This is a genomic window from Proteiniclasticum ruminis DSM 24773, assembly GCF_000701905.1.
Taxonomy (GTDB): domain Bacteria; phylum Bacillota; class Clostridia; order Clostridiales; family Clostridiaceae; genus Proteiniclasticum; species Proteiniclasticum ruminis.
Map to the genome: position 1 here is coordinate 1 of NZ_JNKC01000007.1, position 57,671 is coordinate 57,671.

At 44.2% G+C, this 57,671-nt stretch carries 40 protein-coding genes, 2 tRNA genes and 1 other RNA gene (1 of these 43 running past the window's edge); 10 read left to right on the forward strand and 33 right to left on the reverse strand.

Annotation, left to right across the window (positions count from 1 at the left end; all coding sequences use genetic code 11):
• Window positions 1-504: 504 nt before the first annotated feature.
• The 3 genes from recR to dnaX form a co-directional block, all read right to left on the reverse strand.
• Window positions 505-1,104: a recombination mediator RecR gene (gene recR, locus T487_RS0109325; protein ID WP_031576695.1), complete on the reverse strand. Its 600-nt coding sequence runs from the start codon at window positions 1,102-1,104 to the stop codon at window positions 505-507.
• A gap of 54 nt (window positions 1,105-1,158) precedes the next feature.
• Window positions 1,159-1,488, reverse strand: coding sequence for a YbaB/EbfC family nucleoid-associated protein (locus T487_RS0109330; RefSeq protein WP_031576697.1), 330 nt, complete (start codon window positions 1,486-1,488; stop codon window positions 1,159-1,161).
• Between the two features lie 67 nt (window positions 1,489-1,555).
• A complete protein-coding gene (gene dnaX, locus T487_RS0109335) occupies window positions 1,556-3,223 on the reverse strand; it encodes a DNA polymerase III subunit gamma/tau (protein WP_031576698.1) in 1,668 nt (555 codons plus the stop codon).
• A 212-nt stretch (window positions 3,224-3,435) separates the two neighbouring features.
• Between dnaX and T487_RS15945 the strand changes: the two genes are divergently transcribed.
• Complete coding sequence (locus T487_RS15945; RefSeq protein ID WP_051651636.1) at window positions 3,436-5,091, forward strand: Na/Pi cotransporter family protein; 1,656 nt, start codon at window positions 3,436-3,438, stop codon at window positions 5,089-5,091.
• A 55-nt stretch (window positions 5,092-5,146) separates the two neighbouring features.
• Here the strand turns inward: T487_RS15945 and ffs are convergent.
• The 12 genes from ffs to ord form a co-directional block, all read right to left on the reverse strand.
• Window positions 5,147-5,411, reverse strand: an RNA gene (ffs, locus tag T487_RS16250) — signal recognition particle sRNA large type.
• A 3-nt stretch (window positions 5,412-5,414) separates the two neighbouring features.
• A tRNA-Ser gene (locus tag T487_RS0109345) sits at window positions 5,415-5,504 on the reverse strand.
• A 191-nt stretch (window positions 5,505-5,695) separates the two neighbouring features.
• The gene (locus T487_RS0109350; RefSeq protein ID WP_031576700.1) at window positions 5,696-6,943 is read right to left on the reverse strand and encodes a DUF1015 domain-containing protein; all 1,248 of its coding nucleotides are present in this window, start codon (window positions 6,941-6,943) and stop codon (window positions 5,696-5,698) included.
• A gap of 15 nt (window positions 6,944-6,958) precedes the next feature.
• Complete coding sequence (locus T487_RS0109355; protein WP_031576701.1) at window positions 6,959-7,870, reverse strand: D-2-hydroxyacid dehydrogenase; 912 nt, start codon at window positions 7,868-7,870, stop codon at window positions 6,959-6,961.
• 29 nt (window positions 7,871-7,899) lie between these two features.
• The gene (serC, locus tag T487_RS0109360; RefSeq protein ID WP_143004634.1) at window positions 7,900-8,988 is read right to left on the reverse strand and encodes a 3-phosphoserine/phosphohydroxythreonine transaminase; all 1,089 of its coding nucleotides are present in this window, start codon (window positions 8,986-8,988) and stop codon (window positions 7,900-7,902) included.
• Between the two features lie 242 nt (window positions 8,989-9,230).
• A complete protein-coding gene (locus T487_RS0109365; protein WP_242848047.1) occupies window positions 9,231-10,331 on the reverse strand; it encodes an alanine/ornithine racemase family PLP-dependent enzyme in 1,101 nt (366 codons plus the stop codon).
• Window positions 10,332-10,344: 13 nt separating this feature from the next.
• Window positions 10,345-11,724 carry a GlmL-related ornithine degradation protein gene (locus tag T487_RS0109370; RefSeq protein WP_031576706.1) on the reverse strand — a complete coding sequence of 460 codons (1,380 nt, stop codon included), beginning with the start codon at window positions 11,722-11,724 and terminating at the stop codon, window positions 10,345-10,347.
• Window positions 11,725-11,745: 21 nt separating this feature from the next.
• Complete coding sequence (gene oraE, locus T487_RS0109375) at window positions 11,746-13,944, reverse strand: D-ornithine 4,5-aminomutase subunit OraE (RefSeq protein WP_031576707.1); 2,199 nt, start codon at window positions 13,942-13,944, stop codon at window positions 11,746-11,748.
• On the reverse strand, window positions 13,941-14,312 hold the full coding sequence (locus T487_RS0109380; protein ID WP_341349282.1) for an ornithine aminomutase subunit alpha: 372 nt from the start codon (window positions 14,310-14,312) through the stop codon (window positions 13,941-13,943). The genes oraE and T487_RS0109380 overlap by 4 nt, the downstream gene beginning before the upstream one ends.
• 22 nt (window positions 14,313-14,334) lie before the next feature.
• The gene (ortB, locus tag T487_RS0109385) at window positions 14,335-15,759 is read right to left on the reverse strand and encodes a 2-amino-4-oxopentanoate thiolase subunit OrtB (protein ID WP_031576710.1); all 1,425 of its coding nucleotides are present in this window, start codon (window positions 15,757-15,759) and stop codon (window positions 14,335-14,337) included.
• Window positions 15,752-16,051: a 2-amino-4-oxopentanoate thiolase subunit OrtA gene (gene ortA / locus T487_RS0109390; protein ID WP_312460854.1), complete on the reverse strand. Its 300-nt coding sequence runs from the start codon at window positions 16,049-16,051 to the stop codon at window positions 15,752-15,754. Before ortA ends, ortB begins: the two co-directional genes overlap by 8 nt.
• A gap of 16 nt (window positions 16,052-16,067) precedes the next feature.
• Window positions 16,068-17,099, reverse strand: a complete 1,032-nt coding sequence (gene ord, locus T487_RS0109395; RefSeq protein WP_031576713.1) for a 2,4-diaminopentanoate dehydrogenase — start codon at window positions 17,097-17,099, stop codon at window positions 16,068-16,070.
• A gap of 383 nt (window positions 17,100-17,482) precedes the next feature.
• Here ord and T487_RS0109400 point away from each other — a divergent pair, with 383 nt between their 5' ends.
• Window positions 17,483-18,145 (forward strand): VTT domain-containing protein, encoded by a 663-nt coding sequence (locus T487_RS0109400; protein WP_031576715.1) that lies wholly within the window; start codon window positions 17,483-17,485, stop codon window positions 18,143-18,145.
• An 82-nt stretch (window positions 18,146-18,227) separates the two neighbouring features.
• Here T487_RS0109400 and T487_RS0109405 read toward each other — a convergent pair whose 3' ends face one another.
• From T487_RS0109405 to T487_RS0109435, 7 genes are all read right to left on the reverse strand, one after another.
• Window positions 18,228-18,848, reverse strand: a complete 621-nt coding sequence (locus T487_RS0109405) for a DUF624 domain-containing protein (RefSeq protein WP_031576717.1) — start codon at window positions 18,846-18,848, stop codon at window positions 18,228-18,230.
• Window positions 18,849-18,864: 16 nt separating this feature from the next.
• Entirely contained in the window at window positions 18,865-21,963 is a 3,099-nt protein-coding gene (locus T487_RS0109410; RefSeq protein ID WP_031576719.1) for a hypothetical protein, read from the reverse strand.
• A gap of 13 nt (window positions 21,964-21,976) precedes the next feature.
• The gene (locus T487_RS0109415; protein ID WP_031576720.1) at window positions 21,977-22,807 is read right to left on the reverse strand and encodes a carbohydrate ABC transporter permease; all 831 of its coding nucleotides are present in this window, start codon (window positions 22,805-22,807) and stop codon (window positions 21,977-21,979) included.
• Window positions 22,808-22,822: 15 nt separating this feature from the next.
• Window positions 22,823-23,716, reverse strand: a complete 894-nt coding sequence (locus T487_RS0109420) for a carbohydrate ABC transporter permease (protein WP_031576722.1) — start codon at window positions 23,714-23,716, stop codon at window positions 22,823-22,825.
• A gap of 90 nt (window positions 23,717-23,806) precedes the next feature.
• Entirely contained in the window at window positions 23,807-25,123 is a 1,317-nt protein-coding gene (locus tag T487_RS0109425) for an ABC transporter substrate-binding protein (RefSeq protein ID WP_031576725.1), read from the reverse strand.
• A gap of 168 nt (window positions 25,124-25,291) precedes the next feature.
• Window positions 25,292-26,866 (reverse strand): response regulator, encoded by a 1,575-nt coding sequence (locus T487_RS0109430; RefSeq protein ID WP_031576727.1) that lies wholly within the window; start codon window positions 26,864-26,866, stop codon window positions 25,292-25,294.
• A complete protein-coding gene (locus T487_RS0109435) occupies window positions 26,863-28,623 on the reverse strand; it encodes a sensor histidine kinase (protein ID WP_031576729.1) in 1,761 nt (586 codons plus the stop codon). The genes T487_RS0109430 and T487_RS0109435 overlap by 4 nt, the downstream gene beginning before the upstream one ends.
• A 226-nt stretch (window positions 28,624-28,849) precedes the next feature.
• On the opposite strand from T487_RS0109435, the gene T487_RS0109440 reads away from it, so the two are divergent.
• The gene (locus T487_RS0109440; RefSeq protein ID WP_031576731.1) at window positions 28,850-31,531 is read left to right on the forward strand and encodes a GH36-type glycosyl hydrolase domain-containing protein; all 2,682 of its coding nucleotides are present in this window, start codon (window positions 28,850-28,852) and stop codon (window positions 31,529-31,531) included.
• 23 nt (window positions 31,532-31,554) lie between these two features.
• A complete protein-coding gene (locus T487_RS0109445; protein WP_031576733.1) occupies window positions 31,555-31,959 on the forward strand; it encodes a hypothetical protein in 405 nt (134 codons plus the stop codon).
• Window positions 31,960-32,021: 62 nt separating this feature from the next.
• Here the strand turns inward: T487_RS0109445 and T487_RS15950 are convergent, their stop codons facing one another.
• Complete coding sequence (locus T487_RS15950; protein ID WP_031576735.1) at window positions 32,022-32,675, reverse strand: FtsB family cell division protein; 654 nt, start codon at window positions 32,673-32,675, stop codon at window positions 32,022-32,024.
• A gap of 224 nt (window positions 32,676-32,899) precedes the next feature.
• Between T487_RS15950 and lgt the strand changes: the two genes are divergently transcribed.
• From lgt to T487_RS0109470, 4 genes are all read left to right on the forward strand, one after another.
• Complete coding sequence (gene lgt / locus T487_RS0109455) at window positions 32,900-33,682, forward strand: prolipoprotein diacylglyceryl transferase (protein ID WP_031576737.1); 783 nt, start codon at window positions 32,900-32,902, stop codon at window positions 33,680-33,682.
• A gap of 158 nt (window positions 33,683-33,840) precedes the next feature.
• Entirely contained in the window at window positions 33,841-35,577 is a 1,737-nt protein-coding gene (locus tag T487_RS0109460; protein WP_031576739.1) for a DUF5050 domain-containing protein, read from the forward strand.
• A 17-nt stretch (window positions 35,578-35,594) separates the two neighbouring features.
• A complete protein-coding gene (locus T487_RS0109465; protein WP_031576741.1) occupies window positions 35,595-36,011 on the forward strand; it encodes a hypothetical protein in 417 nt (138 codons plus the stop codon).
• A 155-nt stretch (window positions 36,012-36,166) separates the two neighbouring features.
• Window positions 36,167-36,241: transfer RNA gene (locus T487_RS0109470), tRNA-Arg, on the forward strand.
• A 113-nt stretch (window positions 36,242-36,354) separates the two neighbouring features.
• Here the strand turns inward: T487_RS0109470 and T487_RS0109475 are convergent.
• The 3 genes from T487_RS0109475 to T487_RS0109485 all read right to left on the reverse strand — a co-directional run bounded on the left by T487_RS0109475 (window position 36,355) and on the right by T487_RS0109485 (window position 47,269).
• On the reverse strand, window positions 36,355-45,186 hold the full coding sequence (locus tag T487_RS0109475) for a glycoside hydrolase family 94 protein (RefSeq protein WP_242848048.1): 8,832 nt from the start codon (window positions 45,184-45,186) through the stop codon (window positions 36,355-36,357).
• Window positions 45,187-45,489: 303 nt separating this feature from the next.
• Window positions 45,490-46,572 carry an NAD(P)H-dependent flavin oxidoreductase gene (locus T487_RS0109480; protein WP_031576743.1) on the reverse strand — a complete coding sequence of 361 codons (1,083 nt, stop codon included), beginning with the start codon at window positions 46,570-46,572 and terminating at the stop codon, window positions 45,490-45,492.
• Window positions 46,573-46,723: 151 nt separating this feature from the next.
• Window positions 46,724-47,269, reverse strand: coding sequence for a DUF6512 family protein (locus tag T487_RS0109485; protein ID WP_242848050.1), 546 nt, complete (start codon window positions 47,267-47,269; stop codon window positions 46,724-46,726).
• 210 nt (window positions 47,270-47,479) lie between these two features.
• Between T487_RS0109485 and T487_RS0109490 the strand changes: the two genes are divergently transcribed.
• Window positions 47,480-48,733, forward strand: coding sequence for a serpin family protein (locus T487_RS0109490; RefSeq protein WP_031576745.1), 1,254 nt, complete (start codon window positions 47,480-47,482; stop codon window positions 48,731-48,733).
• Window positions 48,734-48,857: 124 nt separating this feature from the next.
• Window positions 48,858-50,093 (forward strand): AI-2E family transporter, encoded by a 1,236-nt coding sequence (locus tag T487_RS0109495; protein ID WP_051651638.1) that lies wholly within the window; start codon window positions 48,858-48,860, stop codon window positions 50,091-50,093.
• A gap of 49 nt (window positions 50,094-50,142) precedes the next feature.
• On the opposite strand, the gene T487_RS15955 is transcribed toward T487_RS0109495, so the two are convergent.
• From T487_RS15955 to T487_RS0109535, 7 genes are all read right to left on the reverse strand, one after another.
• The gene (locus tag T487_RS15955; protein ID WP_051651639.1) at window positions 50,143-50,715 is read right to left on the reverse strand and encodes a general stress protein; all 573 of its coding nucleotides are present in this window, start codon (window positions 50,713-50,715) and stop codon (window positions 50,143-50,145) included.
• Window positions 50,716-50,936: 221 nt separating this feature from the next.
• Entirely contained in the window at window positions 50,937-52,925 is a 1,989-nt protein-coding gene (locus tag T487_RS0109505) for a PTS sugar transporter subunit IIABC (protein WP_031576751.1), read from the reverse strand.
• A 143-nt stretch (window positions 52,926-53,068) separates the two neighbouring features.
• Window positions 53,069-53,905, reverse strand: coding sequence for a PRD domain-containing protein (locus T487_RS0109510; protein WP_031576753.1), 837 nt, complete (start codon window positions 53,903-53,905; stop codon window positions 53,069-53,071).
• 82 nt (window positions 53,906-53,987) lie between these two features.
• Entirely contained in the window at window positions 53,988-55,202 is a 1,215-nt protein-coding gene (locus T487_RS0109515; protein WP_051651641.1) for an AI-2E family transporter, read from the reverse strand.
• Window positions 55,203-55,344: 142 nt separating this feature from the next.
• Window positions 55,345-55,485, reverse strand: coding sequence for a hypothetical protein (locus T487_RS16450; protein WP_155953258.1), 141 nt, complete (start codon window positions 55,483-55,485; stop codon window positions 55,345-55,347).
• 476 nt (window positions 55,486-55,961) lie between these two features.
• Window positions 55,962-56,903: a 1-phosphofructokinase gene (pfkB, locus tag T487_RS0109525; RefSeq protein ID WP_031576756.1), complete on the reverse strand. Its 942-nt coding sequence runs from the start codon at window positions 56,901-56,903 to the stop codon at window positions 55,962-55,964.
• Between the two features lie 260 nt (window positions 56,904-57,163).
• On the reverse strand, window positions 57,164-57,671 hold the 3' portion of the coding sequence (locus T487_RS0109535; protein ID WP_176758094.1) for a DUF697 domain-containing protein. It continues 428 nt past the right edge of the window; the window shows 508 of its 936 coding nt (coding positions 429-936); its start codon lies beyond the right edge, outside the window; it ends in the stop codon at window positions 57,164-57,166.

Consider the following 57,671-nt stretch of genomic DNA (forward strand, 5'->3'; position numbering starts at 1 on the left):
ATATTTCAATCCACGCTCCTCGTATGAAGAGCGACGAATCTTCTTGAGTTCCTTCTTGGCGACTGGTATTTCAATCCACGCTCCTCGTATGAAGAGCGACAGTAGTGCTTCAAAATCTAACACTACCAAGCAAATCAACTGACATGCCCGCGAACCTCTAAAACTGTACTTTAATTACCTACCATTGGCGCATAAAGCACTATGTTCACTTATGGTTCGCGCTGACAAAATTATAGGTAATGAGATGTCACCTCCCTCTCCGTATACTCTGCCAAAGTTATTTCCACTTTTGCTATCATTGTTCTTGAACTTCATTTTAGTATAGTATATGCGTATAGATTGTTTTTTTCAAGATACAAACTATTAATAAACCTACAACTTATTTCATCTTTACTGATTAATATTTTCCAGGTGGATGCAATTTAAAAGAGTGAGGCAGTTTGCTGCTTCACTCTTTTACATCATTCCAATAAGACACTGTTTTGCTCTATTCAATTTCTTCGATTACTTAATTTCTTTTCTACCCTCAAAGGATTTTGCTAAAGTAACCTCATCCGCATACTCCAGATCGCTTCCCACTGGCATACCCGAAGCAATTCTAGTCACCTTCACATCCAGAGGCTTCAGCACTCTGGAGATATACATGGCCGTAGCTTCCCCTTCTATGGTTGCATTAGTGGCCACAATAACCTCCTGGATTTCTCCGGACATTCTTCGTACCAGTTCTTTGATTTTGATGTCCTCAGGTCCTCTTCCTGCCATGGGAGAGATGCTTCCATGAAGCACATGGTACACCCCATTGAAATCACGGACTCTTTCAATGGCCATGATGTCTTTCGGCTGTTCCACCACACAGATGACGTTATGGTCTCTGTTTGGATTCCCACAGATGGCACAAGGATCTTTCTCTGTATAATTTCCGCAGATCCCGCAGTACTTCACCGTTCCTCGAGCTTTCACCAAAGCATCTGCAAACTCACGGACTTCATCCTCTGGGAGATTCAAAATATGCAGCGTCAGTCTCTGCGCTGTCTTGCTGCCAATACTGGGAAGCTTCGCAAACTCTTCAATGAGCTTCTCAATGGCCACTGGATAAAAATCCATGAATATTCCTCCTAAAAAGAAGGATGCATCTTACATGCACCCTCATCCTATTTGTTAAAACAATCCTGGCATGCCACCTGTGAGCTTGCCCATCACTTTTTCAGCATCCTCATCCGCCATCTGCATTGCAGCATTCACAGCAGAAAGTACAAGATCCTGCAGCATTTCCACATCATCAGGATCCACAACATCCTTGTCAATGGTCACAGACTCCAGTCTCTTCTTGCCTGTAAGTTTTACGGATACTGCTCCGCCGCCAGCTGATGCCTCATATACCTTAGTCTCCAGTTCTTTCTGGTTCTTTTCCATATCTTTCTGCATCTTCTGTGCCTGCTTCAGCAGGTTGTTCATATTGCCTCCCATACCTGGGAATCCCTTTGCCATAATAATACCTCCTACAATCTCTTTTCTTTTCTTACTTTACAATAACTCTGCTTCAGTTTCAAGACCGCTATTCGTCTACAATATTGATGCCAAGTTTTTTGAGATTCTCTTCAAAATCCCCATCTTCCTGTGCTGCGATTCTCTCTTCCCGTTCCCCTTCCACTGTAAATCGGAACTTCACCGGTTCACCTAAGATCGTCGCTGCTGCATCTTCCAAAATCTCTTTGTTCTCTTTCTTCTCCAGACGCTTTTTACTGAATCCGTATTCCTTGCCGAATCTTACTTCAATGACACCTCGGTCACATTTCACCGGCTGTCCGACGATGATGGATGCCTGGACAATCATTTGCCTTCTGGCTTTCAGCGCTTCCATGATCTCTTTCCAGTTCCTCTTCACCATATCCAGCGTCACTTTACAGTCATCATTGAAAATCTCTTCTTCAATTCTCACTGCTGTCTTCATCACTTTAAGCTCTTCTTTTTTCTCCAGAGCTGATGGAGATGCTGCTTTTACAGATGCAGAGCTTTGTCCCCGAGGACCTGCTGCCTGCTCTGTAGAATCCGCCTTCACTTTAGTGAAATCGCCTCTTCTTAAGAAATCCTCAATGACTGAGAGTCTTCCCAACATGGATTCTGAAGAAATATCCAGCTCATTCTTTGTGAGGCTGATGATGGCAAGTTCCAGATAGATTCTGGACTGCTTGCTGAACTTCGCCTGCTCTTCTGCTTTTTGGAGAAGTCTGATGATTCTAGTGATCACTTCATTGGAAGCGATGTCTCCTTGCCTTTTGATGATCTCAATGTCTTCTTTCGACAGATCAATGACTTCTTCAGGATTCGGCATAATCTTCGCCAGCAGAATATTTCTGAAATGAAGAATAAGGTCTTTGGTGAAGCTATAGGGGTCTTTTCCCCCATCCACCACATCATCCAGAATCCTGATGGATTCTTTCACATCTTTACTGAGCATCGCTTCTGACAGCTTAAAAAGATTCTCCTGTCCTGAAAGACCGAGCATATCCAGCACATCTGTATACTCTAGCTTTCCATCCCCCATGCTGATGGCCTGGTCCATGATGGAAAGAGCATCTCTCATGGCGCCATCGGAGATTCTGGCAATAAGATCCAGGGATCTGTCTTCTGCATAGATACCCTTGTCTTTTGCAATCTCTCTCAGCCTTTTTGCGATTTCAGTGTACTTAATCCTCTTGAAATCAAAGCGCTGACAACGGGAAAGTATGGTCACTGGCAGTTTCTGCGGATCTGTGGTTGCCAGAATGAAGACCACATGTTCCGGGGGCTCTTCCAGCGTCTTCAGGAAGGCATTCACCGCTCCGGTAGAGAGCATATGCACTTCATCAAGGATATAGACTTTATACTTCCCTTCATGAGGAGGATACTGCACTTCATCCACAAGGTCTCTGATGTCATCCACTTTATTGTTGGTGGCAGCATCCTGCTCCACCACGTCAAGAGAAAGCCCTTGATCAATTTTCACGCACATATCACATTTATTGCACGGTTCTCCCTCATGGAGATCCAGGCAGTTCAGTGCTTTGGCCATGATTTTCGCACAGGTGGTTTTACCTGTTCCTCTGGTTCCGCTGAAAAGATAGGCATGACCTACTCGGCTGGTTCTGATCTCGTTTTTCAGTGTCGTTGTGATGTGTTCCTGACCAATGACGTCTCGAAAAACCCTTGGTCTCCATTCACGATAGAGCGCTGTATATGCCATGACTTTTCTCACCTGCTTTCCAAATACTTCCTTTACTATTATACATGAGTTCCAAATAAATTTCACAGAATCAGGAAAAGTAACTGATGAATCTTATGTCTCTATTTCCTCTGTCTGTTACTTTTTAACAAGATTGAATATTCAGTCACTTAGTGGTATGTTTGATTTGAATGAACAAGCTGCTTTTACTGTGTAAAAAAGGATGGGATTCTATGCTGGAGTTTATTTTTGGCATCATCGGAGGAACAGCTCTTTTAATGTATGGAGTAGATCTCATGGGAGAAGGACTGGAAAACATGTCCAGTTCTATGATGAAGAGAATCCTGGAGAAGTTCACCGGAAAACTGTGGAAAGCTTTTTTAGCTGGTATTTTTCTGACTGCTGCTGTTCAAAGCAGTACAGCCATTTCTGTCCTTAGTGTCGGATTTGTAAACTCCGGCATCATGAAGCTTTCTCAAGCCATTGGCATCATCTATGGCGCGAACATCGGAACCACCATCACAGCACAGTTCATGGCTTTAAGCTTCAGTTTCAACATCATCACTCTTTCACTCCCCATCCTTGCCGTTGGCTATGTGCTGTATGTCTCCACACGTAAAGTGAAGCTGAGAAGTCTGGGTCAGGCGTTTATGGGAATCGGATTTCTTCTTCTGGGTCTTAAAATCCTCAATGAAGGGATTCCCTATATGGAGAACAGTACCGTCATCCAGAACTTCTTCAAAAACTACGCATCAAATATCATTTTCGGTCTACTTCTGGGTATCATCAGTACAGCTCTTGTGCACAGCAGTGCTGCTACAGTAGGTATCGTTATTCTTCTTGGCAATTCTGGTCTTATTGACCTAAGAACTGCCATCATTCTTATGCTGGGGGACAATATCGGTACCTCCATCACGGCCCTTATCGCCTCTTTAAAAGGAAATATCAATGCAAAAAGAACTGCTTGGGGACACGCTCTTCACAATCTCATTGGTGTTCTCATCGCTTTGCCTTTCCTCAATCCTTTCGTCTCTTTCATCGAGTATTTCACTGTGAACATTCAAGGGTCTGATAGCATTCAGGTGATGATCGCAAACTCCCATACGATATTCAATATCATCGTGGCGCTGATTTTTCTTCCACTGAACAAGTACTTTGTCCAGCTTCTGATGTTTCTTGTAAAAGAACGTACTTCAGACAAAGGGAAAGTTCAGACCATCCTCGATCCTCTGCTCCTGGATACTCCTGTGGCATCTCTTGGTGCCAGTATTAAAGAACTTGCTCTGACTCTTCAAAAAGTCGAGGAAAAAAACGTAAAGGCACTAAGTCACATCACCAGTGACAAGAGCATTTCTGATAATTCTCCCATTGGGATCGAAATCACCCGTACGCAAAAAGAGCTGACTCTCTACATGATGGAACTCTATAAACGTTCTTTGACAGAAACTCAATCCATCATGATTCCAGGCATCATCAAAGGAGCAAAATATCTCGAGCGTATGGGAACGCTCACAGATCATCTGGAAGCTCTAGCTCTAGAAAGGCAAGAGAAGGAATGCTACTTCACCCCTGATGCCATGAATGAAGTGGAAAGCCTAGCCCATGCTCTTCAAGAACTTTATGATGAAACCATCCTTCACCTGAGCAAAGATATTCCTTGCGATGTGCCACTGGCAAGTAAGTTATGGATTCATTTTGATGAACTCTTGACCAAAGCAAATAACGATCATATTAAGAGGCTGGAGAAAGATCAGTGCACCATTGAGGCATCTCTAGTATATCTGGAGATTCTCTCCACCCTGGAGAGGATCAAATATTATCTCTTCCAGATCAAGAAACTGGCCTGTTATGAGTTTCAAGGATTCTATTCTCCGCTGGAGATAATATAAAAACAAAAAGCCCTTTACTTATCACTAAGTAAAGGGTTCAATTTTTCATTTAAAACCGTGCACCCAACTCTGACAATAACCGTTCAAGCGTTACCCGAACAGTAAACTCAAAGCAGATTTGCCACGGCACACGAATAATTCTATTTATCGCTGCTACCTTCCGGTCCTGACGAGGTTCATAGACATCCATTGCGTGGGATCCACTTATCAACGTCACTTTTAAGGGTCAGACCCTGAAAGATCAAGCCTCGGTTAGGGATTACACCCTGCTGTAGCGGATTGCAGGTTACAGGGCACCGCTAACTCCCCGTCTAGCACGGTAATGGCGGAGAGGATGGGATTTGAACCCATGATCGAGTTTCCCCGATACACACTTTCCAGGCGTGCGCCTTCGACCACTCGGCCACCTCTCCACATATCAATTGCTCACGTATTCCATAAGCAACAAAGTTAATTCTAAAGGAAAAGACTACTGAAGTCAATAGTTAAAATGGATTTTTTCATAGGAACTTCATCCCACACCGAAGAACTGTTCTGAAACAAGATATGGCCAAAAGTCTCAGGGCTATGAGAACACAGCCCTGAACTTCAGCTTTTATTTTACCTACTCCAGATCATGAAGGAACAGACCACTTCTCAGTTTAGGCTCAAACCAGGTGGATTTTGGTGGCATAACCATCCCCGCATCGGAGATGGATATGAGGTCCATGATGGTGGTTGGATACATGGAGAAGGCTACTTTCATATCTTTCTCCACTCTTCTTTCCAGTTCTTTCAGTCCTCGGATCCCACCCACAAAATCAATTCTCTTGTCTACTCTTGGATCTTCGATACCTAAAACTGGATGAAGCAGGTGATCCTGCAGGATTTTACAGTCCAGTCTTTTTAAAGGATCCTCATCAAACACAATATGCTTCTTGGCTTCCAGCTTGTACCATCTGCCGTCCAGATACATACCGAAGGTGTGCTTCATCTCTGGTCTGTAAGGTCCTTCTCCTTCATATGCTGTGATGGTGAAGTCTTTACGGATAGCGTCCATGAACTGCTCACTGTCGCAGCCATTGAGATCCTTCACCACACGGTTGTAGTCCATGATCCGAAGCTCGTTGCTTGGAAAAATCACAGACAGGAAGTAGTTGAACTCCTCATCTCCTGTAAAATCTTTATTCTTCTCTCTTCGCATCATGCCCACCCGGACAGCAGAAGCTGCACGGTGATGGCCATCTGCGATATAAAGTGATTCTACTTTTTCAAATTTCTGTTTCAGTTCCTCAATGATCTTTTCATCAAGAATCGCCCAGGCAGTATGCTGTACACCATCTTCTGCGATGAAATCGTACAGTGGATCATGGTTTTTCTTATAGTCTTCGATGATTCTTGTAATTTCTTCCTGGTACACATAGGTCAGAAAAATCGGACCCGTATGGAAGTTGGTCACATCCACGTGACGGATTCTGTCCGCTTCTTTTTCCGCTCTTGTGAACTCATGCTTTTTAATGACATTGTTCTGGTAGTCATCAATGGATGCAAGGGAAACAAGTCCAGTCTGGGGATGTCCATCCATGACCAGGGTGTAGATATACAGGGCTTTATCTGCCTCTTGTACAAGAGTGCCATCTTCGATGAACTTCACAATGTTCTCTCTAGCCTTGTCGTAGACTCTCTGGTCATAAAGATCAATGGATGCAGGTAGATCCACTTCTGACTTGTCCACATGAAGAAAACTGTATGGATTATCTTTCACCATCTCTCTTGCTTCTTCAGAGTTCATTACATCATAGGGAAGTGCAGCCACTTTATCTGCTAATGTCTCATGGGGTCTTACTGCACGAAAAGGTCTTACAATCGCCATTTTTTCTCTCCTTCTCTATGCAAAGAATGACTTGATGATGGAGATGATCTCCTCACCAATACGCAGCTGTGCTTCTACGGTGGATGCTCCTGTATGCGGCGTCAGAGAAATCTTTTCATGGGTATAGATTCTCTCGTTCTTTGTAGGTTCTTCCTTGAACACATCTACAGCTGCTGCTGTGACCTTCCCGCTGTCTAGGGCATCGCAAAGGGCTTCCTCATCAATGAGTCCGCCTCTGGCTGTATTTACAAGATATACGCCATCCTTCATCTGTTCGATTTCTTCTTTGCCGATGAGATAAGGTCTGTCAGCAAGCTTTGGCATATGCAGAGAAATAAAATCAGCTTCTTTATAAAGCTCTTCCATGGTGACATAGCGGAATGGGTCATTTTCAGGCTTATGTCCGCTTCTGTTGGTGTAGATGACCTTCATGCCAAGGGCATCTGCTCTTTTTGCCACTTCTTTGGCGATTCTGCCAAAGCCGATGAGCCCTAGTGTTTTACCGGACAGTTCAATGCCTTCATAGTGCTTCTTGTTCCATTTTCCTTCTCTCATGGTCACATTGGCGCTGTGGATATGTCTTGCAATGTTGAACATATGACCAATGGCAAGTTCTGCCACAGATGCACTGGAAGCGTTGGGTGTGTTTCTCACAGAAATACCCTTTTCCTCCGCGTATTTCACATCAATATTGTCCACGCCTACCCCACCACGGATGACAAGCTTCAGTCTTCCGCTCTTCAGCGCTTCATCGATGAGTGGTTCTCTGATCTTTGTTGCGGATCTGACCACAACCACATCAAATTCCTTGATTTTCTCCATGAGCTCAGGCAGTTCATAGTGTTCATTGACCACTTCAAAACCGGATTCTTCCAAATTTTTGATGGCACTGGCTTCCATACCGTCTGCTGCTAGTATTCTTATCATAATGATATCCCCCCTAATATATAATCTTTTTAAGCGTTCTTTTCTTCAAACTCCTTCATGAAAGCAACCAGAGCTTCTACACCTTCCATTGGCATCGCATTGTAAATAGAGGCTCTCATGCCGCCAACAGAGCGGTGACCTTTAAGATTTGAGAATCCTCTTTCTGCGCTTTCCTTCACGAACTTCGCATCCAGCTCCTCATTTCCTGTCATAAAGGTAACGTTCATCAGCGAACGGTTCTCCTTCACCACATTGGTCTTGAAGAGTTTGCTCTGATCCAGGTAGTCATAAAGAAGTGCTGCTTTCTTTGTATTGTGTGCTTCCATACCGGTAAGTCCACCCATGGATTCCACCCAATCCAAAACAAGTCCGAGAATATAGATGGCATAGGTAGGTGGTGTGTTGTACATGGAGTCATTGGCTACCATTTCGTCAAATCTCATCATTACTGGGGTCTTGTCCAGAGGTTCTCCCACAAGATCCTCACGGATGATGACCACTGTAAGACCAGCTGGTCCCATGTTTTTCTGAGCGCCCGCATAGATGACACCATACTTTTCCACATCTACAGGTTTTGACAGAATACAGGAAGACATATCGGAAACAATTGGTACTCCATTGGTCTCTGGGAGATAGTTGTAGGTGGTGCCAAAAATTGTATTGTTCTCACAGATGTGGAGATAATCCGCATCTGGAGACAGATTCAGTTCTTCCTGAACTGGAATATGGCTGAAGTTGTCTGCCTTACTTGTGGCTGCCAGATGGGCCTCGCCATATTTCTGTGCTTCCTTGTAGGCTTTTCCTGAGAAACTTCCAGATACGATGTAATCTGCTTTCCTGTTCTTGGTCATAAGATTCATAGGAATCATGGAGAACTGGAGCGTCGCGCCTCCTTGAAGGAAGAGCACCTTATAGTTGTCTGGAATGCCCATAACCTCTCTAAGCTTTCTTTCTGTGTCCTTGATGATTTTGTCATAGACTTTGCTTCTATGGCTCATTTCCATGACAGACATACCGGAGTTGTTGTAATCAAGCATCTCACTGGCTGCTTTTTCCAGTACCGAAACGGGCAGCATGGATGGACCTGCGGAGAAATTGAAAATTCTTGACAATGTGATCGCTCCTTTTATTTTCATACTTTGTTCATGGCTTTCTACTTTCATTATGTCATCTAAAAAAATATTGGTAAACCAAATTTTGTTGTCCAAAAACAGTACATTTTTAATTTCACAGAAAAGGGAATCCTATGAAAAAAAACTCTGAATATAACGTTGTAATCATTTTCACTCTACTGAATTGGTTCTTTTATTTTTTCGAGATTCACATTGGAACCCATGGGGATCTCATTCTTTCTCGAAGCTCAAATGTCTTCCACCAGAAGAAGTTCCTCGTCTTCACCCAATAAATCATCCTCTATATATACTTTGTCCACATAAGGGGAGGTCATGGCGTTCAGCATACCGCCATATTTCACATAAAACTTCACGATGTCTCCCACCTGATAGCCCGTAGGATCTTTGGAAAGATCCAGAATCAGATGATCTGAGCTTGCCCCGAGAATGCTGAGATTCTCATTCATGGGGATCAGGCCGGAAGGATCCACATCCTGTTTCCCAAGAGCCACGATGGCTCTTCTGATAATACCCCGGTCCTCATGCTTGGGCACATTGCCAAAAGCGTCTCTACCGATTTTTCCTTTGGGCACTGAAGGTTTATCCTTCAGCTCAATGATTTGGGTCTTCAGGATGAAGGCATCCTCGCAGAGACCATCAAACCTTCTGCCAAATGCCGTTTCTTTTCCCAAAAGAATCACTTCTCCCAGCCTTAGATTGTTGATGCCATCCGGGAATCCATTTTCCTCTTCCACCAGATACACGCTGGAAGAACTTCCTCCGGATATGATGTCCAGCGTCAGCTCATACTTCATGCGCATCTCTTCTGAAATGTCCACCAGTCTCTGCAGGGTGGTCTGTTCCGGAATAACGCCGCCAAAACAGGTGAGGTTCACACCAAATCCCCGAATCTCCACGCCCTCAATCTCTACGGCTTCCTTTACAAAAAGCCCTACTTTCTGGGAGCGGATGCCTTCTCTGTAATCTCCAAGATCCACCATGATGATGACTTTATGGATGGTGCCCAGTTTTTTCGCTGCATCTCCCAAGGCTTTCAATGTCTCTATTTCGGAGTTCAGACTGTAGTCACTGTAACGTACCACATCTTCCGCCTCACTCATCATAGGCAGCCGGAGAAGCACTTTCTGTCTGGGAAGATCCTTCAGCTTCTTCAGGTTCTTAATTCTGGCATCGGCGATGTACTCCAATCCCCCGCGAAGCATAGCCTCCGCTATTCTGGGCTCTGCGGTGAATCCTTTGGTCACAGCCATGATGCTGATCCCATGGGGCTTGAAAATCTCATGGACTTTTCTTGCATTGCTTTCTATCTTCTTTAAGTGTATTTCCATACATGGATACATGTTATGCATTCTCCCTTCCATAAAGACCAAGACTCTCCAGCATGAGTTTTTTCGCACTTTCTTTGTATTCTAGTGAAAGGACGCCCAGTGATGCCAGAAGATAGTCTCGATCCAGAAGCACTTCCGCTTCCTTCTTTGGAAAGAGTTTCTGCCCTCTTCCCTGTTCATGAATTCCAGCCAGAATTTTTTCTGTTCCCTGAAGTCTTGTCAGTGCACCGCCAGTTCCAATGATATACTTGATCTCCGTGAGATCTTTTCCTTCCGCCACAGATTTTCTTCCGGAGGATTCACCAAAAAGATTTCTCACAGCACCTGCATGCCGATCCACAGAAGTGTATACCGCCTCTTCAGTGAGGCGGAGAATGATGCGCTTCTCTTTCTCTGTCTTGGGGATGGGGGGAAGATTCAGAAGGTCCTCCTCTTCCACAGAAAGCTCCATCTTAAGCTTTTCCATACCGATTCTCTCCATAAGATTTTTCCGGTTCACATAGACACCCAAATCCCCTTCCACGGTTCTTTTGGCCTCAGGTTCCGGTGCCAGAAGGATTCTTGAAATCTCTTCCGAGCCCTGGGTCACTGAATGCACATCTGTGGTGGCTCCGCCCACATCAATGATCACCACATCGCCCAACACCTCTTTGAGGACCTTGGCGCTTTCCATCACCGCTCCTGGGGTTGGCAGGATTCTCCCAGAGACCAGCTCGTGAACTTTGTCCATGCCTTTTGCATGGATGATATGCTCCTCGAACACCTCCTGGATGACCTTTCTTGCAGGCTCCACAGACAGCACATCCACTTGAGGATATACATTATCGGTGATATAGACTTTCCCTGGATATCCTTGGAACAGCTCCATGATGTCCTCTTGGTTGTCCACATTGCCTGCATAAACAATGGGCATGGAGAGCGGCAGCTGCGCAATCTTTTCCGCGTTATAAAGTGCTGTGTCCCGCTCTCCATGGTCCAGACCTCCTGCAATCATGAGAATGCTGGGCTCAAGCTCCTCAATCCTGCGAAGATCTGATGGCTTCAGCCTTCCTGATGTGACGAGCCTCACAATGGCTCCTGCACCCAGGGCAGCTTCTTTGGAAGCCTTCACGGTCATATCGTGGACCAGTCCATGGACACTCATCTTCAGGCCTCCCGCCGCACTGGAGGTGGCGAGAAATTTTTCATAGGTCAGTTCATCCGTGCCCAGGCCCAGGTTCTTTTTCAGGTCCTCCATGGCAGAAAGGAGGCCTACAGTGACATCTCCTTCCTCTACTGTCGTGACGCCCTGACCCTGCCCAAGGAAAGAAGGTTCTTCTGTATGGATGCCTTGAAAGGCATTCACCACCGTAGTGGTGCTGCCGATTTCTGCCACCAGTACATCTACATGCATCTACTTCCTCCTCCTTTTCCCTTAGTCTTTTCCACGCATCTCTCTTCTCTTTTTGACCAGGAAGGTAGCCACATGGGCACCCTTGGTGCCTCGGCCAAAGCCCATATCAAGGCCAGACTCCACTGCCAGCTCCTGAATGATCTGGGTGCCTCCTCCCAGAATGATGAGCTTGTCCCGGACACCCTTTTCAATGGCCGTATCACAGAGTTTCTTCAGGTTTTTATAATGTATGTTGTCATGGCTGATGATGGTGCTTGCAAGGATCGCTTCCGCATTGGACTCTATGGCCGCATCCACAAGCTTTTCCACTGGTACGGAGGTGCCGAGATAGATGCTTTCAATGCCGTACTTCTCGATACCGCCATGCTTGATGTCAATGATTTCTCGCAGCCCTACAGAGTGCTCGTCGTTTCCTAAGGTTCCGGCTACAATCTTCATGGGATACGACTCAATGTCCTTTCGGATCTCCTCATCACTTAAAATCTCTGGTTTCTTCTGAATGGTCAGGTCTTTGGCATTTAAAGAGAAGGGAACTCTTCCTTTGATCTCCACTAAAGTGCCCTCTGCTTCCTGAAGCACTTCCTTATGGACCACTTCCACATCCAGAAGCCCCATTTTCTTGCCGATTTCAACGGCAGCGGCCTCTGCGGTCATTTCATCCACAGGAAGCATCATGGTCTGCAAGATTACGCCATCTCCAGCCCATTCCACTTCGGGTTTTATATGTTCTCTTGTGAAGTACTTTCTGTTTTCTTCTAGTCTCTTCTCTACATTATCCTCTGGGTCCAGCTCATCAATATAAACAATCTTCTCCCGGATCTCCAAGGTGTCTCCACCAATGGCATCGGAGGCTTTTTCAAGGCCTTCCGGTACGTTGTTGTATCCGAAGAAGGCGCTGACTGGTGCAAAATAGTCTTCCTCTTTCTCAAAGACAGTGTCTGCCGCTAGGCCTCCATCCATTTTTCTCACAATGCCGTCTCCATTTCTCTCCGGATAGTATCCGGAATCCACGAAGAATCCATCTTCTACGGCTTTGAAATATCCGCCGGCCTCCAGAATCTCTTCCATAAAGAGCACCGCTCTTTCTTTAATTTCCCGGACCTTTTCTGGAAGGAAGCCTTCTTTTTTCAGCTCCACCATGGCTAGAAGCCCATCCATTCCCTGGAACGCCTGCTTGGCTGTAGAGATGGCGGCGATGTTGTTGTAGTTCCAAGGCACATTTCTTCCCTCATCCGGTGTGATGGTGGACTGGATGTCTGCACCGGTCAGCTCTGAAATGAGAAGATTCAGCACATGGGTCACCGTGGCTTCTCTGGTGTCAGACTCCATATATTTTGTATTCTGCTGCGCTCTCATGCGGTACTCGGAAAAAAATTCCCGAAGCGCTACCGCATAGGGCAGATCCAGTGTCAGTGATGGAGCAGGCGGCGCCGTGGGCGGTACCGTACTGAGGCAGATGTTCTCTTTCTTCATTCCAGATTTCACTGAAAATACGGAATTCAGGCCATGCTGTACCATGAGCTCTGGAAGCACCTTATAGGCTTCTCTTGCCGTGGCGTTGGCATTATGGGCACCATCAATCTGAGCCATATCAGCAAAGGCCATGATGGATTTTGCATATCCCGCATCCACAAAGGACCGGATCATATTGATGTTTCTATAGAGCACATTGTACTGAGGATCCTGATGGGCACCGTTGACTCCTTCTTCTGCAAACATCACCGCAATTTCAGGACCTGCCACACCAGACACATAGGAATGGTAGTTGATTTCTCTTCCCACTTCCTCTTCAATAAGATCCAAAGCTTTTCTCTGGGCTCTTACCTGCTTTCTAGTGATGGGAATGCCGCCGATGCCCTGGGGGGTTCCTTCGATGAGGCCATCATAGTGGCTCTGGCCGGCAGTACGGATGACCATAATATGATCTGCGCCATGCCAGGCGGCCATTCTCATTCTTCGGATGTCATCCTCAAAACGCCCGGAGGCGATTTCTGTTGTGATTACAGGTCTTGGCTGTGGGTCGATGTTTCCGAAATACTTTGCAGAGGGCAGGCTCTCACTTTGCGCAAGAGGTTTACTCATCTCCTGATAGGTGAACTCACCCATCTTCAGGTTTTCCACAGGCTCTCTCCAGTGCCATCCCCGTCTTTTGGGCACATAGTGCTGAAGATCCTTCAGAATTTCTTCCACATGGAGTTTCTCATTCTTCACAAGCTTCATCTTCTGTCCCCCTTAAACACTTCTTTCGCAATATCCAGATGCTTTCCTTCTGCCATCTCTCTGCCTACAGAAAGATAGTCTCTCTTCAGTCTCTCCGACACCTTCAGCACCACATTTCCTGCACCTTTTCCCATGAGTCCGAGGTCCAGTACGTGGTTCACAAGATCCATGGCCTCCAGGCTGGAGAACCCCATTCTAAGAAGCACAGACCGCTCCACGGAAGGGGTGGTGCTTTTCTTGGAAAGCTCGATCATAGGGTCCACGATCTTCTCCGCCAGTGAGAAAAACCTTCTTTTCAGCTCCTCATCACTGAGTCCTTCCAGATGCTTTCTCCTCTCCATATAGTCATCGGTTCTTTTCATCGCCATATATTTTTCTCCTATCTTTACGCTAAATTACCAGGGTGCATCCAAGCAGCTGAAGCTCCAGCTTCACAAACTCATAGGAAGTCCTGGTCTCCTCCATGAGATAAAAAATGTCCAGTTCAGTGACCCGCTCAATTTTCTTAGCGGCCACATAGTTTTTAATGAGGGATTTTTTCAGTTTTTCCATACTCACTGGACGAAGATGAATGTCTTCTGGTCCTCTAGGCAAGATGATATTCTTTCCAGGCACCTCTTCTTCCGGATCTCCGAAAAAGAGGTCTATGCCCCGCTCCTTGGCAAAGGAAAGCTGAGAAAGAGGATGCTTTCCAGCTCCAGTGTACTCTGTCTCCTGCACCACCAGAATATCCGTCTCCTTCATTTCTCTTGCCATGGCAAAGGCTGCTGTTAAAGAGGTATTTCCTGCAGGTCCGCGTTCCATCCCTTCCAGCTGGGCCAGCGCTTCCGTCATATAAAACACTTCTCCCTGCTTTACCAGGTAGTATTCATCCATATATCGGAGGGGTCTTGCAGCGCTTCTTGGCACATCGGACCGGTCCGGGAAGGTGGTGAAAGGCATGCCAAATCCTGTATGCCCCGTGGTGAAGGACTTTTTATTGAAATCCACATCCGAAGCCATATGAAGACCGGTAAGGTCCACACTGACGCCAACAACCTGTGTATCCTTCGCACCTCTTGCTTTAAGACCTCTTGCAGTTCCCGTAAGGTTTCCTCCGCCGGCATGGGTGGCCAGAACCACTTCCGGATATTTTCCGTACTTTTCGTAGACCTCTTCTGCAATCTCATAGCCCAGGGTCTCCACCCCACGGATCCCGAAGGAGGAGTATAAAGAGGCATTGAAATACCCTGTCTCCTCCAGAATGGAGAGGAAGGTGTAGAAAAGTTCCGGTCCTACGGTGAGTGAGATGACCTCTGCACCCAAAGCTTCACATTTTCTTCTTTTCTCCAGAATTTCCGGCTGGCCGATGCCTTGGGAGTCATAACACTCTTGAACCACAATACACTTGAGGCCTAGCTTTGCGGCTTGAGAGGCTACTGCGGCACCATAATTTCCTGAGGTTGCCGTGACTACGCCTTTATAACCCAGCTTCTTTGCCATGTAGACGGACAAAGAGGCTCTTCGGTCTTTGTAGCTGCCTGAAGGGTTGGAGGCTTCATCTTTAACGAAAATTCTCGCACCATATCCTTCTTTGGAGAATTTTCTCGCCAAGGCTGTAAGATTCTTCAGCTCCACCAGTGGCGTATGCCCTACCGAAACCTCCTCCTGAATTTTCCTCACTTCGTCTATAGAAACATCCACATCCTCCATCATAGAATCATAGTCAAAAGCCAGCTGGGACAGTTCATATTTTTCGTAGTCCACGCCCAGGGCAGTTTTCATGATCTCATTTTTTCGGGCCATGACCGCTTCGTAGCTCATGTCTCTATTCATGATCCACCTCCAGCATTTTTCTTAAGTCTCTGCCGATGGCAAGAAGCTCCGGTATGAAGGTCTCTCCATAGGTATGGCTGTAGGTGGGGTTTTCAGAAAGAAGGGTTCCTTCTACAATTCTCCCTGTAAGAGTTTCTATCTTCACCCGGCTGCCTGCCTCTGCTTCTTCCAGAAGATACCCCTTCATCCGCATTTCCAGCGGCACTTTCTTCGTTTCCTCAGGAATCATTCCTGTACGCTCTTCCGGCTTTAGTATGATGTCATGGATTTCCACCCATGTTCCTTTTTTCATATCCATTTCCTTCTTTCTATCTCAAATGGTTTGTGAAATCATCCATGATGGCATGGGTCACAGGCAGATCCGCCATGGTGAGAAGTCCGCTTCTTGCGTTCAGCACATGGGGAATCACATTGACGGCTGCTGCAATGGTGCCGATGCCTCCAGGCACTTCTGGTTTGATCACCATGGATACGTCAGGATCTCCATGGATTTCTATGTAGTCTCCTGTTTCGATCTGCTCAAGATCTGGACGCACCTGCTGAGGATGCTCCAAGGTAATCACAGGTTTTCCGTCTTTCAGGGCCACGGCGGTGTGGTTGCATCCTGCTACCATACCGGCCTTGACAAAGACATCCTTGGTCTTGCGGTCCACAGTGGTCATAATAGGCTCTCTGGACTGCACGATTTCATCATAAGTCAGGCCTATGGACTTTGCGATCATGGGGATGGACTGCAAAAATCCCACATGGCCATAAACAGATCCGTCTTCGACCCCTTTCAGGAACGCTTCCTTGCTGAGCCCTACGCCCTGCTCTTCCATGACCGTCTTTCCAAAAGGAGACAGGTCATTCACACGTCTTGCATAGATGTGGTCCACTCTTCGAACCCCTAAGGAAAGCTGAAGGATTAAAGTATCCAGCACAAAGCCAGGATTGACGCCCGTACCCAGTACTGTGACGCCAGCTTCTTTGGCCATTTCATCAATTTCCTTGGAAAGCTCCGGTTCTGTCACAAAAGGAAAAGCCATTTCCTCCGCGATGGTCACCACCTGAATGTTTTTCTTTGTAAGGAGCCTGATTTCTTCAACCACACCTCTCACAAAGGAGTGGATGGCCAGGATGCAAAGGTCTGGCTTCACCAGATCAAGAAGCGCGTCCGGATCGTTCATCACCGGAATCCCAAGCTCTTCTTTTCCCAGGAAACTGCCCAGATCCACCGTATCTTCCACTCTTTTTTCAATGGCCCCCACCACTTCGATGCCTTCCTTGGCAAAAAGCATGTCCACCATACCTCTGCCCATATTCCCGAGACCCCACTGAACCACTCTGATTTTATTCATGATTATTCCTCCCTCATGCAGGATTTCATTGCACATCAGTTAAGAATGTGGAGTTCACAGGAACTCCACGATGATTTCAATTTATATTTATGTATTGTTATGAATTAATATCATTATTAACTATGTGATATACCGTTTATGCAATGTAAACCTTTTTATTCATCTAATTATAGAATAACAAATTAAAGCTCCTTTTGTAACCCCCCTGTGCACATATCTGGTCTATGTTCCACAGGAGAAGGAGATGTTCTGTTCCATCCCCACCATGCTCTAACACACTTTGAAACATTTAGAAAATGGACAGATATTTTTAAGCAAAAGGTCACCACTGTAAAGGTTTTTTCCAGTACAATGAGAATACTAAAGATAAAAAGGAGAATCCCATGGAGATTTCAGAACTCATCCGTTTTTTCACAAAACTGGATACGCATATTACGGATCTAATTGAATACTTTGGTATTGGAGCTTACCTGATCCTGTTTTTCATCATTTTTCTGGAAACAGGCGCAGTGATTCTGGCCATCCTGCCTGGGGACTCTTTGCTTGTGGGCGCTGGCGCCTTTGCCTCAACAGATGACCTCAATGTGGTTGCGCTGCTGGTGGGCTTTTATGTAGCCACGCTCCTTGGAGATATGCTGAACTTCAAGATTGGTAAGTACTTGGGGGAAAAGTACCATAGAAGCCGTTTTGAAGACCGGTCTCTTTTCAAATTCATCAACAAAGAGAATTTTGACAAGGTGCATCACTTCTTCACCCACAAGGGTAGAAGAGCATTCCTCATTTCAAGATTTATCCCCGTTGCCAGGACCCTTACTCCTTTCATCGCAGGATTTACCAATGTAAACTTCCTGGATATCTCCTTCTTCATGTTCATTGGAAATGCCATGTGGACTGTTCTCTATGTCATGATCGGATTCTTTGTGGGCAATATGGAATTTCTGGAAGGAAACTTCATGTATCTTATGATGGTTGTTTTTCTCATCTCCATGATTCCAGCTGGTATCTTCTTCTTCCGAAGCAGATTTCTGAAGAAAGAGAATCTATGAAAAAAATAAAAAGTTAAATATAAAAGCAAACGAGGAACCTCAATGCCAAGCATTGAAATTCCTCGTTTTTTTCGTTCTCTAATTAGTCCTCCTGAACACTACTGTATATTCCCAGGATTTTACCCGTATATAATACGGACAGGGATCCTCCAATTATTGTCCAGTATAAGAATATGGAAGGAAGCACTGTAAAAATCAGAACTGTTAGAACCAGCTGCACTCCATGTACTAGAAGCACAAGAATCACCCGGGGAAAATGCAGCATAAGAAATCCTGCCGTCTCCTTCATGAGACCTTTCAGTGGGCCGTCCCAGGAGGTAAGCACCGGATACACCGTCACCGAGATCGCAAGGAAAACCAGAAGAAGCATCCCTTGAAGAACCAGAAGCGCTTCTTTGCCTGGAAATGAGACCTCATTGAGAAGCACGATCTCCCCGATGAGGATTCCCAGAATGAACATCTGGAGCACAAACACCAAAGTGGCCTCTTTGAATTTTTTTCTAGAAGTGGAAAAGAACACAGCATACACTTTGCCCTCTTCTTCCTCCAGAGCCCGGACCGCATCAAACAGGCCCGTCAGTGCTGCCCCTGTGGTGACCACTGGGAGGCAGCAAAGAAGAAAGAGAAGATTGAGAAGAAGAAGATCTGCTGCCTTCCCCAATACGCCCATGATTTTACTATCCGGATGAAACCACTCTGCCATCTTCATGCTCCTTTTTCTACTCTACATCCACATAAACTTTGATATGGTCCACTTGACCCTTTCTGACTTTTTCCGCACCTTCTCCTGTAACACGGGAGTAATAGATGTCCGTTTCTCCCAGAGGTTGGCGCACCTCTATCTTTCGGATGGCGTATTTTCCTGGGATGATGTTCTTTTTCTTTGAAAAGTGATAACTCACCTTACTGCGGCCAAGAAGGGTGGCTTCCACCTTTCCGTCCTCAGGCACAAGATATTCTGGAAGACATGGCGCAAAGTTCAGTTGCAAAAGATTCCCCTTCAGGCAAAACAGCTCTTCCCCAAACATCATACGCTGATACATATCCAAAAACTCCGCGGTGGAACCGCTGAGCCTTGCCACGAATCCTTTCCCATGGATCTTCGGGTCAGGATTTGCACTGGAAGCGATGAAAGAAGAATTCTCCAAAAGGCTTCTGCCATAGGTCTCACTGTTTAAGAACGGAACGCACATGGTCTTGAAGTCTTCAAAGAATCTTTCATAAACACCATTTTTCAGGAGCTCCAGAAGATACTTATACTCCATATGGAGCCAGATGGACTCATTTTCAAGCCATCCTGGGGAGAAGGATTTCGCTCTTCCCAGTTCTCCAGAGAGATGTTCCAAAGAAGTGTTCACTTTATACATCTTCAGCTTTTCATCATAAAGCGCACTGGTTCTCACTCTTTTTGCAATCTCTTCTCTTTCTTCTATGCCATCCACCAGCTTCAGATGCTTCACAGGGCCTTCCAAAAACAGCGGAAGCGTTTTCCGCTCGAAGGATCTTGGCACCACTTTTCCATTCTTCTTTTCATAATCTTTAATCTCATAGCTGTAATAGGTTGGACACAGACCTTCATTTTCCGCCACGGCGTCCCTGATGCCCTGGGACAGATAGGTACGGAAGGATGCAATCACTTCCTTTATCCTTTGTCCAGACAGTACCGTTTCCGCTCCTGAAATACCATTTCTGATCTTTTCACGATAGATTTCTTTCTTTGTATTCATCTCATCCCAGACTTCAAACCGGCTCTTCTTTCCTGCTGCCTTCTCATAGCTTATGACGATTTCTTCCAAGCTTTCCAGAAGCCCCGTAAACTCCTCCGGGAAAATGCAAGTTGCATCCTGCAGATCCATCACCTCTTCCAGATATTTCAGAAGTCTCAGAAGCTCACAGGCATCCGCCACATTGGATCCAAAGAGTCCCGGAAGACCATTGAGCGCATCATACCATCCAGGTTTTCCGCCTTCCATCTCGATGCCTCTGCCTTCCATATCCAGAGTGGCAAACTTCAAAGAGGCTAAAAGCACCAGCTTTTCTAACAGCGTGGATGTATAGATTTCTCCTCTTCCATACTCTTTTCTGATCTTTTCTTCCCCGATGGATTCCATCTCCTCCAGGGCTTTGTACTGCCTAATACCTCTCTTGGTCTCCACATAGCGGTCTTCGCGTTTCAGCACATGGGCTTTCTGAACATAATACGTATAACTTCTGTCTTCAAAAAGAACACTCTTTTTCTTCTCGGGATAGACCGACAGATAGTTTTCCAGTAGATCCAGATTATACACAAAATGATCGGTCCAATAACCTTCCAAAAAATCTGCATGGTAGAGTTCTTCGGAGTGGGTCAGTACTTTTTCGAAAAGGACTTTCAGCTCGGAATCTTCCATCCCTTTTTCTTCCAGGAGCATCGAGAGCCTCCCCAGTGAAAATTCCTTACTGAAAAATTCTACATAGTCGTCTTTTTCTTCTGCGGGAAACAGAGCTAGAATCTTATGAAGGTCCATAGCCTGATACATGGTAGGCCTAATCTGGAGAGGATTGTAGCCATCCAGCTGGATAAAATGATAAAACATCTTCAGCATCCGATCTTCCACATAGGGATAGAATCGGACGTCACTTCTTCTGTTCTGGTTGACATCTCTAAAGTTCCCGTTGCCCTGGCTGTAGAACTCCGGAGCCAGCATGAATGCATTATAGTCCCTTTCGATGTCTCCATGTTTTCGGGAATATACATGGATGACCTTATCTCCCATTTTTACAGGAGCCCCACCCCGTAGGACGTTGTCAAGAAAGGTCTGCTCACAGTAGGCATCAAAAATATCATGGGCGGTGCTGGTTCTGATTGGACTTGTGATCTCCTCCACCAGTTGGTCCGCTCTATTTTCTTTTTCAGCTTCATATCCTTTCTGAAGGACCTTCTCTTTGAAATATCTCAGGATCTCCTTTGACTCTGCCATGCCGCTGTAGGATCTGAGGTTCACAGAGCCCTCTGCTTGAACCTCTCCCTCAAAAACAGAGAAAGCCGATGGCACCTGATTTCTTGGAATCTCCTGAAACTGAAGCACATCCTTCAGGGATCTCTTGAAGTTTACCGGTTGCTCATAGGATAGATCATGCAGAAATACCGCTTGGGGATCCACAAGGATTTTAAGAAGATGCCCCTCAGGTCCCACAGTGAGGTAGAAGTTTCCTTTTTCATTGAACTGCACCTCTGAAGTATCTGTGGTGCTGGTCTTTACTCTGTAATATGGAAGATTTTCCTCTTCTACTTCCACCTGCATCCAGGCTTTCATGGTCTGGCCTGTGTCCTTCATGGAACGGAGGGAGATGCCGTAGGGAAGGATCGCAGGCATTCCATCCAGCCACTGGAGATCTCTCTTTTCCTTTTTGAGATTCTTAATTGTGACTTTTCTCACCAGGGCGCCTAAGTTCTCCTCCGGCAGCACATAGTACTTCACATGTATGGAAAAACCCAGTTCTTCATGAACTTCTGTCAGCTCCAGAGAATTCTTCCCAATGGTCATGGTTGTAGCCGCTTCGTCGTTCCTGAAGGGTTCATAGTAGATGCCATCCACCTTCAGAAAGCTTCTGAATCCAAGGTTTTTAACCATCTGAAAGGACTGGTGCGCAGGATAGAACTCCATGATGGAATGATCTTTTGTTTCTGTCCCGAAGCTCACCACGGCTTGCCCGCGGTTCACATAATAACACCAAAGAGGGATGCCGTGAAGACCTCCGATCCCCGGCAGGAAGCTGGAGAAGGGAGACTGCACCTGATAGTTTTTCTGTACTGCATTTTTACCGATAAGATCCATATAAATCTTTCACCTATCCTTTCACTGCACCAGCTACCAGGCTTTCCTGGACCTGATTGCTCAGCATGAAGTAAATGATAATGGTAGGAAGAGTCGCGATGACCATTCCTGCACCAATAAGGCCCCAGTCTGTGGAATACTGCCCCGCAAAGGACATGATGCCCACGGGCAGCGTTCTGTAGGCATCGCTGTCCACAAAAGTGTTCGCCAGCATCAGCTCATTCCAAGTACCCAGGAATGTGAACACGGAAGCTGTGGCAATGGCTGGTTTTATGATGGGCAGAATAATCAGGAAGAAGGTCCTGAAGACCCCACATCCATCGATGTAAGCCGCCTCCTCAATCTCTTTTGGAATGCTTTTGTAGAATCCAGTAAGAATCAGGATACTCATGGGGATGGCACCTGCAATATAAGGAATCAGAAGCCCCAGATAGCCACCTTTAAGCCCAGTTCTGTCCAGCAGCTGAAAAAGTGGAAGAAGGGCTGCCTGAGCCGGAATCATGATTCCTAAGGCAAAGATGCCATAGACAAGACCGCTGAGCTTCCACCTCATTCTGGAAATACCATAAGCCGCCATGGCGGAAAGGACTCCGGACACCACCACCGTGGTGAACGAGTAAAAGACAGAGTTCAGGAAATAGCGCAGAATCTTCGTCTGGGTCAAAGCAGTGATGTAGTTTTCCCATCGCCAGTTTCTTGGGAGACCGATGATGTTGTCTCCGAAGATTTCGGCATTGCCCTTCAGCGAAAAGTTGATCAGCCAGTAGAGAGGGAAAATCTGAGTGATGGCAATCAGTATGAGTACACTCATGGTCAGATACTTGGATATTTTTTTCTTTTTCATCTCGTTTTCCCTCCTTTATAATGCAGAAACATTCTCTTCGGCTTTTTTGAACAGTTTTGTGACAATGTAGGAAAAGGCTAGACATTCAATGACAATAAAGAACGCCTGAGCACTTCCGAATCCATAAAGGCCACGACGGAAGAGGTTATTGTACATCAGCGTTGCCGGCACATCACTGGCATGATTTGGGCCTCCTCCGGTCATGACATAGATGAGGTCAAAGGCTCTTAAAGATCCTGTGATGGCAAAGATCGAGCAAGTTTTGATGACTGGTGCCAGAAGAGGAATGGTAATCTTAAGATTGGTCTGCCATCTGGTGGCTCCGTCAATCATGGCCGCTTCATAATAGTCTTTCGGAATGGATTTGATGCCCGCATAGAAGATCAGCATATGGTAGCCGATATACTGCCACACCGCTGGAACCACTGTGCTGAGAAACGCAGTTCTTGGATTGGACAGCCAGGAATAGTCAAAGGTTTCTCCCGTGACAGTGGAGATGAGAAGGTTCAAAAGGCCATATTCGCTATGGAAAATCTTGATCCACAGCTGACCGATGACCATACTGGAGATGACCACAGGCAGAAAATAAATAGTCCTGAAAAACTTCTCTCCCTTTACGCCTTTGGATAGAAGCATCGCCAGCCCTAAAGAGATGGGGAGCTGGATGAACAGAGATGCCCCCACTAGAATCAGTGAATTCACCACGGCCTTCGGGAAATACCGGTCGCCTGTGAACATACGGATATAGTTGTCAAATCCGATGAACTTCATGGTCCCGATCCCGTCATACTCAAACAGACTGTAGAGTCCTGAGGTGATGAGGGGAATGATGCTGAAGACCACGAAGATGAGGAGTGCAGGCAGTACAAATACTGCAATATGTCGTTTTTTACCTAACATCTTTTCCATAAAATCCTCCAATATGATAAGAAAATGGGTATCGCTTTCTATTATGCCAGCGACACCCATACTCTCTCTTCTACAGCCTGTTAACTTATGTTATTTGTTTATGGCTGCCTTATGTTCCTCGATAAATGCATCTACATCCGCATTTGGTGCAAACAGAGTCTGTACCATTTCATTGTGGATAGTGGCAGGTTCGGAATCCAGGGAAGTATCCCAAGCCAGAACACCTGCTTTGCTCTTTCCAAGAATTTCCTTGATCTGAATGAACAGTGGGTTCAGATTGCTTTCATCTGCTTCTGTTGTCCATCCGCTGAATCCTGTACCTGTCTCATAGGCTGCTACACCCATTCTTTCGTTGATATAGATGGCAAACTTTGCCGCTTCTTCTTTATTTGCTGTATTCTTGTTCACCCAGAAGGATTCTACGAATCCGCCTGCATAATCGGTGGCATTGCCTTTTCCAGAAACCATTGGCATATTCAGTGCCACTACATTAGCAGGGTCGATGGTGGCGGTGGTATCGGTGTAGATTCCATTAGCCATCCAGCTACCCATGATTCTCATAGCTGCTCTTTCATTTCCGAAAGCTGCATTGGCATCATCATTTCCGGACTCCAGAGGATTCTTTCCAAAAGCACCCATGTCGTAAAGTTCCACAAGCTTATTTGCTGCTTCTGTGTATCCAGCATCTTCAAATGGCACTTCGCCCGTGAGCATCTTGTTGATGTTGTCTGCTCCTACTTCTCTCAAGGCCAGTGCCTGGTAGATAAAGGCTGCATTCCATCCATCCTTGGCTCCTGCTGCGATTGGTGTTACCCCATCCAGCTTCTGAAGCTTCTCAACTGCATCCACCAGATCCTCATAGGTTTCTGGAAGCTTTGCACCAGCATCTTCAAACATTTTCTTATTGGCGAAAAGTGTCATGAACCAGGAGAAGGAAGGTACAGAATAAAGCTTTCCATCATACTCGAAAGCAGTGGTGGATCCCTCCAGAATTCTGGACTTCACATCATCTGTAAGATACTCATCGATGGGCAGAAGTTTGTCTGCATTTACAAGCTTTCTTGCAGTACCAGCACCCCAGTAGTAGAACACGTCGATTCCCTTGGCATCTCCTGCAAACTCAGCGGAAATCTTGGTCTTGTATGCTTCTGTATCCAGAGTCTGTGTTTCAATCTTCACATTCGGATTGTCTTTGATGTAATCTGCAACAGCCTGATCGTAAAGCTTCTTCAGTTCATTGGTGTCATTGGACCACTGATGCCAGACATTAAGGGTCACTTCTCCACCTGTTTCTGATCCAGGTGTCTCGGCTCCCGGCTCATCCTTGCTGCCGCAGGCTGCAAGCCCAAGTACCATAGTAGCGGATAACACAGCCGCTGCGAGTCTACTGATAAGATTCTTTTTCATCTGATATTTTCCTCCCAATTATTACTTCATCGTTGTCCTTGGCACCAAATTTTCCATGCATGTTTTAACGTTATCCTTAGTATACTGGAGGACTCTCAGAAGGAAAATTTAATATTTTGCCTAAAAAGGTGATTATTTTTACCTTATTTAAACCTTTTCATGTGAATCTTACACATCTTCTCTGCCCCTTCGGTACTCTTTCACCGTGACGCCAGTGACCTTTTTAAAACAGAGACTGAAATAGTGAGAATCCTTGAATCCTACCTTCTCAGCAATCTCATAGACCTTATCGTCTGTGGTGTTCAAGAGACGGATGCTCTCTTCAATTCTCTTTTTCAGCACGTACTCAATGAAGCTCTGGCCCACTTCTTTCTTAAAAACACGACTGAGATAGCTCTCGTTTGCAAAAATCTTCTGAGCCACAAACCCTAAACTTAGTTCTGGTGAATACAGATCTTCTGAGATGCAGTCCAATGCATCCTGTACTACTTTACGACCTCTCTTTGATTTACGACCTTTATGAAGAGCCATAATTTTACTGATGCTCTCTTTGAGAAAATCATTCATCTCGCCGACAGTGTGGATGGACCGGATATTTTTATAAAACTCATCCTCCCCATATAGAGCTTCCAGATCAAGACCTATGGCATATAAGGGAGAGGAGGCCTTGGAGATGAGATCCATGGTCATCATGCGGTAGTACTCAATATCTGTGATGTTAGAGCTTGTGATAAAGTCGATATACTGATCAATGTACTTCATGACCTTCTCTTCCAGATGATTTTCCACGGAAAATGTGAAATCGTCCCAGTCCATTTCTCTTTTCTCTTCATTCCGTAAGAGAATACTCTCATATTCTGGAAAGGTGATGACCCGGTTTCTTCCAAGAAGAACCGAAGCACTGAGAGCTTTCTGAGCTTCACGGAAAGCTGGAGACAGTTCATCCACGCCATGATGTACACGACTGATTCCGATGGTTGCATACAGCTTCATGCGAAGATTCAGGGATTCATGAATATTCCTTGCTTTTTCCAATGAGTCTTCCATGGAGATACTTTTATGGATGACCACCAGATTTTGAGAAGAGTGCTGAAAAACCATAAACTCATCCACACAGTTTCCCAGAAGTTCGCGGACCGTATGAATTCTACTCTCGTCCGTCGCTCCGTTCTGTTCTCTGATTCTCATATTCCATACGGTATGGGCTTCGGTCAGATGATAAAGACCCGAAGCTCTCAGTTTTTCTTTGGCTGCACCCTGAAGGCTTTCATCTTCCACCACTCTTTGAAGAAGACTCTCGAGGATAATGGCTTGCTCTGCAAGTGTGCTTTCTTTGAGCCTTTCTATACTTCTTTCCTTTTCAATCTCCTCTAAAATATCCGCCTTGATCTTGGTGGATACTTTAGATAAATCCTCCATGGATACGGGCTTCAGTAGAAAATCCTCCACCCCCAGCTGCACGGCTTTTCTTGCGTACTCAAACTCCCGGTATCCGGTAATGATGACAATTTTTGCTTGAGGATGAATTTTCCTGATTTTTTCAGAAAGAGTGAGTCCATCCATTCCTGCCATGCTGATATCTGTCAGAATCACATCCGGTTTTTCCAGGCGAATGATGTTTAAAGCTTCTTCCCCAGAAGAAGCCTCCCCAATGATATGGAAACCATGGTCCTCCCAGGAAAAACCTTTTCGGATCAGTACCCTTTCAAGTTTTTCATCATCCACAATCAATACCCGAATCATTTCTTTCCCTCCTTTAGACGTCTCACTCTTATGGTCACTTCCGTACCAACTCCTTCTACACTATGGATGGAGATGGGATCATCAATATCATAATAAAGCCTGATTCTTTCCATTTGTCCATGAAGCCCAAATCCGGATTTCCCGGTTTTACACTCGCCTTTCAGCACCTCTTCCACTCTTTTCTCACTCATGCCTTTTCCATTGTCGGATACCGCAAAGATAATCTCACCATCTCGTTCAAAGATGTTGATCCAGATGGTGCCTTTTCCGCTTCGGCTTCTGATCCCATGATGTATCGCATTTTCCACAGGTGGCTGTAGAATGAGCTTCAGCACCTTCTCATGGAGAAGATCTTCCTCGACATCGAAAAGCACTTCAATGTTATTGTCATACCGGATATTCAGGATAGTGATATAGCTTTTAATGCTCTCAATCTCATCTCGGATGGAGATCAGATCCAGCCCGCTGTTGAGGCTGTTCCGATAAAAACTGCCCAGTGCTTGCGTGATCTTGAAACAGTTCTGATAATCCTCCATCAGCGCAAGAGCTGACACTGCATCAAGTGTGTTGTACAGGAAATGAGGATTAATCTGGGCGTTGATGATGTCAAGTTTTCCTTTGGCGATGATCTGCTCTTCTTCTTTCACTTTGGCAATGAGATTCCGGATGGACAGCGTCATTCCATTGAAAATTCTTTTCAGCTCATTGATTTCATTGGGGTGTTTGTCTATAGCCATCTCCATGAAATGCCCCTTCTCCACCATCCTCATATGATTCCCCACCTTGGAAAGAGGCTTGAAGATCAGCCGTGTGAGAATCATGGAGCTGATGAAGACAAAGAGGATATTGATGACCACAATGATGGCTATGGCTGTGGTGTAATATGGCGCCATGACTTCCAGTTTGTCTGTTTTAAAAGCTCCTACCAGCTGCCAGTCATTGATGCCCATATCCTGCTTCACAAGTATCGTTCTGTCTCCTTGAAGGTCTACTCGAACATAAGGCTTCTCCTCTTCCTGCATTTTATCCAGTTTGTTTTTCAGATCTTCCTCATGATTTTTCGGAGGAATGATGTAATTGTTCTTTCCATCCACAATGAAGAAATCATTGTTGGATTCTGCACTGACTTCCTCAAAGTAAGATTCCAGCGTCCTTGCATCAATGGTGACAAGAAGCGTTGCCAGAGTCTCGTAAGTGTTCATATCTCCAATTTCCCTGATATAGGAGATATAATTTGGCTGGTTTCGGTACAGGATGATGCCTTCGCTTTTATGGATGAAAAAGCCGTTGCCCCTGGCTTTTTTGAGATTATGATACCAGAAGGTAGACCGGATTTCTCCGGAGTTTACTTTCTCCGGTGCATTTTTATAGGAACTGTATGTATTATGGTACTTGTCAAATATATAGACACCAGAGAGATACTCCCCAGATAGGATCATATTCACCAGACTTTTCCGAATACTGCTCAGTATATAGGGATCCATATATATGGAGTCGATGCTTCGAAGAGAGCTCTGGATGTCCTCATCAAAATAAATCAAGTCAGAAAACTGTGTAACATTATCAAAAATGATGCTGAGATTGCCCTTCAGGGCATTCACGGTCTGAATACCGGCCTCCCCGACCTCTCTCTCCGTGTATTTTCTATTTATAAAGGATATAAAGACAAAGGACATGCTGATGGAAATAATAAGAATGGTGATATTCAGTATGATGATTCGTGATTTTATCGTTAAACTTTTATATAACTCTTTCATAGAATCCTCCTGGACATAACAATTTGACTCTGCCTCTCCAAAGTATATCATTTGATCCCACCATAAACTTAGAGAAAAAGGTTTACATTTGCAAGATTTCCAAAGAAGAAGGTAAAAATTTTTACCTATCCAGCAAAATTAATAAATTTTTTCTACTTCTTTCCTTTGTTATACTTGGAGCAAAATAGGGCATCCTATATCAAAAATACAGGAGGTATTTATAAATATGATTCGCTATCTTAATGATCATGATGAAAGTTTCCGACTGGAACATCCTGAATGGACTTCAGGCCTCTATTTTCCATTGGCCAATGAGCACGGGGTGATGAGCTCTATTTCTCCGAATCTCTCCGGGGATCTCAAAATCTCACAGAATGCATTTCTCCTTCCTCCAGTGAGCATTGAGAACCTGCATAATGACAAATCCTCCAGGAATATCTGGGTAAAAGTCAATGGAGAGATTCTTTGGTCTGCCACAGGAAAATCCTCTTCCCAGGAAGCTCAGCTTTTCACAGACAAAAAAGAGACAACGGTTCTGGAAGCAGGGTTCATGCACCAGAAAACCGAAAGGACCTCCAGCTTTGGACTGAAAGCAGAAATCACATCTTATGTGCCTTCTGAGGATGTGCTTGTGGAAGTGACAGGCGTTACATTGACAAATACTTCTTCTGAAGCCATGGATGTTGAAGTGTTCTCCGCGACCCCTATTTATGGAAGATCTGCTGACAATATAAGAGATCACCGTCACGTGACAGCATTGCTTCATCGTGTTCACACAGAGAAGTTTGGTGTTTCTGTATGTCCAACCATGAGCTTTGATGAGCGTGGCCATCAGAAAAACACAGTGTCTTACGGTGCTTACGGCGCCATGGATGGCGAAGCCCCCTTGGGATTTGTCACCACCATCAAGGATTTCATCGGAGAAGGCGGAAGTCTTGAGAATCCCAGATATTTTACAAAGCCTACACCTCTTGCCAAGGAAGGAGAAACCTCTGAAGGATTCGAAGCGCTGGGGGGGCTGCAGTTTGGAAAACGGACCCTTCTACCTGGTGAAAGCGCGTTCTATTCTTTCCTCCTGACTTTCAAAGATGAAATGGACTCCAGTGAGGACTCTGTTCTGGCCTATCTTGAGAAAGCTCAGTTCGAGAATGGACTGGAGAAAACCATCAAGTACTGGCGTGAAAAGGTGAATATCCAGGTGAACACCTCCAGTTCAAGCTTCAACCAGTGGATGCGCTGGGTGGCTTTTCAGCCGTTCCTCCGAAGGATCTACGGCTGCTCCTTCCTGCCTCATCATGATTACGGTAAAGGTGGACGGGGCTGGCGTGATTTATGGCAAGACTGCCTGGCTCTTCTCATCATGGAGCCATCCAAAGTCCGGGAAATGCTACTTCAAAACTTTGCCGGTGTCCGGATAGATGGCACCAATGCTACCATCATCGGTATGAATCCTGGGGAATTTGTGGCAGACAGAAACAACATCACCCGTGTCTGGATGGACCATGCCATGTGGCCATTTCTCACCACCCATCTCTACATTCAGCAGACAGGGGATCTCAAACTTCTCCAAGAGGAAACCACATACTTCAGTGATCCTCAGATCCATCGGGGAGAGAAGAAAGATCCTGCCTGGAAACAAGAGCACAAAAACCTGCTCATGGATGCTCAGGAGAAACCCTACAAAGGCACAGTTCTAGAGCATATTCTGGTGGAGCATCTCACAGCAGTGCATGATGTAGGTGCCCATGGTCATCTGAAAATCCATGGTGCAGACTGGAATGATGCTCTGGATATGGCAGACAAAAACGGTGAAAGTGTTGCTTTCACCGCAATGTATGCGAAGAATCTCGAAGATATCGCAGATCTTCTTATGGAACTGAAAAAGGAAGGCTACAACGCAGTGGATCTCACCAGCCAACTTCAGGTGCTTCTTCAGACCTCCACATCTGATTTCTCCTCCATAGAGAAAAAGAAAGAAAGACTTACCATGTATTTGAATACGCCTTTCACTGGAGAGAGAAAATCCTATTTTCTGGAGGAAATCATTGGATCCTTAAGAACCAAGGCGGCATTCATGAAAGAATGGATCCGGTCGAATGAATGGCTCGAAACAGAGGATGGCCATGGCTTCTTTAACGGTTACTATGACAATCATAAAAGACGCGTGGAAGGATCCTTCTCTGGAGGTCTTCGCATGATGCTCACCAGCCAGGTATTTTCTGTAATGTCCTCCACCGCAGAGGAGTCTCAGCTGAAAAAGATTGTAAGAGCCTGTGATGCGCATCTCTATGACCCGAAGATTGGCGGGTATAAACTGAACACCAATTTCCATGAAGTGAAGATGGACCTTGGCAGAATGTTCGGCTTTGCCTATGGCCACAAAGAAAACGGTGCTGTATTCTCCCATATGACCGTGATGTACGGTTATGCGCTCTATTTAAGAGGCCTGGCAAAAGAAGGCTACAGAGCACTGAATACTCTTTTTGCACACTGTGCGGATTTCGAGAACAGTAAAATCTATCCCGGAATCCCGGAATATGTCGATCCGGAAGGAAGAGGCATGTACCATTACCTCACAGGCTCCGCCAGCTGGATGCTTCTTTCTGTGGTCACGCAAATGTTTGGTGTAAGAGGCAGACTGGGCAATCTTTATTTCCATCCGCAGCTGGTTTCAGAGCAGTTTGACGCGGAAGGAAATGCATCCATTCTATTGCCGTTTTCCGGAAGGTCCTTTAAAATAATCTATAGGAATGATAAGAAATTATCTCCTGATGTTTATAAAGTGAAAGAAATTTTACTGAACGGAAAAAACTATGCGTTCTATGAAGAAACACCACAAATAAGAAAGGAAGATCTGCTGGAACTTTCTGAAGACGCCCTTCACGAAATTACCCTGATTCTGGACTGATCAGCAAACGGAGGTTATATGTGATGAAAGATATTGAAATTGTTCCTTTTCCCGCTTCTGGATACCATCCTCTTGTAGATTTTGAATCCTGGAGGGTTGCGGTCTTAAGGCCCTGTGAAGATCTGCTGCCGGAAAACCTCAACCACTTGCAGAAGCACCTTTATACCGATGAAGTGTTTGTACTGCTGAGTGGCAAATGCGCCCTGTACACTGCAGGTTGCGAAGAAATCCCCGGTGCTATCGTAAAGACCGAGATGAGACTGCATGAGGTCTATAATGTGAAGAAGGGAGTATGGCATACCCATACGCTCTGCGAGGACGCAGAAGTCCTCATCATCGAGAACCAGGATACTGGAGAGGAGAACTCTCCAAAATTCTCATTGACCGAGCAGATGCATCAGAGAATTCTCGAACTGGAGAAACCATAAAAAAGGAGTTTTGGATTCCCATGGCAATCATGGGTTCCAAAACTCCTTTTCTTTTACGTTTCTTATCTCATAATGGTATCAGATAGATTCGGCACGTGGTCAAATTCAATTTTCTCACCATCTAATGTGAAATGAACACCGTCCACCCAAATTCCACCATATTCTCTTTGGAGGAATGTTTCAGATAATGCTGTTTCTGTCATATTCCCACCAGTAGAACCCTGGAAGTAATCATAAATCCAGCTCTTGGCACCCACTTCTCCGGACCCTTCAATAAGGTCCACATAAAGGATGTTTTTTCCATCCTCTTCCTTGATTTCCAGAGCCTTCATGGTCAGGCCGCCAAAGACTTCCTCTCCAAGCTTATCCGCGAGCATCTGCATTTTGTTTAAAAGAGGTTCATCCGTCTTCACGACAATACTGATTACTTGAGTCATGGTACCGTCTTCTTCAGCACCAAAAACTGGGAGCTCCTCTTCCTCTTCTTCAATTAGTTCTCCAGAACCGGAAGCTTTCAACTCTTCAATCTCCACTTTCAGTGCTTCGTTCTCTTCCTTCAACGCTGCATTGTCTGCTTCCAGAGAAACAATCTTCTCCTCCAGCTGCTTCACTGTATCCTCATTCACTCCAGCAGATCCATTTTCTTTATTGCTACATGCAGCCAATAGTGTCAAGGACATCAAGATGGCAACAATCTTCAGCATATTCTTTTTCATAAGTAATCCTCCCTCTCGTCTCAAATTGTCTCTGTACCTATATTATAACAAAATTCCATCTATAGATATGACAATTTGTTTAATTCACAATTCACGAATGTACTAAAGCACCCGTGGACTGCCCCTATTATGAGGATGATGCAGTCTTGCCTGATTTCCTTAAAGAAAACTTAGGTTTCCTATGATATAATGGAACAAAATTTAAAATGAAAGAGGTACCTATTATGGATCCAGTTGCATTCAGATTATTTGGTACACCGATCATGTGGTACGGTGTGCTCATTACCATAGGCGTTCTTGTCGCCTTCGTTGTCGTTTACTTTAATGCCAAAAGAAGTGCCGGAAAAGTCAGCTTTGATGATGTGACAGATGCTTTTCTCTATGCGTTCCCCTTAGCCCTTATCGGAGCCAGAGTCTATTATGTCATCTTTGAGCTGGACCAGTATGACACCTTTATGGAAATGCTGGACTTCCGAAGTGGTGGCCTTGCCATTCACGGAGGGCTCATCGGAGCAGCCATAGGTGTGTTCATTTATAAGCTCATCAAAAAGAAGAACATGGCACAAATACTCGATATGGCCGATGCGGCAGCGCCTGCCATCATTCTCGCCCAAGCCATTGGCAGATGGGGAAACTTCATGAACCAGGAAGCCCATGGTGGTCCTGTGACAGAAGCGTTTATTTCGAAGTTCCCGGAGTTTATCCAAAATGGTATGCTCATTAACGGCACCTATTATCACCCCACATTCCTCTATGAATCCATCTGGAATGTGCTGGTTTTTATCGTACTGATGATCTGGTTCGGTAAGAAGAAAGAAAAGGAGCACGGCATCATTCTCTATGCCTATATGATCCTTTACTCCATCGGCCGTTTCTATATTGAAGGCTTAAGAACAGACAGCCTGATGTTTCTCGGCATGAGACAGGCGCAGCTCATTTCTCTGGTGGCCATCTTCTTTGGTGTCATCATGATCTATGTCACCAAGAAGCGGGCAAGAAACGCATAACTCTTGACATCAGTGGATCCGGAATCTTCCGGGTCCTTTTTGTTTTCTTAGGATTTATTTTCACAATATTCAGATTTATATTCTGGTTATTTCACAAGAAGGTGCTACACTGAAGGCAGGAGGACTCCTTAAAAATAATATGAGAAGAAGGGTTTGGAATGAGATTCAGAAAATTATGGAAAGCCGCTCTCTTCCTTTGTTTCTCTGTGATTCTCTTCAGCTGCGGCACCTCTCAAAAAAGCACTGTCCTTTCCGGAAATACCAGTGGCAATCTAGCGAACGGCGGCATTCTGGTTGGTGATGGAGATACCATCTACTTCAATCATTTCGGTGACCAAAACAAGCTCTACAAGATGGATCAGAGCGGTGATGGCCTCATCCCTGTGAGTGATGAAATTGCTTATTCTCTTAACATTTCCGGAGACCTATTGTACTTTCTCAGCGGAACTGAAAATAATGCCATTGTGAAGATGAAGAAAGACGGAAGTGAGCGCTCAGTGCTCTCAAATGAGAAGGCATTGAGTCTCCAGTGCAGCGGCGACTTCCTTTATTTCATTTCCATGGGCGAAGAGACCAATCCAGATAAAACTTTTACACTCCATCGAATGAATAAAAGTGGTGAAGAGGTGACCAGAATTCTTGATGACAAAATCCAGCAGTTTTTTGTTTCCGAAAATAGACTCTATTACATCCGCCAGGAGGACCGTAGTCTCTATGTTTCAGATCAAGATGGTAAAGATCCTGTGAAGCTTCATGATGGATCGGTCATAAATTTTATTCTCTATGAGGATAAAATTTACTTTGTGGATGGGGCAGAGGATAAAAATCAGCTCTTTGTTATGGATCGGGACGGAAAGGATCTGAAACGCCTAACGGAGGAAAAGCTCTCTTCCTTCCACATCTCCAATGAGGTCATCTACTATGGCAATACCACCGAAAAGGCTTCTATGCTGGAGCTGAAAAAAATGAGCTTGGATGGCAGCAGTAAAGAAGTCCTGGAAGAAATACCGGTGATTTCCATACTGTCCCATGATTCATGGCTTTGTCTTCTTTCCATGGATTTCAGTTCTTTCTCCATCAAAGAGACTCTGAGAGATACCGAGACTGAGAAAGAGATGGTCTTTGAATATGTCAATCCTCCAGCTGAATCTGCTTTGGCAGTCTATGACGCAGGAGCGGAGGTCACAGTGGATCAGCTTAAAGTAAAGGTGCAAGATGTGTATGTCACCAATATCCTCAAAAATGAGGATCCAAATTATGAATCCACCATATTTGATTCTGTGACCGATGGCGCCTTCGTCTTTCTCACGATAAACGCGGAAAATCTTGGGGAGGAACCTCTGGAGCTCTATGAGACTTTGGGACATATTCTGGACATCAATGAAGCATATCCTTCCATTTACTGGTATACTTTTTATGAGGTGGAGGAAGAGCTTCTAAGTGGTGAAAAGAAGTATGCAATGCCTGAAAGTTTTCTTCAGTCTATGGTCCTGCAGCCCAAAGAATCCAAAACACTTCAGCTCTATGCAGAGCTTTACGACGTAGGAAATCCAATTTATCTTTATATCAAAGACCCCGTAAATCCTAACAGCATCCATGCCCTTGAAGTGAACCTACCAGAGTATGTGCGGGTCCACAGCTTTGAGTCCGCATTGAAGCTCATGGAAGAAACCTTCCCTGGAAATGAGATCATACTGCAGAACGGAATCGGATTCTTAAAACCTGGTACGGAAGAAGAAGCCATGTTCTATGCTTTTGAAGTAAGAAACAAAGAACTCTCTTCTCCAGAATACTACTTTGTGGAGAGAGACACAGGGGAAATCTACATTGGGGAACCAGATCCTTCTTTCCCTGATTTCACAGCAGTACCAAAGGAGCTTTGGCAAAAACCATAAGGTGGTGGCAAATTTTCATGAGAGAATGGCATAATGAACCTGCATCGGATCTTCAGAAAAAGAAGATTCTCTCATTGATGAGCCGCTATCCTCAATACAAGCTACTAGTAAACCTGGATGTTCTGAAAAAAGGACAAGCCCATAGCCTCATTAGTCTTCTTCTCGAGAAAAACCTAAGTTTTCTACTGGAGAAACGAATTTTAGCAAAAGATTCCTCCGAGAGCATAAAAGAACGGCCGAAAGAAAAGCAGATTTATAGAATTTCAGAAGGCGATGATCTTGCAGCCTATTCTGTTTTCCGAAACAAGGTAAAGGGTAAACTCCTTCAGTATGAACTTCATGGCAGTGACATTGTATTTCAGATTATTGAAGTGCTTGGAGAGATTCCAGCAGATATACTAAACGCTACCGACCTGAAAGTAGAGAAACTCTAGAAAACTTTTCAAGAGCCCCATAATTAAAGGTTTTTGGATCATAGTAGGGAGATAAGGCTATGAGGTTGTGATGCTACGGCCATAGGCGCCCACAATCTCCTTGTCTCCCTTCATTGACTTCAAACCCCGAATATATTACAATAACTATTGTTCAAGCCTTCATAGTTAAATGGATATAACAAGCCCCTCCTAAGGGCTAGTTGTGGGTTCGATTCCCGCTGAGGGTACCATTTTATTTTCATCATTTAAGGAATATTACAACCATAATAAACAGGGGCGCTGTATACTCCATTGCACAAGCAATGATTATACAGCGCCCTTTACGTTCTATAGCCATCCATTATTATGTTTGTAATGCACCATTCATGAGCACTTCCACATCATGAGTAAATCCATCATCCATTAGCGCAATAGAGTTCTCAGCTTCTAGGTTGCCATCCAGATAGATTTCACAGACTCCAGTCTGTAAACCGTTTGGATTTTTGAATTTAATCTCATATATCGTTTGGAGATACCTATAACGTACACAATACTCAAGCCACTTTCCGGGTATGCTGGGACTGAAAATCAGTTTGTCACCTTGTCTGTAAATACCAAGTATATTCTCCAGACCAGCTTTATACATCCACCCTGCAGATCCTGTATACCAGGTCCATCCGCCTCGTCCCACATGAGGATACTCACTGTATACATCTGCAGCCATCACATACGGCTCCGTCTTATATGTCATCAGTCCTTCCTCAGTTCGGGTATGATGGATTGGATTGAGAAGCTTTAACAGATTCCACGCTTTCTCGCCTTCTCCTAACCTAGCGAACGCCGCCACTGTCCATGCAGCTGCATGGGTGTATTGACCACCATTCTCCCTTATCCCAGGAAGATATCCTTTAATATAGCCTGGATTGCTGTTTCCACTGTCAAAAGGAGGTGTCAATAGCTTCACAACCCCTTCGTTTTCCATGACGAGATAATTTTCAAGAGATTGCATTGCTTTTACTGATCTATCCCTATCGCCAGCTCCAGAAAGCACGGACCATGTTTGAGCCAGTGAATCTATCTTACATTCAGTGTTGATCGCAGAACCTAACGGCGTGCCATCATCAAAGAACGCTCTGAGGTACCAGCTGCCGTCCCAGGCGCTGCTTTCTATAGCATCCTTCAAGTCCGCTGAAATGTCCGTGAATTCGTCTGCAATTAGAGCATCCCCCATTTTTCTTGCGATTGGTATAAATTTCTGAAGCGTATCAAAAAGGAACCATCCGAGCCATACACTTTCTCCTTTCCCATCTATTCCTATGTTATTCATGCCATCGTTCCAATCACCACCTCGCATGAGGGGCAACTTATGCACTCCGAACCTCATGGCATTTTTCAGTGCTCTTAGACAATGATCATACAAAGAATATTTATCTGTGGATATTCGCGGCTGGCAATATCGTTCATTCTCATGATCCTCTAAAGGATCTTCCTCCAGATAGGGTGCCATACTATCCAATATCCCAAAGTCTCCCGTAATACTGATATATTCTGCAGTTACATAGGGAAGCCATAGAAAATCATCTGATATCCGTGTTCTGGTCCCTTTACCAGAAGGTTCATGCCACCAATGCAGTACGTCCCCCTCTTCAAACTGATGTCCTGCATGTTTAATAATCTGCTCCTTTGCTATAGCTGGCCAAGTTGCCGCCAAAGCCAGTGTGTCTTGAAGCTGATCTCTGAAACCATATGCACCGCCGGCTTGATAAAATCCAGAACGAGCATATAACCTGCAAGAGATCACCTGATACTGAAGCCATCCGTTCAGCATAATGTTCATGGCGCTATCTGGTGTCGATACTTCAATAGTACCGAGCTTTTCATGCCAGAAGCTCTTCACCTGGTCCAAAGCCTCCTTTGCATTCAGTAAATTCTTGTATTTGACAGCAAGTTCATCAGCTTGTTCCCGATTGTTGCCGATACCCATAACAAAAACAAATTCCTTCGTTTCCTTAGGTTCCAACCTTATTTCTATCTGCATAGCACCACAAGGGTTAAAGCCTGCACCTGTTTCTCCGCTGAGTCCAGGGCTCACCAAAGCATCTGGTGATAATATGCCTCCTCTTCCAAAGAACTCCTTTCTGTCTCCAGTAACGGTCCTATCCTCATGAGAAGTGTCAATAAAGCAAACTTTACCTGCGAACTCTCTGTTATAAGGGTTTTCAATTAGAAGGGAACCACTCGATGTCTGAGAGCTGACCAGATGCATCTCTGTTTCCTCTGTGCTTACACCTAGTAAAGGCTTCATGTAAAAAGTCACGGTAATGATTTTAGGTGTCAGATTTTCATTTTGAAAACGAAACATGCTGATTTTTACAGGATCATTCACAGGGACAAATTGTACAAGCTCTTGATCTAATCCATGGCTTTTGTGCAGAAACTTTGAATATCCAAACCCATGTTCTATGGTATACGGCTCTTCTTCCCTTATGGGGAGTGATGCCCCAGACCATAGGTTTCCAGACTCATCCCCTATATAAAAGATCTCTGATGGCTCATCACCGACTGCGTCGTTAGACCACTTTGAAATTTTAAATTCTCTGCTGTTATCACTCCACGTGTATCCTCCACCAGACTCCGACACGATAAATCCAAAGTTTGGGTTTGCAATCACATTGACCCACGGCAAAGGAGTCCTCTTTCCATGTTCAAGCCTAATCACATAGCTTTTCCCATTTTCTCCAAAGCCTCCAAGTCCATTGTAAAATAGAAGCTCCTCATGGTCTTCCGTTTCAAAATTCGGAACCAACATGGGTATATCATTTTGAGACTTTCTTGCATTTCTCACCTCAGTACGGTTACCAAGTTCAGTTGTACTTGTACTTTTCTCTCCTAATGCCTTCCTGATAAAAGAACTGTACTGCTTTCTCATCTTCCCTCGACTTCCTTCAAAGATCATCCTGGCGTTGGCATAGAAGAAATCAATCTCCTCCGATGTCATATCACTGGATTTCAATATAAAAACATCCCGATGCAGATTCATAAAATCCTGAGTCTGTGTACTGTAGACAGCTTCTGTAATCAGCGCGTAAAGAGGATTGATATAACTGTATTCTTCTTTGCATAAAATGACCAGATCCACTTTAAGATCCTTTACTCTCCAATACTCGTGAGCCTTCAAGAGCTCATGGAGAAGCTCCACATCATCGGTTTTGTCCATTGTAAGCAATACCATAGGCCTATCTCCGGAGATACCATATCGCCAAAATGTCGGCTGTCCCAAATGACTGCTCTTGATCTTCTCTTCATAAATTCTTCGCCTAGGACTGATAAAGAGAATGTCTGAGATCATATCCTGATAAAGCTCCATATCATGGGCTTTTATGTTAAGATACTTCGCTTCCACCTGACTTCTTGTAAGTGCGAATCTGAAGGAAGCATCACAAGCTTCAGCGTTACCGTATTTTACTACCAGTTCCATCAAAGCTTCCCTGCTCTCTGCAGTAACAGTAACAAAGAAAATTCTGGCCATCTCTCCCGGTTTAATGCGAATACTGGTCCTCAAGCTGAAGATCGGATCCAGAACAGATCCCACCGTATTGGAAAGAGGCTTTCCTCTTTCTATGACTTCTGGGTTTCCTGTGTGATGATTTCTTCCTATAAACTTCAGCCTATCTGTTTCGTACTCGATCTCACTGACAGTTTCTCCTTCTATTACTGGTATACTGGCAATCCAAAGCTTTCTGTCCTGTTCGCTCCTTCTTCTTCTGTTTGCCAGAAGCACCTTATGCTCATGATCATATTCTGTTCTGATGAAAAGGTTGCTGAAGGCCGGGTGTGCAACATCACTACCGTGTGATGCACCTACAAGTTCAATGTAGCTGGTGAGCTGAATGATACATGGAGACCCTCCATTATTCTTTAGTTTCAGCCTTCTGACCTCAGCGTTATCTCCAGATCCCACAACAATCTCCGTCAACGTTTCAATCTCTCCGTCAGTTCTTTTATAAGAAGCCTTATCCGCAGTGAAAATCACTTCATATTTCTCAGGTGTTTTGTTTAGTGGCGCATAGGCTGAAGACCAGATTTGGTCTGTTTCAATATTTTTTAAATAGAAGAAAGCGCCATAGTTTTCTGTGATCGGATCTTCTCTCCACCTTGAAATATCAACGTCCTTTGTCCTGCTGTATCCAGTGCCCTGATCCGTAAGTCCAACAAAATAGTTTCCATTAGAAAGGATATGGACCTTCGGCAAATCAAAATCAGGCGAGCTGAACTCCCTGTATGAAATCTCCTCGTTGTATATTTTCACCTTTGATACTGGGATTTTCTCTTTGCTTCCTTTTGTAAAAATAAAGTTTTGAGGCACCTTTTCCTGCAGAAGCAGTCTGGCTGACTTCACAAAAGGATTTTCGCCAAACCTCTTCTGCATAATGTCATCGTTGAGATAATTATTCAATGCCATGAGACTCATCCCTTGGTGATGGGCCATATAACTCCTGATGATTTTTTTATGGGATCCCGGTTCAAGATGGTCAAGGGTATAATCCAAAGCTTCATAATATCCGTAGCTTCCTTCCATCCCTTCTGCCTTTAAATGAGTTAAATTCTTATATGCCTCTTCAGGGAAAACCAAGAGTGCAAGGACTGTAGCATAAGGTGCAATGACATTATCTTCAGCCAAACCTCTTTTTAACCCAAGCCATGGTACACCGATGGCTTTATACTGATAATCCAGATTGATGTCAATGACGCCAAATGCAGATTCTGAACTTCCCCAAGGTACTTGTCTCTGTTTCCCGTACTTTATCTGGCTTTTTACCGCAAAAGAATAGGTTTCATCCAGCAGAGTATTCTTATAGCTACGCATGATAAGCAGTGGCATCAGATACTCAAACATCGTGCCACTCCATGAGACAAGGCCTTTGAACCGGTCGACCACCGTAAGGGATCTCCCAAGCATAAACCAATGATTAGGTGGCACCTCACCTCTTGCTATGGCTAAGTAGCTCGTCTGTCTTGCTTCAGAAGCAAGAAGATCGTAATAGGAGTTCGTCAACCTCATTTCTTCCACATTGTATCCAATATAGAACAAATGCCTTCGCTCGCTGTATAGGGACTTGAATATCGTGCCTTCGGACAGCTCTGATATTCTTGAAATCAACTTTTCATAGCGTTCTATGAATTCCGTGGTAAACTGAATGGATTTTATTGCCGCCTCCTTTACTTCATTCAACCAATCAAGAATTCCTTCCATTGATTCCAAATCACTTTCATAAAGTTCATCCAGCAACTGATCACAGCAATCCACTATGCGTTTTCCAAGTTCAGGAAGGTCATGTAAAGGGGTATTGGTTCCAATGAGAACCATTAGCTTTGCAAAAACTGGATTCATTTCAACATGGGTATCTTGACTATTCGATAGGGATGATGCCATGACCCAAGGCATGAACAGCTCCATTTCCTTCAGCAGTGAGTCTCCCTGATGCCGAAGCTTCAATGCCCACTCCTTCCGGGATGATTCAGATTGATGTGAAATCTCAGTGAATCTCTTAAGCGCTCTGAACCAAGCCGTCGGTTCAATGACTTCCTGCTTTTCAAAAGAGCTTATGGTCAGTACTGCCTGAGGAAGTTCTCTATGCTCTTCCATTCCTGCTATGACGGTATCTGTGATACCACGCGCATATGATGAATCAAGGAGTGGCTTTTCCATGTAATCCTGAAGCCCTTCAATTAATGTGATCAGATAACAAACCAGATTCCCGCTGTCAACAGTAGATACATACATGGGTCTCATAGGTTTTAGCGTTCTCGTATCGTACCAGTTATATAAATGTCCATTCCATTTCTCCATTTTTTCTATGGTAGAAATGGTTTTAGAAATCCTTTCTGTTGCTTCCAAGAGGCCTATATACCCCATGTCTCTTGCCGTAAGTGAAGCCATCAGCCCCAATCCGATATTCGTTGGAGATGTTTTGTGGGCAATGCCTCGATAGGGTTCTTCCTGGAAATTATCCGGAGCCAGATCATGGTTTCCTGCATTGGAAAACTCCTCGAAATATCTCCAGGTTTTTCTAGAAGTTTTTCTCAGTTCCAGTAAAGCCTCATTGTTCAGTCTGGTATATTTATTATTTTCATCCCTGCTGATGAGGTAAGCAATAACAGGTGAACTGAGCCAGACTACTGCTAATAATGAACTTAATAAGAGATTTTCAGGTTTGAAATAATACGTAAGTATTACTATGATCAATCCGGAAGCAGCACTTGCCCCCATGGATCTTATATAGCTTTCCAGGGAATTCGGCTGTGCTTTGTCCGCATCTGAAGATGTGACCCATTCGAGCAGATTTTTCTTGGTGAAAAACACTCTTGCAAGTGTTACGGTGATAGCATTTAATGCCTTCACTGCTTGATACGGGAGTAACATGATGCTGAGTAAAAACTGAAATACGGATGCTTTTATGCCAAAAAATCCTGGTAGATATCTTTTTATGGTATCAGGTCTGAGACCCTCTCTGAAGATTCTAGCCATGAGTGAAAGCCCTAGTGGAGTACCCAAAGCCAGAATGCCAAGACTGAACCAAAAAACACCCGATCCTGGGAGTAAAGTGAATCCAACGATGAAAAGAAGCATCACCGAAGGAGCCATCAGGCTTCTTCTCAGATTATCTATGATCTTCCATTTCGAAACTACTGATAAAGGATTGGATATGGTTGAATGATCCATTGTATGTAAACTTCGGAAAAGCCATGGTACCAGCTGCCAGTCTCCTCTGATCCATCTGTGCAGTCTTGCCATGAAAGAATTATATTTTGATGGATATGAGTCTATCAGCTCAAGATCCGAGACTAAGGCCGCTCTAACAAAGGATCCTTCCAGAAGGTCATGACTCAGTATTGCATTTTCAGGCAAAGTCCCCTTTAATACCGTCTGGAACACTCTAAGATCATAGATGCCCTTTCCGGTAAATATTCCTTCACCAAACAGATCCTGATAAACATCAGATATGGCACTGGCGTATGGATCCAAACCTTCTTGACCTGTATAGATCCTTGAAAAAACGGATCTGTTTGAGCTGTCACTATCAAAAGAAATTCTCGGCTGCATCAAGCCATATCCTTTGGTAACAATGCCTTTCTCTTTGTCAATCACTGGACTGTTCAGTGGATGTGCCATTGTCCCAATCATTTTTTTTGCCATCCCTAAAGGAAGCACCGTATCCGCATCAAGTGTGATGACGTATCTGATATCATTGTCTGGAAGAAATTTATTGGAACTATAGGAAAAACTTGTGTCTGTAGAGCCCAGCAGGAGTTCATTAAACTCCATCAGCGCGCCTCTTTTTCTTTCCCAGCCTGTCCAGGTTTGATCTATTTCGTTCAGTTTCCTGTCTCTATTGTAGAAATAAAAAATATCTTTTTCTCCATTTGAGTATTTGCCATTCAGCTCCATTATTCTTAATGACGCTTCCTCTATGATGCTTTCATCGCTATCGATGGTCTCGTAATCAGAATCTTTGAACGCACCAATTAAAGCAAAAAAGAGGTTCTTTTCTCTGTTACCAAGATAGTGGTTCTCCATATTCTCCATGAGCTCCCGCACCCTCTTCCTGTCGGGGATGATTGCTGGAATTACGACTATGGTCCGCATACTATCTGGAACTCCTTCTTTAAGCTCAAGTCTTGGGAATACTGCAGGCTTTTTTACTCTGTTCACAATCCAGTTGGCTATAGATATGACGATATCAGAAACAGGAATAATCACCGCAATAGCTGTGAGAATCATAAAGAAAATAGAACTGGAATCCGCATGGGTCCTTGAGTATGAGACTGCCATCAGTGTCAACAGAATCGTGAACAAGACAATTGAGAGCATATAAATCGCACCCTGGTTCGCTACAAACCTTCTTCTGATTCTGGTGAAGTATTTAATTTCTCTTTCCTGCCTTTCTTCCAGTAAAGACAGCCCGTCCCCAATGATATAATATCCAATATGCCAGGTATGATTCATGTTCTCGGAATCAGCACTGGCAGGATTTTCAGAAGAGAAGGCTCTTCTGGCCAGGTACAGCGCTTCTTTTCCAATATAAAGCTCAGAAACCCCAAACATTTTAGCTATATGTTCCACCGTATTCTTGTAATAGAAACGTGATTGAATATCCATAAGACTATATGTGCCATCAGGATCCTGTGCTAGTATTTTTTCCAGATTGCTGGCAGCATCAAATAACTCTGTCCAGTTCATCCCTGAAAGGTACTTGAGACTTATAATGCAATTTCCAATCCCCACCGTACTGATCGCCTGAGCATTGTGTTCCTTCTGGGCTAAGAGTTCTGCTGAAGTATCAAACCTCCCTAGAACCCCATCTATATAACGCAGGACATCAGAATAGCTTTTTCCAGATCTTCTCAGTCTATAGAATAGATGTTCCACAAAAGAGGAATTAGGTGTCTCTATCATACTGCTGACGGCTTTGTTCCCTTTCTCAAATAACGCGCTGATTTCGTCGGAGGTCGTATGGTCCAATAAAGCCCACTCCTCAACCATTTCATCTGCAAGATTCCACTGCTTTTTTGTTTCTATGATATCCTCACATACCATCCTGATATTTTCCAGGAGTGCTAACTTTAACATAGCTGGCATTGCATAAATCTCACGTTCCAAAAGCACATTATGAGACTGATATGCGTCCAAATACTGGAGCAGGACCTCCTCCTCGATACGGCCTTGTGTATGGCTGACCAGCTCCATCATAAGTACTGAGATTCGTGTAACATTTTGATATGGACCTTTTCTTAAGACCGGAAGCTCAAAATAGCTTTTCTTAGACATGTTTCTTCGAAGTCCATTCACCTGTTCTTCCAGCACATAAAAATTATCAAGCAGCCACTCAGCAGCAGGAGGTACTGAGTTTTTTTTAGTCACTTCCGCATTCAGTTCCATATAAGTCTGTTGGATGTATTTAAAATTGTCATTCATTCGGGAAATAGGCCAGCTCCGTTTGCTTCTTTGTGGTACCACGGAATGCTCCAATGACATGCTTTTTGCATGTTCCACCAGTTCCTCAACGCTGAGGGAGGCATCTCTAACCTTTATATTCCTTACTCTTCTAATTCTGTACAATACGCCAAGAAAAACCAAAACCACCAGAACCAAAGCACCTAGGATAACTCTATAGTCTATATCAAGTCTGATCAATCGGACTACCTCCTTAGGATTTTCAAGATAAAAAAAGTCGCCTTTCGTAAAAAGCGACTTTAGCTGCATGTAACTGTTGATTTAATTTTTAACCACGAGTTCTTTTTATTATTTTAATTATACTTTAATTTATTATAAAAGTCAATGTTCTATTCTTCTTTAACACACCTATGAACATTTATTGTCTAATAATTTTAATTTTATTGTATTATTTTTAAAATAGTTTAGAAATTCAGACATTCAAAACTCAATCTTTATATCAATACTTGATTGTCACTTGAATTTCATTCTATCACGTAACTATTAAACATATTTATTCATCTCATCTATGGTTTCCACGACCAGTTGCCTCATGAGCTCTCTCACTGATAAAATTTCAGACACCCGGTAGGCATTAGCACCTGCAAACACTAATCCCTCTTCTCCATGAACAGAGTGCATCAGTGCATCTGAAATGCAGTAGGGAGTAGTCTTTGGATCACAGGGTATGAGGCAGTTATAGCATCTTTTTACAGGTATCCTGCCTGCGTCCAGTTTATCGGTAAAAGTATTTCTGATGGCCCTTCCCGGCATGCCCACTGGGCTGTTCACCAGTCTGATGTCTTCCTTTTTTGCATTCACATAAGCCATTTTGAACTCAAGATCCGCGTCGCATTCCTCTGTTGCTACAAACCGGGTCCCCATCTGTACGCCTGATGCGCCGAGTTTCAGGTACTCTGCAATATCTTTGCCGTCATAAATACCTCCGGCCACAACCACAGGAATCTTCACCTGGTATTTTTCTTCAAAAGGCTTCAGTTCTTCTAGGACCTCTTTCAGGATGTCCTTCAGATCCATATAGCTTCCACTTTCCATGACTTCCTTCTTGAACCCTAAGTGTCCCCCTGCCATCGGACCCTCCACGATGAAAAGATCCGCAGGAATCGCGAACTTCTTATCATAAACCTTCGAAATCAGCTTTGCTGCTTTACCAGAAGACACTATTGGGGCAATCTTTGTTTTTGTCCCTTTGACCATTTCTGGAAGCTCCAGTGGAAGACCCGCTCCAGTGACAATGAGATCAATGCCTTCCTCCACAGCAGTTTTAATAAGTTCATCATAAGTAGTCATGGCAGCCAGAAGATTCACGCCGATGATTCCCTCAGGTGCAATGTCTCTTGCTTTTCTGATCTCTGCCCTTAATGCTCTTTTGTTGGCTTCCAGATTGTTCTTAAGAAAATCCTCTTCCTGGTAGCCAATCTGGACTCCCGAGATGATGCCGATGCCACCTTCTTTCGCCACTGCTCCCGCCAGTGAAGAGAGTGATATCCCTATCCCCATACCACCTTGTATAATAGGCCACTTAGGCAATAGATTCCCGATTTTTAGATGATTTAAAAGTTCCAATAGTTGTTTCCTCCCTTAATTCGATTCATTCCCATTATACAGAGGTATACTTTGATACTCAAAATATTAAGATAGAATTAAGAAAATCGAGAAGGAACTTGTACGGTCATACACTTCTTTTTCCTTCTGATGGAAGGCATCAGAACTCTTTTTAAGGCGAGATGAAGATGGGCAAGTTTGGGGGATAATACGTGAAATATCCCATCATGAGAGACAGCGAGATTACAATGAATATTCCCGTAGCTGCATAAATCCATCGTGGCTTGGAAACTCTATAGACATGAATGGCCAGAAGCTGTGCAACAGGGATGCTGACCATAGAGGAGAAGTTCACCCAAGAAGCTTCCATTTCAAAGGCGCCAGCCCACACATAATACCAGACCACAATAATAAAAACACCAAAGATCACACTGATGGCCATAGCCTGATGCCATCTTCTGAAGGAAAGCTTCTTCCTTTCTTTGTACACCAAATAGCCAGCTGTCCACCAGAGCACCGTTGGCCAGTAGACCATTTTCAGATGCTCCCAGATGCTCTCGTTCACTGGAGCAATGAGACTGACAAAAAAGTTCTCGCCAGACCATTCATAGGCAAAATGAAGCGATCCAGCGATCATCACAATCACAAAGATCCCTAGAATATGATAAGACCTGACAAACCTCATGACCCTTATTTCCTCCATATCTCCATACATCATTTCCACTCCTTTTGTCTCCATCGCTACATATACTATAGAACAAAGATGCGTACTGGATTTCACAGAATTATTATGGTTTTATTACATTTTCAAAAGACACCCATTGATGAATGAACAGTCAAATAAACACCTAAACTTTCACTCTACTGTAACCCATTCATTTATGAGTGGTGTATGATGAATAAAAAAGAGTAGCAGGAGGAATATCTTATGAAAAAAAACAGGATGACCCAATCACTTGGACTACTACTCAGTATATGTCTCTTATTATCCTTTGCTGGCTGCAGAAAAGCGGTATCGGCTGAAGACGGAAACCTCCTCGATGATCTAAAAAAAGAAACGGTGGAGAAAAGCAGTTCGTTCACAAAAGAATCTACGATGCCAGCGCTGAACTTCTCCTTTAATCTCTTCACCAGGAATCTTCTAAATGAAAACACACTGATTTCGCCTCTATCCGTACTGACTTCCCTCGGCATGACCGCAAATGGAGCGAAAGGCGATACGATTTCTCAGATGGAGGAAGTCTTTGGCATGGATCGGGAATCACTCAATCAGCTGCTGTACCTCTATACATCAAAACTGCCACAAAAGGACAAGCTGAAGGTCCATATGGCAAATTCCATATGGTTTCGGGATGGAGACCGATTTCAGATCCGCCCTGAATTTCTTCAGACCACAGTAAACTACTATGATGCCGGAATCTACCGTTCTCCTTTTGATGACAGCACAGTGAAGGACATCAACAGCTGGGTTCGGGAGCGTACAGACGGTCAAATCCCAGAAATCCTTAATCAAATCTCCAGTGACACTGTCATGTACCTCATCAATGCGCTCTCCTTTGATGCAGAATGGGAAACCATCTATAAAGAAAATCAGTTGCGTCAAGAATCTTTTCATGCGGATGACGGAACTCTCCAGAATGCCGATATGATGTATTCACAAGAGCAGCTCTACCTGGAAGATGGAGATACAAAAGGATTCATCAAGAAATATGCAGATGGAAACTACGCCTTTGCGGCAATCTTACCACCAGAGGACCTTCATCTCTCAGCCTATCTTTCAGACCTTACACCAGATAAACTGCGTGAGATTCTGGAGAACCCCATAGAAACCTCCGTTCAGACCATGATGCCAAAGTTCACCACAGAGTATTCTGTGGAAATGTCCGAGATTTTAAAGAGCATGGGTATGGAACACGCTTTTGATGAAGATCTTGCGGATCTATCCGGACTGGGTTCTGCAGGTGGAAATCTCTATATCAACAGAGTCCTGCATAAAGCAAAGATTGAAGTCCATGAAAGGGGCACAAAAGCTGGCGCTGCCACCGCGGTGGAAATAAACGAAAAATCTGCGGCAATTGATCCCCCAAAAACAGTCTTCCTGGACAGGCCTTTCTTCTATATCGTTTTTGACACAGAAAGTTACCTGCCGCTCTTTATGGGCACCACCCTCTATGTCAAATAGACAGTTCGGGAACCTGGTTTTCACTCAGGTTCCTTTCATTTATCAAAAAATTCATGTGGATTTAAACTTCCTGTGTTAGAGTAGATAGAACTTATATAGACTGTTAGAAACGGAGTGTGATCCTATGCATGAAAATTCCCCGGCACTTCTCCTCACCTTATCAGGTGCAGGAAGCGCTTTAGAAACTCTCATTAAGCTTGGTATACTGATTCTCATAGCTCTCATCATCTATTACCTCTTTCAAATCGGCAATAAGCAGGTAGACGAGAAAAAGAAGCTCCGGTATGGTATCCCGCAGCTGAAACTAACCTTCTTTGTCTTGTTGGGAATTGGTGTGCTCTGGTGGATCCTAAACAATCAGGATCTTCTTGTCCCCATCATCGTGCCTTTTGTGGTGGCCGGTGTTCTTGCCTATGCCTTCAATCCGCTGGTCAAGAAGCTCATGACGCTGAAACTGTCAAGAACTCTCTCCACTGCCATTATTTTTATTGGCATCACTCTTGCCATAGTCGGATTCTCCCTGGTGTTCTTCCCGATGATTGTAAAGGAAGTGAACAGCCTGGTTGCCATGCTGCCTGATCTGAGCCAGAACTGGTATGAAAAGTTCATAGCCTGGTATGAGGAAAGTATCGGCACAAATCCTAATATGCCGACAACCTTTGAAGGAGTCCTGGAATATCTGAATATCGAAGTAGAAGCCATCACCGACTGGCTCTTCCGTTCTTCAGGCACTCTTTTCTCGAAGATCGGTTCCTTTGCTTCCAGTCTTGTCCATCTGGTGACCATTCCTGTGATCATGTTCTATTTCATGAAAGATGGCGATAAGATTGCAAAGGGTGCTAAAAAGATGGTGCTTCCTAGATGGAGAAGCTGGGTCTTCCCTCTCTCAGAGAAAATTGATGGGGTTCTTGGGGGCTTCATCCGGGGACAGCTTCTGGTTGCATTTTTTATTGGAGTGCTCAGCTCCATCGCCTTACTGATTTTAGGCGTTGAATACTGGCTCATCCTTGGTATGCTGGCTGGCATAGGAGATCTTATTCCCTATATCGGACCTTTCCTGGGTGCAGTTCCTGCGGTCTTCATTGCTTTAACCACCGACCCTTGGAAAGCCCTTTGGGTCATCGTCGCTTTCCTCATCATTCAGCAGCTGGAAGGAAACCTCATTTCACCAAAGATTGTCGGTCACAGTGTTGGTCTTCATCCAGCCCTGATCATCTTTGTGCTTCTTGTGGGTGGTGCCCTTTGGGGCCTTGTGGGACTACTGGTTGCTGTACCTTTGGCAGGAGTCATTAAAGTACTCCTGGAGGCCATTCTCGATTGGTTCAAGAAACATTATCCTGCTATATTTGAAGCTTCATAATGAAGAAAAGCTCCTGGAAAATCCGGGAGCTTTCTTTCTGCCTGTGATTCTATAAAAGTCTACGTGGGTCTTTTAATGGATCTTCTGGATCCACTTCTTTTTCATCAAGATCAAGACCCGGATCTCCTCTTCGGATGCCATCCTTCTCATAGTCCTCTTCATCATAAAAGCTTAAAACCGCTTTTTCCTTGCGAACTTCATCCTCATCCACAAGAACCATAACATGTCCTTTCTCAAGACGTTCCAGATAGAGCTCCTTATAATCCTCATCCACTTCATACTGCTCCAGCACCTCCCGTAAATCAAGGCTTCTCCCATCAGCATACTGGGTCATGGCATCAGCGATGGGTCCAGCAGCAAGAACAGGTCCTCCTAATGGTGCAGCAATGGCTCCCATACCAAGGAAAAACTCTTCTGTGGTGGAAACCCCATCTTTTTTCCGATCTTCCATCGGAAGCTCCTCGATGACGCCCTCGGGTATCTCTTTCTTCAATGGATCGATCCATTCCCCTTCTTTCAAGAGCACTGAGATCTCATGATCCTGAAATCCGGACTCCTTCAGTCTCCTGATGGCTTTTAACGCCTGTTCTTTTGTTTCAAATATACCTGCAATTCTATTCATTATTTACCTCCATACATTTCTCATTAATGTGTTAGTAATAACTATAGAGAAGGAGTGAAAACGTAAGATGACCATTTCATCAACAGACGGGAAAGATTCGGTTAAAGGATTATAAACGGCTTTACAAGCCATTCATGAAGAAGCTTCCTCTGTGAATACACCTTTAAGAGCGTTCACCCAAAAGAAAAGAGAGCCCTCATTTGAGAACTCCCTGAAAACATCTATTTTACGATGAGCACATCCTGAGAAGGATTCACAAGTCCAGAAGCAATGACTTTCATCTCATGCACCTGATCCATGTTTGTCACCACCACTTCAGTGATGCTGGACTTGGCTTCCTGTCTTACAAGTGCCCAGTCTACCTCCATAAGAGGTGTCCCGATCTCCACTTTCTGGCCAATCTCAGCCAATCTCTTGAACCCTCTTCCTTCCATTTTTACCGTATCAATACCGTTATGAAGAAGAACTTCCAGTCCGCTTTCTGTGGTGAAAGCCAATGCATGATTGGTGTCAAAAATATGGGCAATCTCTCCACGGATCGGTGAAACAACGGTTCCTTCCTGTGGATCTATGGCGAAGCCGTCACCGATCATCTTTTCTGCGAAAAGAGCATCGGGAACCTCAGAAAGATCCAGCACCTTTCCTTTCACAGGAGAAGCCATGATCGTCTCTGTGACAGAACTTCCTGAAACGCCTTCTTTTTCCTTGCTCTTTGCACTTACCACTGTCACTGAATCAGGATTTTCCATGATGACTTTGATCTCATCTTTCAGTGCTTCAGCTTCTGTGCCAAAGATGACCTGAATCCCGCTCTGTCCCACTTCCAGAACTCCAGGGGATCCCAGGGCCTTGAGACGAGTTTTGTCTACTTTCTTGGTGTCAAAGACTTCCAGTCTGAGCCTTGTGATACAAGCATCAATGGCCTTGATGTTATTCGTACTGCCTAATGCTTTCAAGACCTCCATTGCTTTCTCCGTGACAGGAACCGCTTCTTTCTGAGTTTCGTCTATGTCTCTGCCTGGAGTTTTCAGGTCCAGTTTCTTGATGAGGTAATAGAATGCTGCGAAGTACAGAGCTCCGATGACGAGACCCACTGGAAGGAGCATCCATGGATTTCCAGCATTTCCTGTGGTGATGCTGACCGCATAGTCAATGAGAGATGAGGTGAAGGTTTCTGTGAGCCTTACACCAAAGAGATTCATCAGGAGGCCTCCAACAAAAGCCAGAGAGATGTGTACGATGTAAAGCACTGGAGCAACAAACATGAAGGCAAACTCAATAGGTTCTGTGATACCTGTGATGATGGAAGTGAGTGCTGCAGTAAGCATCACACCTCCGATGGCCTTTTTGTTCTTAGGCAGCGCTCTCAGGTAGATGGCAAGAGCAGCAGCTGGCAGACCGAAGATCTTCAGAGGATATTCAGCTGCTGTGATGGCTCCTGCAGTAGGGTCTCCAGCAAAGAATCTGGCAATTTCTCCCACATAAGTCTGTCCATCTGCTGCCACATAGGTGCCAAACTGTGTAGTGAATGGAGTCTTAAACACATGATGCAGTCCTGTTGGAATCAGCGCTCTGTTACCGAAGGCATAAATAGCACCACCCAGACGGAACCCAAAAATTTCTGCATCGATCGCCATCTGTCCTAGGGCATTGATGCCATTCTGGATGGGAGGCCACACAAATCCCAGGGTAACACCCAAAAGGATGGAAACCACAACCATGATGATGGGCACCAGTCTTTTGCCTTCAAAGAAGCCAAGTACAGGATGAAGTTTGGTTTTAAAGTATCTCTGGTAGATTTTCGCAGCAATGATACCAATGATGATTCCGCTGAAGACCCCCATATTGATAGGATCTGCAAGGTTCTGCGCTGCAGACATGATATCCAGCACTTTAATCAGCACCACATATCCTACAACGGCTGCAAGACCAGAAACAGCTTCTCCTGCTGTGAATCCTATGGCTACACCAACGGCAAAAATAAGGGGTAGGTTTTCAAATACAATAAGGCCACCGCTGAAAAGAACCTTCACAAACACATCCAGAACAGGACTGTTTGCTAAAGTTTCCGCCCCCGCCAGCTGCTCGATGATACGGGATAGTGCGACCATGAGTCCTGCCGCTGGCAGTACAGACACAGGAAGCATCAGTGATTTTCCGACTTTCTGCAAGATTGCAAAGAATCCACCGGATTTTTTCTTGGTTTTCATTAGATTTTCCTCCTTTAAATTTTGAAATCAGAGTATCACCGGGAATAAAAAAGGCATGAGCTCATACAGAAAGCAAAGGCCAAATAAACTTTGGTCTTCTTTCTTTGTATCAACTCATGCCTGATCGAATCAGTTACACGGAACTATTTTTTGCTGTGATTTAATTTGTATAAATGCAGGGCGATATACCCGATTTCGTTTTCAGGAACTACTATACCAATATTTTTCTTCAAAAGCAAGGCTATATTTTCCGAAATTTTATACTCGAAGGGAAAATCTTTTTTTATTTTATCCAGGAGAAGATTCTCAATGGTTTCATTTTTTACACAGCGCTCAATGAGTCCCCGGAGATGTGAAACCAGTCTGACACTGTCAAAAGAATTCTCTACAAGGGTGAGCTCAAGCTTATCTTCAATGTATGGAACCACTTGGCTGATGGCCTTCACATAGGACAAAGAGTCGGACTTTTTTCCACCCATTCGTCCGCCATGGATGTGGAACGTGATAAAACCTATTTCACTTTCAGGAATCTCAATATTCATCTGTTCCTTCAGAATTTCCACAGCCTTCTCCGCAATGGCATACTCTTTCTTATAAAGCATCCTTGTCTCCAGAAGAAAAGGATTCACTATTTCAATGCCTTCCCGGATCCTTGAAAGGGCAAAGTTGATATGATCTATGAGTCCGAAATGAATGTTCACATGGAGAGTTTCTCCAAGCTCCTTCTCAGCCATAGACACAATGTCCTCTACAATCTTTACAATCTTCTCGTCCGTTGTTTCCAGGAGATACTCATACTGATTTTTATTGGTTTCATCCACCTGGATGAACACATTCTCGATGAGATTCGATTCCATCAGGATGGACCCTTTTTTTTTGTTGAATCCGATGCCTTTACCGATGAGGATATACTCGTTCTGACCAAGGCTCACAAGAACCGCATTATTATTGAACGTCTTTTTAACCAGATAACTTTTCAAACACATCCCACCTTTTCAATACACTGATTCAACAGAAGAGGAAATCTCATTATCAAGAATGAATACCGCAGCTTCTATCCTTCTATTCTTCTTTTTTTAGCGCTTTATCCGTCTGACCTGATAAAACACCCGGTTCTCCATACTGGTCTGTAGTTACCGGCAGACCCTTTGCCTCCAGTTTCAGCTCCACATATTCCTTCACAATAGAATATACCAGCACAAATATAGGCACACCCACAATGAGACCCATGACCCCTAAAAACTTTCCAGCTACGAGAATGGAAAAAAGAATCCAGAAGGAGGAGATGCCAAGAGACTCACCAAGAATCTTCGGTCCGATGTAATTCCCATCCAGCTGCTGCAGAAGGAAAATAAACAATAGGAACCACAGGGCTTTCACAGGAGATACAAACAGTATGATGATGAAGGATGGTATGGCGCCGATGAACGGTCCAAAAAACGGAATGATATTGGTGACTCCAATGATAAAACTCACAAGCTCTGTATAAGGCATCTTGAACAGGCTCAGACAGACAAAAGCAATGATTCCGATGATAAGAGAATCCAAGACTTTACCCACAAGAAACTTACTGAAAATCGTTTGGGTTCTTGTAAGGAGCAAAATGGTCTTTTCCGCATGTCTTGGTGCAAGAACGCCATAAAGGACTTTCTTGCCAGTGGCAAGGAACTTTCTTTTGTCACTGAGAAGATATAGGGATACCACAATACCAAGGAAGACATTCCAGATGGATGTGGCCGTGCTTCTGATGAACCCCACCGTTGCAGGGAGGATCTCTTTCACCAGATTGTTGAGTGATACACTAAGCTCATCCCACCGCTCCTGCAAAAAAGTCACTACTCTTGGATCTAGTGTATAGCGATTATTCAGATCTTCAATGAGATTGCTGATGTTTGTGATATATTTCGGAAGTTCCATGACTAGACCTGTAATACTCGCTATAAGCTGAGGCAGAATGAACGCCAGAAACAGCGCAATAAAGGCTGCAGATGCAAAGTATCCTAGAATCAGCGAGAGAACTTCTTTCCTTCTACGGAGCTCTGGCTTGCCTAGAGCTGTTTTACTCAGCCATTTATCTGCAAATACCACTAGAAAATTGATCACATAGGCAATGACAAATCCATAGATAAACGGATAAAGAATAGACATGTAACGGCCTATGGCGTTCAAGAAACCATCCAGTCCCGACATAATAAGGAAAAAAAGAATTGAGGATGCGATGACAAGAAAGGCATAGACAGCGATGGTTGAATACTTTCTGTTCCAGTCGATTTTCACTCTGATCGGCCTCCAAACATATAATGGTTAAATTATACCGTACTTTTCCATGGTTTTGCTTAAGCTTAAAGAAGATTTCTTCAGGCTGAAAAAAAAAGAGCTGGAAAGAAGATGCACTTCTTTTCAGCTCTTTCATTTCTTCTTACTTATTTCTGTTCAGAAGTACCCAAAGAATATAGTTGTTCAGAGATCTGAAATCTTTTTCTGCTTCTTTAGCCAGTTCTTCCTTCAGTTCTACAGGCATAGTAAACAGAATCTTTGTTTTTTCATCCTTATTTTTCATCACGCATTCTCCTTTATATAATTATTGATTTCGTCCATTTCAGTGAAATCTATTTCCCGTAACTAATTATACTATAGATATCATGAAATGTTAAGAGTACATCACATAATGTTAGAGTGTTTCTTGAAATATTTATAAGTCTATCTCAACCGACAAAACATTATACCAAGGAAAAGCCATCTATAGCAATACTTATTTTTGTGGCATCACTCCCATTGTTTAAAGAATAACAAAATATCCAGATATCATATTCCGTCAATACAACGAAGAGAATAGATTCCCTAAATCCGTGAATCACATACAGAATGGATGTTTTATACACGCGTGTTCACATTTGAAATGATGCCTTATCTATCTATAGGACATTCACCTTAAATATAAAGACCATTTCTCGCATCATGAGAACAGAGCTTTCATCTGTATCACTTCTCTTTACCAAAGGCACATTAATATCACACTAATAACAGCAATTATATTTATCTCTTCCACCCTTTTATTTTTCTCTCTGCATCTTTAACATGCGCATAAATTTCTTCTTTCGTCGCAGCCTGAGTTCCTTCTTTCATCACCGCAGCTGCTCCACTGGCCTGGGCCAGCGTCAGCATCTCTTTAGGATTCATTTTCATTTCCAGTCCAAAGGCAAGAGCAGCCACCATGGCATCTCCAGCACCTACGGTGCTTCTCACTGGAACTTTCAATCCTTCTGCCATAAATGTATGATGATCCGTAAGTAAAATGCTGCCTTCTGCTCCTCTGGATATGAGAACCAGCTGAATCCCTTTTTTCACCAGCTTTTCTCCTTCATGGATCATCTCATCCACATTCAATGCTTCTTTTCCGACAATGCCCGCCAGCTCTCTTTCATTTGGTTTTACCATATACGGTATTTCATGAATAGCTTGAACCAATGCCTCGCCTTCTGCATCCACAAGGACTCTTGCGCCTTTCTCTTTAGCCATTTTAGTAAGAGTTCCATAGATCTCTTTAGGTACGCCCTGACTGACTCCGCCAGAAAGCACCACCAGGTCTCCTTCCTTTACCAGAGCATGATATTTATCATAAAAGTCAGAGAGCTCTTCTGGAAGAATCTCCGGTCCAGGCTCATTGAACTCTGTATATTCTTTCCTCTCCTCATCTACAACCTTGATATTTGTTCTAGTATTCCCGGAGACGCTCTGAAACTCATCTGTGATGCCAATGCACTTCAGCTCTTTTCTGAACACCTCCTCCAGGATGCCTCCAAGAAAACCTGTAGCAGTTGAAATCATGCCCAGCTCCTTCAGAACCTTTGAAACATTGATGCCCTTTCCACCCATGTCATTTCTTGTAGAGTCCACCCGGTTGACCTCTCCCATGGATACTCTATTCAGCACCAGGGTCTTGTCCAAAGCCGGATTCAAGGTTACGGTTATAATCATTTAATGGCGCCTCCTTCTTATCTTCTAATTTTTTCCTTGATTTTCATACGGTGCGGCCAGCTCTTCTTCCCGAACGCCTGCCGTACTGACTGCCGTGGATTCCTTCTTTTTCTGAAAGCTCATAACCTTTCCTCTGTATAATCCAGGCTGCTCCATAGTCTTTCCGATGTTCCTTTGATTGTAACAAAATACCCTACAGAGTAAGCACCTTTTTTGGGTTGTCTACTCTATAGGATATATTTTACCCGATACTTTCGTATTTATTCTGTTTCCCGATTCCCGCGAAAAATCTTTCTTGCACTTCCCTTGGCTGCCTTCGCGAAAGCCTTGACAACTTTTCCTGAATTTTCTCTTACAATACTGCCCATGAGAGACACCGCTTCCAGGGTAGCGCTTCTGCGCACCTCTTTCTTATCTGCTTTCACAAGGCTCTCTGAATATTTTTTCGCCATGGCGCCCACCCGAAGATAAAGAAAAGTGTTCATGGAGCCTTCCGTAATGGAATTCACCAAAAGATTGGTCACATAGACCGTGCCAGGCAGAAGGCTGCCCAGGCTTCCGCCTAGGATCCCTGCAAGGACAGGCTCCAGCTGCTCGTCCAGAAGATCCAGATCTTCAATGGATCTTGCCAGCATCACCGTTCCGAAAACATTACTGTAAAGATAAACAAGTTCTCTGGCTGTTGGCTTCTGATAATAGATTCTTGCCACCTGGTAGATCATTTTTGTGAGGGTCACCATCATAAAAAGACCATCCAAAGAGCCATTT

What these genes read in the sequence shown, in the direction of transcription:
- T487_RS0109505 (WP_031576751.1), bottom strand. Translation starts at nt 52,925, where the DNA reads ATGAAAACCAAGAAAAAATCCGGTGGATTCTTTGCAATCTTGCAGAAA.
- T487_RS0109355 (WP_031576701.1), bottom strand. Translation starts at nt 7,870, where the DNA reads ATGATAAGAATACTAGCAGCAGACGGTATGGAAGCCAGTGCCATCAAA.
- T487_RS16450 (WP_155953258.1), bottom strand. Translation starts at nt 55,485, where the DNA reads ATGAAAAATAAGGATGAAAAAACAAAGATTCTGTTTACTATGCCTGTA.
- T487_RS15950 (WP_031576735.1), bottom strand. Translation starts at nt 32,675, where the DNA reads ATGAAAAAGAATATGCTGAAGATTGTTGCCATCTTGATGTCCTTGACA.
- lgt (WP_031576737.1), top strand. Translation starts at nt 32,900, where the DNA reads ATGGATCCAGTTGCATTCAGATTATTTGGTACACCGATCATGTGGTAC.
- T487_RS0109415 (WP_031576720.1), bottom strand. Translation starts at nt 22,807, where the DNA reads ATGAAAAAGAAAAAAATATCCAAGTATCTGACCATGAGTGTACTCATA.
- T487_RS0109495 (WP_051651638.1), top strand. Translation starts at nt 48,858, where the DNA reads ATGCATGAAAATTCCCCGGCACTTCTCCTCACCTTATCAGGTGCAGGA.
- T487_RS0109410 (WP_031576719.1), bottom strand. Translation starts at nt 21,963, where the DNA reads ATGGATCTTATCGGTAAAAATGCAGTACAGAAAAACTATCAGGTGCAG.
- T487_RS0109370 (WP_031576706.1), bottom strand. Translation starts at nt 11,724, where the DNA reads ATGCATGTAGATGTACTGGTGGCAGAAATCGGCAGCACCACTACGGTG.
- T487_RS0109380 (WP_341349282.1), bottom strand. Translation starts at nt 14,312, where the DNA reads ATGGCGATGAAAAGAACCGATGACTATATGGAGAGGAGAAAGCATCTG.
- T487_RS0109490 (WP_031576745.1), top strand. Translation starts at nt 47,480, where the DNA reads ATGAAAAAAAACAGGATGACCCAATCACTTGGACTACTACTCAGTATA.
- dnaX (WP_031576698.1), bottom strand. Translation starts at nt 3,223, where the DNA reads ATGGCATATACAGCGCTCTATCGTGAATGGAGACCAAGGGTTTTTCGA.
- ortA (WP_312460854.1), bottom strand. Translation starts at nt 16,051, where the DNA reads ATGAAAAAAGGAACATGGGTGGAAATCCATGACATCATACTAAAGCCG.
- T487_RS0109330 (WP_031576697.1), bottom strand. Translation starts at nt 1,488, where the DNA reads ATGGCAAAGGGATTCCCAGGTATGGGAGGCAATATGAACAACCTGCTG.
- T487_RS0109485 (WP_242848050.1), bottom strand. Translation starts at nt 47,269, where the DNA reads ATGATGTATGGAGATATGGAGGAAATAAGGGTCATGAGGTTTGTCAGG.
- T487_RS0109465 (WP_031576741.1), top strand. Translation starts at nt 35,595, where the DNA reads ATGAGAGAATGGCATAATGAACCTGCATCGGATCTTCAGAAAAAGAAG.
- ortB (WP_031576710.1), bottom strand. Translation starts at nt 15,759, where the DNA reads ATGAATAGAGACATGAGCTACGAAGCGGTCATGGCCCGAAAAAATGAG.
- oraE (WP_031576707.1), bottom strand. Translation starts at nt 13,944, where the DNA reads ATGAAGCTTGTGAAGAATGAGAAACTCCATGTGGAAGAAATTCTGAAG.
- pfkB (WP_031576756.1), bottom strand. Translation starts at nt 56,903, where the DNA reads ATGATTATAACCGTAACCTTGAATCCGGCTTTGGACAAGACCCTGGTG.
- T487_RS0109420 (WP_031576722.1), bottom strand. Translation starts at nt 23,716, where the DNA reads ATGGAAAAGATGTTAGGTAAAAAACGACATATTGCAGTATTTGTACTG.
- T487_RS0109365 (WP_242848047.1), bottom strand. Translation starts at nt 10,331, where the DNA reads ATGGAAATACACTTAAAGAAGATAGAAAGCAATGCAAGAAAAGTCCAT.
- T487_RS0109425 (WP_031576725.1), bottom strand. Translation starts at nt 25,123, where the DNA reads ATGAAAAAGAATCTTATCAGTAGACTCGCAGCGGCTGTGTTATCCGCT.
- ord (WP_031576713.1), bottom strand. Translation starts at nt 17,099, where the DNA reads ATGAATAAAATCAGAGTGGTTCAGTGGGGTCTCGGGAATATGGGCAGA.
- T487_RS0109400 (WP_031576715.1), top strand. Translation starts at nt 17,483, where the DNA reads ATGGAGATTTCAGAACTCATCCGTTTTTTCACAAAACTGGATACGCAT.
- T487_RS0109350 (WP_031576700.1), bottom strand. Translation starts at nt 6,943, where the DNA reads ATGGCGATTGTAAGACCTTTTCGTGCAGTAAGACCCCATGAGACATTA.
- T487_RS15955 (WP_051651639.1), bottom strand. Translation starts at nt 50,715, where the DNA reads ATGAATAGAATTGCAGGTATATTTGAAACAAAAGAACAGGCGTTAAAA.
- T487_RS0109430 (WP_031576727.1), bottom strand. Translation starts at nt 26,866, where the DNA reads ATGATTCGGGTATTGATTGTGGATGATGAAAAACTTGAAAGGGTACTG.
- T487_RS15945 (WP_051651636.1), top strand. Translation starts at nt 3,436, where the DNA reads ATGCTGGAGTTTATTTTTGGCATCATCGGAGGAACAGCTCTTTTAATG.
- T487_RS0109445 (WP_031576733.1), top strand. Translation starts at nt 31,555, where the DNA reads ATGAAAGATATTGAAATTGTTCCTTTTCCCGCTTCTGGATACCATCCT.
- recR (WP_031576695.1), bottom strand. Translation starts at nt 1,104, where the DNA reads ATGGATTTTTATCCAGTGGCCATTGAGAAGCTCATTGAAGAGTTTGCG.
- T487_RS0109435 (WP_031576729.1), bottom strand. Translation starts at nt 28,623, where the DNA reads ATGAAAGAGTTATATAAAAGTTTAACGATAAAATCACGAATCATCATA.
- T487_RS0109405 (WP_031576717.1), bottom strand. Translation starts at nt 18,848, where the DNA reads ATGGCAGAGTGGTTTCATCCGGATAGTAAAATCATGGGCGTATTGGGG.
- T487_RS0109440 (WP_031576731.1), top strand. Translation starts at nt 28,850, where the DNA reads ATGATTCGCTATCTTAATGATCATGATGAAAGTTTCCGACTGGAACAT.
- T487_RS0109460 (WP_031576739.1), top strand. Translation starts at nt 33,841, where the DNA reads ATGAGATTCAGAAAATTATGGAAAGCCGCTCTCTTCCTTTGTTTCTCT.